Genomic DNA, 57,149 nt, shown 5'->3' with positions numbered 1-57,149 from the left:
GTGGCCTTGCTCACCGGTCGGGACCTTGGACCGAGCACGAACCCGTGCCGGACCGAGGAGGAGCTGTGCAGCGAGTGGTGGCCCTGGTGGCCGAGCCGGAACTGCTGGACGAGGTGTTGCAGGCCGCCGCCGTGGCGGGGTGCGAGGTGGAGCGGGTGGCCGACGTGTCCGCCCTGCGCGGGCACTGGAACACCGCCCCGGCGATCGTCCTGGACGCGGAGGGCGCGCGGGCGTGCGCCTTCGAAGCCTTGCCGAGACGGCCGGGCGTGCTCCTGGTGTCCACCGGGCCGCCTGACCCAACCGTCTGGCCGTGCGCGGTCGAGTTGGGTGTGGAGCGGGTGATCGACGTGTCCGCCGGGCCGGACGCGTTGCGCACGGCCTTGGCGGACCTGGTCGAGACACCGCGGGACGGCGGGCGGGTGCTGGCCGTGCTTGGCGGCTGCGGCGGCGCGGGCGCGTCCGTGCTGGCCGCCGCCGTGGGGCAGGCGGTGCTGCACCGGGGTGGCCGGGCGTTGTTGGTGGACTGCGACCCGTTGGGCGGCGGGCTGGACCTGGCGCTGGGTGCGGAGTCGGAGTCGGGCGTGCGCTGGCCCGACGTCGCGTTGAGCGGGGGCAGGGTGCCCGCGTCCGCGCTGCGCACGGCCTTGCCGGGCCTGACCCGCGCCGGCGGCACTTTGTCCTTCTTGTCGTGTTCCCGCAACGGTCCTGGGCCGGCGCCGCAGGCGGTGGCGGCCGTGGTCGAGGCGGGTCGTCGGTCGGGCGAGACGGTGGTCTGCGACGTTCCGCGCCAACTGCCGCCCGCCGCTCGCGCGGCTCTCGACCGCGCCGACCTGGCGGTCCTGGTCGTGCCGGCGGAGGTCCGCGCGTGCGCGGCGGCCAGGCGCGTCGCCGACCAGGTCGTGGAACGCGGGGTGACCCTGCACGCGGTGGTCCGCACGCCCGCGCCGGGCGGCATCCGTCCGGCGGAGGTGGCGGAGGCGGTGGGCGTGCCGCTGCTCGCGACCATGCGCCCCGAGCCGCGCCTGCCGACAGCCCTGGATCAGGGCCGTTTCCCGATGAGGACACGCGGGCCGCTGGCGAAGGCGGCGCGTGAGGTCTTGGCGGCCTTGGAGGCGAGTCCGTTGCGGCACAACGACGTCCGGGTCGTCTCGCACGCTGGCGGAGGTGGGTGATGAGCGACCTCGTGGAGCGGGTTCGGCAGCGGTTGGCCGATGGGCGCGCGGAGTTGTCGTCGGCGTCCGTCGCCGCCGCCGTGCGGGGCGAGGCCGGGGGTGTCGTCAGCGACGAGGACGTCCAACGGGCGTTGACGGCGCTGCGGCGCGAGTTCGTCGGCGCCGGCGTGCTGGAGCCGTTGCTGCGCGACCCCGGGACGACCGACGTGCTGGTCACGGCACCGGACCAGGTGTGGGTGGACGGGGACGGCGGGCTGCGGCGGACAGAAGTGGTGTTCACCGACGAGACAGCGGTGCGGAGGTTGGCGCAGCGGTTGGCCGTGGCGGCCGGGCGGCGGTTGGACGACGCCGTGCCGTACGTCGACGGGTGGCTGCCGGGAGCGGTGCGGCTGCACGCGGTGTTGCCGCCGATCGTGCCCTCGACGTGCCTGTCGCTGCGGGTGTTGCGGCCGGCGAGCCACGACCTGGCGGCGTTAAGCGAGCGCGGGACGTTCGACGCGGCCACGGCCGAGGTGCTGCGGGCGGTGGTGCGGGCGCGGCTGGCGTTCCTGGTGGTCGGCGGCACCGGGTCGGGCAAGACGACCCTGCTGGCGGCGTTGCTCGGGTGCGTGCCGCACGACCAGCGGATCGTGTGCGTCGAGGACGCCGGTGAGCTGGAGCCGGACCACCCGCAGTTCGTGCGGCTGCTGGCGCGCGGCGCGAACGTCGAGGGCGCGGGCCGGGTCACGGTGCGGGACCTGGTCCGGCAGGCGCTGCGCATGCGGCCGGACCGGATCGTGGTCGGCGAGGTGCGGGGTGCGGAGGTGGTGGACCTGCTCACCGCCTTCAACACCGGCCACGACGGCGGCGCGGGAACGCTGCACGCCAACTCGCCCGCCGAGGTGCCCGCGCGGCTGGAGGCGTTGGCGGCATTGGGCGGCCTGGACCGGCGGGCCGCGCACAGCCAGGTCGCGGCGGCGGTGAAGGTCGTGCTCCACATGCGGCGGGAGGCCGACGGCTCGCGGCGGCTGGCCGAGATCGGGGTGTTCGAGCGCAAGCACGACGTGCTGGAGGTCAGGCCCGCTTGGCGGCGGGGTGAGGGCTGGCACCCGGCGGGCGTCGGGCTCAGGGGATTGGTGGCCCGGTCATGACCTTTCTCTTGATCGCCTTGGCGTTGTTGACCGCACCACCTCGCACAGCCCGTCGCCGACTCCGCGCCCTGCGCGGGTCGCCGACTCGCTGGAGCACAGCGGATGTTCCGCTGCCGCGGGACATCCGGCGGTGGGTCCCGCGGCCGGTGCGGGGGCCGGTGGCTGTGGGGTTCGGGGCTGTGGGGTTCGGGGCGGTGGCCGGGTTGCTGCTCGGTGTTGGTGGCGTCATCGCCGGGGCGTTGCTCGGGCTGACCCTGTGGAAGTTGCACGTCGATCGACGGAAGGAGCGTGTGGAACGGGCGGCCCGGCAGGCGATCGCGGAAGGACTGGCGGCGTTCGTGGCCGAGTTGCGATCAGGGGTTGACCCCTCGCGGGCGGCGCTCGGTGCAGCGGAGGATGCCGAGCCTCCGGCCGCGGAGGTGTTCGCGACCGTCGCGGCCACGGCCCGGCGTGGTGGTGATGTCGAGAAAGCGTTAGCGGGCAACGAGAACGCGCACACCGGGGTCCGGCAGCTCGCTCGGGCGTGGCGGTTGTCCGGTGACCACGGGGTGCCGCTCGCCGACGTCCTGGAGGCCGTGCGCGACGACCTCCGGCGGCGGGCTCGGTTCGCGCGCCACGTGCACGCCCGGATGGCCGGTCCGCGCGCGAGTGCGGCGGTGTTGGCGGCGTTGCCGGTGCTCGGTGTCCTGTTGGGTGAGCTGACCGGCTCGCACCCGCTGGGCGTCCTGACCGGCAGCGGTGCTGGGCAGGTGCTGCTGGTGGTCGGGGTGGCGCTGGTGTGCGCCGGCCTGCGGTGGAGCGCGCACCTCACCAAGGAGGTGATGGCGTGACGTTCTTCCTGCTGGCGGTGGCACTCCTGCTGCACCCCGGCAGACCGAGCCCGATCACTCGGCTGAGACCCCGGCCCGAACGGGTCCGGGCGCCGACCCGACTACCGCCGGACCCGTTCGCGCTGCCCACCGCCTGGGACCTGTTGGCTGCGGCCCTGCGGTCGGGGCTCCCGGTGGCGACGGCGGTGGCGGCGGTGCTGCCCGGTGTCCCGCCCGAACCCGCCGGGCGTCTGCGCACCGTCGGCGACCTGCTGCGGCTGGGTGCCGACCCGGTGACGGCTTGGGCGCCGGCGCTGGACCACCCCGACACCGCGCCGCTGGCCCGTGCGGCACGGCGCAGTGCCCGCTCGGGTGCGGCGTTGGCCAGTGCCGTGGCCGACCTGGCGGCGGACCTGCGTGCGCGGGCGACGGACCAGGCCGAAGCACGGGCGCAGCGGGCCGCTGTGCTGGTGGCGGGTCCGTTGGCGCTGTGCTTCCTGCCCGCCTTCCTGTGCCTGGGTGTCGTGCCCGTGGTGCTCGGGTTGGCGGGGCAGGTGACCGCCGGTTGGTGATTGTCCACTATAGACAAAGGAGAGGGATGTGTTGAACGACAAGGGAATGACTACCGCCGAGTACGCCATCGGGACGCTCGCCGCCGCCGGACTGGCGACGGTGCTGCTGGTGGTGTTGAAGGGTGACTGGGTGATGGGTCTGTTGCAGGGGTTGCTGCAAAAGGCCTTCACGGCGGGGACGTGACGGCCGGCGATCGGGGCGCGGCGACCGTCGAGGCCGCGTTGGCGGTGTGCGGCCTGGTGGCCGTGTTGGTGCTCGGGGTGGAGGCCGTCATGGCGGTCGTCGCGCAGATCCGGTGCACCGACGCGGCGCGGGAGGCCGCCCGCCTGGTCGCGCGTGGTGAGGACGGGCGGGTCGGTGCGGTGGTGGAGGCCATCGCGCCGGCCGGGGCCGTGCTCGTGGTGCGGAAGGAGGGGGACACGGCGTCGGTGGAGGTGTCGGCGGCCGGGCGGTTGATCGACGTGCGGGCCAGTGCTTTCGCCGTCGTCGAGCCGGGCGCTGGGTGAGGGTGACCGCGAGGGAGAGGTGAAGGCGTGTGCGGGGTGACCGAGGGGATGGAGGCGTGTGCGGGGTGACCGAGGGGGTGGAGGGGTGTGCGGGGTGATCGGGGGGGGTGAAGGGGTGTGCGGGGTGATCGCGGGAGCGTGACGGTGTTGGGGGTGGCGGTGATCGCGGTGGTGTTGGTGGCTGTCGCGGTCGGGATCGAGGTGGGGCGGGCGGTGGTGGTCCGGCACCGGGTGGCGGCTGCGGCCGATCTCGCGGCGGTCGGGGCGGCCTCGTACGCGCTCGACGGGGAGTGGGTGGCGTGCGGGAAGGCGGCGCTCGTCTCCGAGCGGATGGGGGTCGAACTGGTCGAGTGCGAGGTGGTCGGGCTGGAGGCGCGGGTCGTCGTGCGCGGTCCGGTGCTGGCCTTCGGTGCGCCCAGCGCGCGGGCCCGCGCTGGTCCGGGTGAACCGGCACCACCGTTCGACGCGACGAACGGTCGTCCTCCGGCGGTGAGCGGACTCACACACCGCGCCATTGCGGATTGGCGGGCGGCCACCGGGGACCTCGGCGTTCTGTCGGTCGGTGGGTCGCACGGCGTTCGCCGTTCCGTACCTACCAGTTGTCGACCGGGGGTTACCAGAAGTGCCTGCCATGACGTTAGTTCAAGTGGCGGCACCGACGCGGTGTCGAAAAACACCCGACACTGTGTCGTGGTCCGAGGAGGCGAACGGAAGATGGAGTGGTCGGATAGCTGGCGCGGGGCCTTCCGCATCGAGCTGCGCGCGGAGGCGGTCAACCTCGCGTGGCACGGGTGGCCCGTGTTGCCGGGCACCTATCCGGCGGGTGCGCAGTGGGCCGGTCGCGAGGGCGTCGAGCAGGACGGCCCCGTCCCGGTGCACCGCGACTGGGAGGAGCGCATCGGCACCAAGGCCGAGCAGGTGGCCACGTGGTGGGCCGGTCGCTCCTACAGCATCCTGCTGGCCACCGGGCACGGCGTGGACGCCATCGAGGTCGGAGCCGACCTCGGCCGGCGGGCCGCCGTGGCGCTGCGGGCCACCGGGATCCCGGTGCCCATCGTCGCCACCCCCTCGGGCCGCTGGATGTTCCTGGTCACCACCGGCCAGGCGCTGCGCGCCGACTGGGTCGCCGAGCACGACGTCCACCACTACGGCAGGGGCGAGTACGTGCCGCTGCCGCCGACCCCCTTCCAGCACGGTGTCGTGCACTGGCGGGTCAAGCCGCAGATCTGCGCCTGGCAGCTCCCGCAGCCGGGTGTGGTGCAGGACGCGCTGACCGAGGCCGTCCACGCGCCCGCCGACTACGGCCTGCTCACCGCCGACCGGGCCTGACGGGCCGCGGCCGATCGCCGGGCCGCTTCGCGGACGCGACCGATCGCCAGCCGCTTCGCGCGGGCGAGGCCGATCGGTCGGCCTCCGACGGGTGGAAGCCGATCGGTTCGGCCGGCGGGCCGGTGCCCGGCGACCTCGGAGGTCGGGCAGCGGCTCGGTTCGAAAGTGGCGGGTGTGGGGCTGGTGCCACAGTCCCGGACCCGCCCGCCGGCCCGGCGGTCGAGGCTTCCCCGTCCCTTCGAGTCCTATCCCTTCGAGCCGGCCGTGCTGGGCGTCGTGGATTTCGCCCCGACGATCCCGAGCACGACGTCCAGCACGGCCAACCCGCCCGCCTTGTCCAGCGGATCGTTGCCGTTCCCGCACTTCGGCGACTGCACGCAGGACGGGCATCCGGCCGGGCACGTGCAAGCAGCGATGGCCTCCCTCGTAGCGGCCAACCACGGGACCACCGCGGCGTAGCCGCGGTCGGCGAATCCGGCACCACCCGGATGACCGTCGTGCACGAACACCGTCGCCTCCCCGGTGTCCTGGTGCAGCGCGGTCGACACGCCGCCGATGTCCCAGCGGTCGCACGTTGCGAACAGGGGTAGCAGGCCGATCGCCGCGTGCTCGGCGGCGTGTAGTGCGCCGGGGACGCGCGCCGGTTCCAGACCGGCGCCCCCCGGCGCACTACCCAACAGGTCCGCGTCGACCGTGTACCAGACCGCCCGGGTCAGCAGCGTCTGCGTGGGCAGGTCCAGCGGTACCGCGTCGATCACCTGGCCGGACGGCAGTTTCCGCAGGTAGCCGACCACCTGCGAAGTCACCTCGACCTCGCCCAACGCGACGGTGACACCGTCGAAGACGCGCGACTCCAAGGTCCGCACCACGGTGATGTCCTTGGTGTCCCGAGCGGTGGTCGACCACTCCGGCTTCTCCGCGTGCACCAAGGCGATGCCGCTCTCCAGGTCCAAGCGGTCCACCACGTACGACTCGCCCTGGTGCAGGTACACCGCGCCGTCGTGCACGGTCCAGCACGCCGAGCCCGGGTCGACGGTGCCGAGCATCCGGCCCGAGTCGCCCTCCACCACCACGACCTGCTCGCCGCCCGACCCCCGGATGTCCACCTCGCCGTGCGGCCGGTCGTGGGACGTCCAGTACCACCCGTTCGGCCTACGCCGGAGCACCTTCCGGGCGACCATGTCGTCCAGCACCGCCACCGCCGCCTCACCGCCGAACGGGCCGAGCGAGTCCGGGGTCAACGGCAGTTCCGCCGCCGCGCACGCCAGGTGCGGCTCCAGCACGTACGGGTTGGACGGGTCCAGCACGGTCGCCTCGACGGGCCGGTCCAGCACGGCCGCCGGGTTGTGCACGAGGTAGGTGTCCAGCGGGTCGTCGCGCGCCACGAACACCACCAGCGCGTCGGTGTCCCCGGTCCGCCCGGCCCGTCCCGCCTGCTGCCAGAACGACGCCAAGGTGCCGGGGAAGCCCGCGACCACCACGGCATCCAAGCCGACGATGTCCACGCCCAGCTCCAACGCGTTGGTGGACGCCACCCCCAGCAGCTCACCGGACGACAACGCGCGCTCCAACGCCCGCCGCTCCTCCGGCAGGTAACCCCCGCGGTAGGCCGCCACCCGCGCCGACAGCTCCGGGTCGACCTCCGCCAACTGCCGCCGTGCCCCGATCGCGGTCAACTCCGCCCCGATCCGGGACCGCACGAACGCCAGCGACCGCGCGCCCTCGACCACCAGGTCCGCCAGGATCCGGGCCGTCTCCGCACCCGCCGACCGCCGCACCGGAGCACCGTTCTCGCCGGTCAACTCCTCCAGCAGCGGCGGTTCCCATAGCGCGACCGTCCGCGCGGACCGGGGCGAGCCGTCCTCCGTCACCGCCGCGCACGGCACCCCGGCCAGGCGGGATGCCGAAGTCGCCGGGTCCGCCACCGTCGCCGACGCCAGCACGAACACCGGGTCGGCCCCGTACCGCTGCGCCACCCGCCGCAGCCGGCGCAGCAGCAGCGCCACGTGCGAACCGAAAACTCCCCGGTACGAGTGACATTCATCCACCACGACGAAGGAAAGCCGGCGGAAGAACCGGATCCACCGCGAGTGGTTCGGCAACACACCCCGGTGCAGCATGTCGGGGTTGGTGAACACCCAATTGGCGTGCGCCCGAACCCAGTCGCGTTCCGCCATCGGCGTGTCCCCGTCGAACGACGCGGCCCGCACCCCGGGCACTCCCAGCGCCTCCACCGACCGGAGTTGGTCCGCGCCCAAAGCCTTCGTGGGGGACAGGTACAGAGCTGTTGCCTTCGGATCGCTGTGAACAGCCGACAACACCGGCAATTGGTACGCCAACGACTTCCCCGAAGCGGTGCCGGTCGCCAGCACGACGTGCTTGCCGTCCCACGCCAGCGACGCCGCTTCGGCCTGGTGCCGCCACGGTTCCGCGACCCCTCGGTCCACCAGCGCCTTTACCACATCCGGCGCGGCCCACGACGGCCAGTCGACGGTGTCGGCGGGCCGTCGTGGCAGGTCGGCGGTGTGCGTGAGGGGCGATTCCCCGACCGGAACTCCGGCGAGGACCCGATCGAGCAGTCGTCGTGCCTGGTTCGCCACAAGGCGCAGCTTCGCACACCCCACCGACATCACGGTTGCTTCCTGCGTGGATAACGGTGTGTGCACGGATCGGGACGCGGTGTCAGAAGCTTGCGCGCTATGAATAGACTCCGCCGCTATCGCATCCAATGAGGGATGCGTCACGTTGTGACGGGGCCGACACCTGCTTGGCCCGGTCGCGGCGCGGTGCTTCCCGCCGTTGGGCTTGGAACACTCACCAGGAGGACGGATGTCCCGGCAATTCCTCGCGGAGGGCCTCGAGCTCTCCGGAGGTGACCAGGGCCTAGTCGCCGTGGTCGCCGTGGTCGCCCTGGCTGCCCTAGCCGTTGGTTACTTGCTTCTTCGGGAGGTGCTGGCCGCCGGCCAGGGCACCGCGAAGATGCAGGACATCGCCAAGGCGGTTCAAGAGGGCGCAGCGGCTTACCTCAACCGGCAGTTCCGCACGCTCGGCATCTTCGTCGTGATCGTGTTCGCGCTGCTGTTCCTGCTCCCCGCTGAGGACACCGGGGAACGCATCGGCAGGTCGCTGTTCTTCATCGTGGGCGCGGCGTTCTCCGCCGTGATCGGCTACCTCGGCATGTGGCTGTCCACCCGCGCGAACGTGCGCGTGGCCGCGGCGGCGAAGGAGACGGGTGGCCGCGAGAAGGCCATGCGCATCGCCTTCCGCACCGGCGGCGTGGTCGGCATGTTCACCGTCGGCCTCGGCCTGTTCGGCGCGGCGCTGGTGGTGCTGGTCTACACCGGTCAGGCCCCGAAGGTGCTGGAGGGCTTCGGGTTCGGCGCGGCGCTGCTCGCGATGTTCATGCGGGTCGGCGGCGGCATCTTCACCAAGGCGGCGGACGTCGGCGCGGACCTCGTCGGCAAGGTGGAGCAGAACATCCCCGAGGACGACCCGCGCAACGCGGCGACCATCGCGGACAACGTCGGCGACAACGTGGGCGACTGCGCCGGTATGGCGGCCGACCTGTTCGAGTCCTACGCGGTCACCCTGGTCGCGTCGCTGATCCTGGGCACCGCCGCGTTCGGCGCGCAGGGCCTGCTGTTCCCGCTGATCGTCCCGGCGATCGGCGTGCTCACGGCGGTCATCGGCGTCTACATCACCAGCGCCCGCGCCGGTGAGAACGGCCTCACGGCGATCAACCGCTCGTTCTACATCTCGGCGGTCATCTCGGCCGTCCTGTGCACGGTGGCGGCGTTCGTCTACCTGCCCAGCTCGTTCGGCGAGCTGGACGGCGTGTCCGACGCGATCAAGTCCACCTCGGGCAACCCGGCGCTGATCGCGGCCATCGCGGTGATCATCGGCATCGTGCTGGCGGGCGTCATCCTGTGGCTGACCGGCTACTTCACCGGCACCGAGCACAAGCCGGTCAAGGACGTCGGCAAGACCTCGCTGACCGGCGCGGCCACCGTGATCCTGTCCGGCATCTCGGTCGGCTTCGAGTCGGCGGTCTACACGGCGCTGGTCATCGGCGGCGCGGTGTACGGCGCGTTCCTGCTGTCCGGTTCGGTGGTCGTGGCGCTGTTCGCGGTGGCCCTGGCCGGCTGCGGCCTGCTGACCACGGTCGGCGTCATCGTCGCGATGGACACCTTCGGCCCGGTCTCGGACAACGCGCAGGGCATCGCCGAGATGTCCGGCGACGTGGACGGCGAGGGCGCGCAGATCCTCACCGAGCTGGACGCGGTGGGCAACACCACCAAGGCCATCACCAAGGGCATCGCGATCGCCACCGCCGTGCTGGCGGCGACCGCGCTGTTCGGCTCCTACCGGGACGCCATCGAGCAGGCCCTGGCGGAGGTCAAGGTCGGCCTGGAGGGCCTGCCGGTGTCCTTCTCCAACCTGGTGTTCTCGCCGAACGTGCTGGTCGGCGTCACCATCGGCGCGGCCGTGGTGTTCATGTTCTCCGGTCTCGCGGTCAACGCGGTGACGCGGGCGGCGGGCGCGATCGTGTTCGAGGTGCGTCGCCAGTTCCGCGAGAACCCGGGCATCATGGACGGCTCGGTCAAGCCGGAGTACGGCAAGGTCGTCGACATCTGCACCAAGGACTCGCTGCGCGAGCTGGCCACGCCGGGTCTGCTGGCGGTCATGGCCCCGATCGCGGTCGGGTTCGGCCTCGGCGTCGGCCCGCTGGCGGGTTACCTGGCGGGCGCGATCGCGACCGGCACCCTGATGGCGATCTTCCTGGCCAACTCCGGTGGCGCCTGGGACAACGCGAAGAAGCTGGTCGAGGACGGTCACCACGGCGGCAAGGGCTCCGACGCCCACGCGGCCACCGTCATCGGCGACACCGTCGGCGACCCGTTCAAGGACACCGCCGGTCCGGCCATCAACCCGCTGATCAAGGTGATGAACCTGGTGTCGGTGCTGATCGCGCCGGCCATCGTCACCTTCTCGGTGGGCGAGTCGGCGTCGGCGGGGGTCCGGTACTCCATCGCCATCGTGGCCGCCGTGGTCATCGTGGCGGCGGTCGTGGTGTCGAAGCGGCGCGGCACGGCCATCGCCGAGTCGCCCGCGGAGGCCAAGGTCTCCAACGGCGCGGCCTGACGGTTTCGACCCGGAGCGGGCGTCCCCACGCGGGGGCGCCCGCTTCGGCGTGTGGAGGTGTGGTTGCGTGGGCACACTGGACAGGCCCGTGTTGGGAAGGAAGTGGACGTGATGAGGTTCCGCCTGGTCGTGGTGACCGCTGCCGCGCTGGTGGCGGCGGGGTGCTCGTCGGACGGCGGCTCGCCCGAGTCCACGTCGACGTCCTCGCCCTCCGCGGACGCCGTCGCCTGGATGGACAAGGTGTGCTCCGCCTCCGCGTCGTTCGTCTCGGTGGAGAAGACGCCGCCCAAGCTCGACGCCAACGACCCGGCCAAGCTCAAGGCCGACATGAGCGCCTACATGGGGCAGCTCGCGGACGCGTTCAACAAGACGGCGTCGCAGTTGAAGGAGGTCGGGCCGTCGCCGGTCGCGGGTGGTGACGAGCAGGTGGCCAAGATGGCCGAGACGTTCGGCGGCATCGGCAAGTCGTTCAGCGACGCCAAGGCGGCGGTGGACGCCGCGGACGCCAACGACCCCGTGGGCGGCCTCCAGGCGGCCGGTGACGCCATCGCGCGCCTGGACCAGTTCGTGGAGCCCTTGAAGGCGCTGGAGGCCACGCCGGAGCTGCGTGAGGCCGCGGAACAGGCCACGTCGTGCCAGAGCCTGCGCACCCTGCGGCCCTCCGACGTCCCCGCGCCGACATCGTGAGGGAGTAGGTTGCGGCCCGTCACATCGCCGACTTCGGGGGGAACCCTCGTGAAGAAGACCATCGCCGTGGCCGGTGCGCTAGCGGCGGTCCTGGTGACCGGCGCGTGCTCCGGCTCGGGTTCGAGCGGTTCCTCCTCGGCCCCGACGACCACGACCACCACCAGCGCCGCCGCCACGGCGGACCCGGTGAAGTGGGCCGGCACGTTCTGCGCGGGCATCACGCCGACCGCCGAGGCCATCGTCGAGCTGCTGAAGACCGTGCTCAGCGGCCAGTCCGACCCGGCCGCGCAGAAGGCCGCGCTGATGGCCTACGCCGAGAAGGGCGGCAAGGCGCTGTCCGACGCGGCGAAGGAGCTGGAGGACCTGGGCGCGCCGACGGAGAAGACGAAGGCCGCGCACGACGAGGTGGTGAAGTCGTTCACCGACGCGGGCGACAAGCTCCAGGCGGCGGCCGTCGAGCTGGCCAAGCTCGACCCGAACGACCCCGAGTTCGCGACCAAGCTCGAGCAGCTGGGCGGGGACGAGGCGGACCCGAGCAAGCTCCAGGCGCAGGTCGACAAGCTGCGGAACGACCCGGAGCTGAGCCAGGCGTTCCAGAAGGCGCCGGAGTGCGTGGAAATGGCCGAGAAGCTCAAGGGCCTGGGCGGCTGACCGCGAGGCGCTGATCGAACACAGCGAGGCCGCGTCGGCTTGTCACGCAGCCTTTCCCGCCGATCAGCTTTTCCGATCGGCGGGAAAGGCTGCGTGACAAGCCGACTTTCAGGCGGCCTCGCCGCCGCGACGGAGTCGCGGCAATCCAACACAGCTTCCACCTAAAGATCGCCCGGTCGAGGCTAGTCCGTCATCGAACGTGTGTTCTAGGCTGCGCGGTCGTGGGGCAACTGTCCTTCTTCTCGGCCGAGGCGCGGCAGCCCTGTGTCGCGGACCTGGCCGGCCTGCTCTGCGGGCCGGGCCGGGCCGTGGGCTTCGCGCGGGGTCGGGCCGCGCGGATCGCCGTGCCGCTGGACGAGCGGTGGCGGGGGTCCGCGCTGGTCGCGGCGCTGGCCGAGCGGGGGGTGCAGGCCCGGGTGGAGCTGGTGCCGCCCGAGGAGCCCGAACCCGTCGACGTGACGGAAGAGACTGAACCGGTCGAGGTGGAGCCGCCGCCGGACGTGTGGGAGGTCGCCACGCCGTTCCGGACAGACCTCACCGGGTTGGCCGCGCTGTGGGGCGAGGGCGACGCCAAACTCGTGCCCCCGGATTTCACCCTCCACGGTGGGGTACTCCGGATGTGGGCGCTCGCGTCGGGCCGTTGGGCCGAGTCCGGGTACGTGCTCGGGCTGGACCCGCACGCCCCCGACACGCACGAACCGCTGCAAAAGGCGTTGGCGTCCTCGGGGCTGCCGACCACACTGCTCAAGTCCGGCGGCCCGGCGCTGCGGGTCGTGGGCAGGCGGCGGTTGGAGCGCCTCGCGGAGCTGGTCGGGCGGGCCCCGCGCGGGGTCGGCGAACGGACGTGGCCCGCCGCGTAGCGGTCCTCCTGCCGGGCGATCGGGCACAGTTGTGTCACCCTGTCCCGACCGGGGCTGCCCCGGCGGCGACACAGGACAGTGCACACTGGCGGGTCGGGACACAGTGTTCGGAGAGAGCGGGACGGCGTGGCTGGATCGACACGGGCGAGGAAGACCAACGGGGACTCGGCAGGCGGCAATCGGCGGTTGGTGATCGTCGAGTCGCCCGCCAAGGCGCGCAAGATCGCGTCGTACCTCGGCAACGGCTTCGTCGTGGAGTCATCCAAGGGACACATCCGCGACCTGCCCCGCGGCGCGGCCGACGTGCCCGCGAAGTACAAGGGCCAGCCGTGGGCGCGCCTGGGTGTGGACGTCGACCACGACTTCGAGCCCCTCTACGTGGTGACGCCGGACAAGAAGTCGACCGTCGCGGAGCTGAAGGAGCTGCTCAAGGACGTCGACGAGCTCTACCTCGCGACAGACGGTGACCGCGAGGGCGAGGCCATCGCGTGGCACCTGCTGGACACCCTGAAGCCGAAGGTCCCGGTCCGGCGGATGGTGTTCCACGAGATCACCGAGCCCGCGATCCGCGCCGCCGCCGCCAACCCCCGCGACCTGGACCAGGACCTGGTCGACGCCCAGGAGACCCGCCGCATCCTGGACCGCCTCTACGGCTACGAGGTCAGCCCCGTGCTGTGGAAGAAGGTCATGCCGAAGCTCTCGGCGGGCCGCGTGCAGTCCGTGGCGACCCGGATCGTGGTCGAGCGCGAGCGCGAGCGGATGAAGTTCGTCACCGCCTCGTACTGGGACGTCTCGGCGGTCATGGACGCCGGCGCGGACGCTACCCCGCGCACGTTCGGCGCCCGCATGGTCGCCGTGGACGGGGTCCGCCTCGCCGCCGGCCGCGACTTCGGCCCGGACGGCCGCCTCAAGGACGGCGCCGAGGTCCGTGTGCTGGACGAGGCGCACGCCCGCGCGATCGCGAACGGCCTGGTCAACGCGGCGATGAAGGTCGCCTCCGTCGAGGAGAAGCCGTACACGCGCAAGCCGTACGCGCCGTTCATGACCTCCACGCTCCAGCAGGAAGCGGGCCGCAAGCTGCGCTTCTCCGCCGACCGCACCATGCGCACGGCGCAGAAGCTGTACGAGAACGGCTACATCACCTACATGCGCACCGACAGCACCACGCTGTCGGAGACGGCCATCGCCGCCGCCCGCGCGCAGGCCACCGAGCTGTACGGCAGCCAGTACGTCTCCAAGGAGCCGCGCCAGTACAACCGGAAGGTCAAGAACGCCCAGGAGGCGCACGAGGCCATCCGCCCGGCCGGCGAGGTGTTCCGCACCCCCGGCCAGGTGGCCCGCGAGCTGGACTCCGACGAGTTCAAGCTCTACGAGCTGATCTGGCAGCGCACTATCGCCTCCCAGATGGCCGACGCGCGCGGCAACACCACCAGCATCCGGATCACCGGCCGCACGACCGGTGGTGAAGAGGTCACCTTCGCCGCGTCCGGCCGCACCATCACCTTCGCGGGCTTCCTGAAGGCCTACGTCGAGACGGTGGACGCCGAGGCCGGTGGCGAGTCCGACGACGCCGAGTCGCGGCTGCCGCAGCTGGTCAAGGACCAGCCGCTGACCGCGGTCGAGCTGTCCGCCGACGGCCACTCCACGTCACCCCCGCCGCGGTTCACCGAAGCCAGCCTGATCAAGACGATGGAAGAGCTGGGCATCGGGCGGCCGTCCACGTACGCCTCGATCATCAGCACCGTCCAGGACCGCGGCTACGTGTGGAAGAAGGGCTCCGCCCTGGTCCCGTCGTGGGTGGCGTTCGCCGTGGTCGGGCTGCTGGAGCGGCACTTCGGCCGGCTAGTGGACTACGACTTCACCGCCGCGCTGGAGGACGAGCTGGACGGCATCGCCGCCGGCCGCCAGGAGCGCACGACGTGGCTGTCCGGGTTCTACTTCGGCGGCAACGTCGGCCCCGAGTCGTCGGTGGGCCGGTCCGGCGGCCTGAAGAAGCTGGTCGGGTCGAGCGTCGAGGAGATCGACGCGCGCGAGGTCAACTCGATCCCGCTGTTCGTCGACCACGACGGCAACACGGTCGTGGTGCGCGTCGGCCGGTACGGGCCGTACCTGGAGCGCGAGGTCGACGGGGCGTCGCAGCGCGCGAACCTGCCGGACGACCTGCCGCCGGACGAGCTGAACCGGGAGGTCGCGGAGAAGCTGTTCGCGACCCCGCAGGAGGGTCGTTCGCTGGGTGTCGACCCGGTGAGCGGGCACGAGATCGTGGCCAAGGAGGGCCGCTTCGGGCCGTACGTGACCGAGGTGCTGCCCGAGGCGCCGGACGCCAAGAAGGCGCCCAAGCCGCGGACCGGGTCGTTGTTCAAGTCCATGTCGCTGGACACGGTGACCCTGGACGACGCCCTGAAGCTGCTGTCGCTGCCGCGCGTGGTGGGCAAGGACCCGGAGACCGGCGCCGAGATCACCGCGCAGAACGGCCGGTACGGGCCGTACCTGAAGAAGGGCACCGACTCGCGGTCGCTGACCACCGAGGACCAGCTGTTCACGGTGACCCTCGACGAGGCGCTGAAGATCTACGCCGAGCCGAAGAAGCGGGGCCGGGCCGCCGCCGCGCCGCCGTTGAAGGAGCTGGGCGCGGACCCGGTGTCCGGCAAGCCGATGGTGGTCAAGGAGGGCCGGTTCGGGCCTTACGTGACCGACGGTGAGACCAACGCGTCGCTGCGCAAGTCCGACAGCGTCGAGGGGCTGACCGACGAGCGGGCGGCCGAGCTGCTGGCGGAGAAGCGCGCCAAGGGGCCGGTGACGAAGAAGAAGCCAGCCGCCAAGAGCGCCGCGAAGACGACCACCCGGAAGAAGACGCCGGCCAAGTCGAAGAGCTAGCGGGATGATGCGGCGGTGGACGACTTCGGCCCGGACGACTTCGGCCGGGACGGCACCCAGGCCCCACCGCCGCCCCGCTTCTTCCCGGACCCGCTCGCGGGCCTGGTGACCGGTGCGGACCGGGTGTTCCCGGACGCGCTGAGCGGCTCGGCGGCCCTCGAACCCGCGCCGGCCCCGCCTGCTCCCGCTGCCGCGGAGTCGGTCGGATCGGGGGAGGGGGCGGCCTCCGGCCCCCGTCTCCATGATCCCACGGGGTACCGACAATCCGGGGTGCCGAGTGATCGTGTGCGGCGTGCCCCGGCAGCCCGCCGTGCGCCCACCCGGCCTGTTCAGCAGGGGTGGAACGCGCCACACGCACCGGCGCCCTCGCCCTACGCGTACCCGACGGCCCAGGCGCCGGTCCCGAACGCGCCCACCCAGTACGTCCCGCCGCACGCGCCCCTGGCGTCTCGCGCCGTTCCGCACGCGCCGCTGCCCTCTCGCGCTGCTCCGCACCAGCCGCGACCAGTGCAAACGCCGCAGAAGACCGGTGTGGGCTGGGTGGGGTGCCTGGTCCTGCTCGCGGTGCTCAGCGGACTGCTCTTCCCCGTCGCGCGTGCCATCATCGAGATGGTGGTGAGGTTCTTCTCCTGACCACCTCCACCACCCGAATGGCGGATGTGGTCATGTGGCTGGACGGCCCCGGCTACCCTGATTGCCTGCACCAACGGCGGGGGTGAGCACCATCCAGGACGGCGGCGGCACAGCGGCGTCAACCAGCCACCGGATTCGCAGCGTGTTGGCGATCCGGCCGTTCCGCAGGCTCTGGGGTGTCACCTATCTGTGCAGTGTCGGTGACTGGCTGTCACTCCTCGCCCTGACCGGCCTCGTGTCGCGGCTGACCCAGAGCTACCAGTGGGAGAGCTTCGCGCTCAGCCTCGTCGTCCTCACCCAGCTCCTGCCGGGCATCCTGTTCGCCCCGCTCGGCGGCGTCCTGGCGGACCGGTTCGACCGGCGCAAGATCATGGTCGTCTGCGATCTGCTGCGCGGCGGCCTGTTCATCTCCATCGCGCTCATCGGCACCGCCTGGTGGCTGTTCATCGCGAACTTCCTGGTCGGCTGCTGCGCGATGCTGTGGATCCCGGCCAAGGACTCGGCCGTGCCCAACCTGCTGCGCCGCCCCGACCAGGTGGAGACGGCGAACCAGCTCGGCCTGGTCATGACCTACGGCATCTCGGTCATCAGCGGCGCGGGCCTGTACTCGCTGATCTCCGGCATCCCCGGCTACCTGCACCTCCAGAACACCGACATCGAGTTCCGCATCGCGACCATCGCCGTCATGGTCAACGGAGCCCTCTACGTCACCTCGGCGATCCTGGTCGCGGTGCGCATCCCCGAACTGTCCGGCCGGATCAGCCGTGCCAAGCCGGTCAAGGGCGAGCGCGAGGGCTTCTTCGCCATGCTGCGCGACGGGCTCCGGTTCGCCGGGCGCACCCCGCTGGTCCGCGGCCTGGTCATCGGCATGGTCGGCGCGTTCGCCGCGGCCGGCGCGGTGATCGGCACGGCCAAGCTCTACGCCAACTCGCTGCTCGGCGGCGACTCCACGTTCGGCCTGCTGTTCGTGGCGGTGTTCGCCGGTCTCGCGGTCGGCATGGCCGTCGCGCCGCGCGCCGCCCGCAGGCTGACCTACGACCGCCTGTTCGGCGTCACCATCGTGCTCGCCGGCGCCAGCCTGCTCATCGTGGCCATCGCGCCGCACCTGTGGGTCGCGCTGATCGCCGTCGCCCTGGTCGGCGGCTGCGCCGGCATGGCGTTCCTGACCGGTCTGACCATCGTCGGCTCGAAGGTCGAGGACGCCATGCGCGGCCGGACCGTCGCGCTGATCCAGTCGCTGCTCAAGATCGTGCTCTTCGTCGCCTCCGGCGCCGCGCCGCTGCTGGTGAGCCTGATCCAGCGCCGCACGGTGACCGTGTTCGGGCACCCCATGCAAGTCGACGCCACCCGGCCGGTGCTGTTCGGCGCGGCCCTGATCGCGATCCTGCTCGGGCTCATCGCCTACCGGCAGATGGACGACCGGCGTGCCGTGCCGATCCTGTCCGACCTGATCGCCGCGCTCCGCGGTCGGCGGCGGCGGACCGGCGGGCTGCTCATCGCCGTCGAGGGGGAGAGCCGGTCGGACACCGCCACCCAGGCCCGGCTGCTCGCGGAAGCGCTGCGCGCCGAGGGGCGGCAGGTGCTGCTGGCCTCCGACCCCGACCTGGACGAGCAGCGGCTGCGCAACCTGCTGTCCACCGCCGACCTCGCCGGGGTCCGGGCGCACGCCCTGGTCGCGGCGGCCGTGCGCGCCGACGTGGTGGAACGCGAGGTGCGGCCCGCGCTGGACGAGGGCGCCGTGGTCGTTATGGAGCGGTACGTGGACAGCCCGCTGGCGCACTTCAGCGCGGTCGGCAGCGTTGAGCCCAGCGAACTGGAGGGCCTGGTCGACTGGGCCACCGGGCGGCTGCGGCCGGACGTGACCGTGCTGCTGGACCGGACCCCGTCCGGGCCGCCGGAGAAGGGCCTGGTCGAGGACCACTGGCGGGTGCAGCGGCTGCTGACCGAGATGGCCTCCGCCGACCCCGAGCGGTACGTGGTGGTGGACGCCGACGGCTCCGCCGAGGAGGTCGCCGCCCGGGTGAGCGCCGTGGTGGTGCCGCTGGTGACCCGGTCGTCCGCGCGGCCGGTGGTGGAGTCGTCCTGAGGTCTGGGTAGGTTTTCTCCCCGTGAAGGGTGTGTGGAGCGAGGTCGTCGGGCAGCCCGACGCGGTCGCCGTCCTGAGCGCCGCCGCGGAGGCCGCCGCGTCCATCGTCGCCGGTGGCACGCCCGCGCCCGGCGCCATGACCCACGCCTGGCTGTTCACCGGTCCCCCCGGCTCCGGCCGCTCGGGAGCCGCGCGCGCGTTCGCCGCCGCCTTGCAGTGCACCGCCGCGGACGACCGGCCGGGGTGCGGTGAGTGCTCCGGGTGCCACACGACCCTGGCGGGCACCCACGCCGACGTCCGGGTGGTCTCGCCCGAGGGGCTGTCGATCTCCGTCGCCGAGATGCGGTCGCTGGTCCAGGTGTCGGCGCGGCGGCCCACGTCCGGGCGGTGGCAGGTCGTGATCATCACCGACGCGGACCGGCTGACCGAGGGCGCGGCGAACGCCCTGCTCAAGGCCGTGGAGGAGCCGCCGGAGCGGACCGTGTTCCTGCTGTGCGCGCCCTCCGACCACCCCGACGACGTGTCGGTGACCATCCGGTCGCGGTGCCGGATCGTGCGGTTGGGCACGCCCCGGTTGGACGCCATCGCCGACGCGTTGCGCGAGGAGGGCGTCCCCGCCTCGGACGCGGAGTGGGCGGCGTCGGTGTCCGGCGGGCACGTCGGGCGGGCGCGGCGGCTGGCGTCGGACGAGGCGGTGCGGGCGCGCCGGGACGCCGTCCTGCGCATCCCGCTGGCGCTGCGCCGGCCCGCGGACATCTTCACCTGCGCGGACAGCCTCGTGCAGGCCGCCGAGGCGGACGCGCTGACCGCCAACGAGGCCCGTGACGAGGCCGAACGGCAGGCGCTGGAGACCGCGATGGGCGGCGGCGGCACCGGCAAGGGCACGGCCGCGGCGACCCGGGGCGCCAAGGGCGCGTTGAAGGACCTGGAGAAGCGCCAGAAGTCCCGGGCGACCCGGACCCAACGCGATTCGCTCGACCAGGCCCTGGTGGACCTGGCCGCGTTCTACCGCGACGTCCTGGTGACGGCGACCGGCGCGCAGGCGACCCTGAACCACCCGGACCGCGCCGACGACGCCCGCGAGGCCGCCCGGTCGTGGTCCCGCGAGTCCACCCTGCGCCGCCTGGAGGCCGTCCTGGCGTGCCGGGAGGCGCTGGAGCTGAACGTCAAGCCGCGCATCGCGGTCGAAGCCATGCTCATGACCCTCCACCGCGGCTGACCCGGCTCCCGGGCCTCACCGGGGCTGATCCGGCTCCGGGGCCACACTGCGGCTGACCCGGCTTCCGGTTCGACCGGAGCCCGCCGCAGACCTGCCGCACCACGCCACGCGCTGCCGCGATCGACTCACTCGTCGTTCGCCGCCGCGCCGGGCTTCGACTTCGGCCCCGCCACGGCACGCTGCGCTGTGGGGCGAGCGGGTGGCTCCGTCCGCGCCCCGTTCCTTCTACTTCACGGGACGCGGGAGTCGTCGGTTGGTTCCGAACTCGACATGTCACCCGATGGGGTGGCGTGCCGGGTGCGGGGGCGGGTCGGGGGGATGGCGGCCACCACTACAACGCCGACCAGCAGCAGAAGAGTTCCCGTCCAGAAGATCGGGATCGTCTTGTACGCCGCGTTGGTGTACGCCAGCGGTTGGCTGCCCTGGTTCTTGGGCGGGGCGGCCTGCCCGCCGCCTCCGGGCGGCGTCTGGGCCGGCGCGCACACCACCCCGCCGTTCGGGGCCGCCGCGCGGACGATCTGCTCACCCAGGGACACCTGTGCCAACGCCGATGGCAGGTTCGGCAGCCCGAGGGCGTCGGTCGGCAACAGCTGGAGGTCGAGCAGCCGCGCGGTGGCCCCGAGCATGAACCCCTTGATCACGGGGCCGCCTTGCTGGAGCGGACCGTCGAGCACCATCGACTTCTCGTTCAACTGCGCGATCTGGAGGCGCAGCACGCCGATGTCGAGCTTGCGTTCCGCCAGACCGCCGACGACGGGGAGGTTGCCCGTCACGGGCAGGCCGATCGGCACGTCGAGCTTCGGGTTGGCGGCGTCGAGCACCCCGAGCTCCTTGCCGCCCTGGCTCACCCGCAGCACGGGCGCGGTGTAGGTGACCTTCGAGGTCGCCTGGTCACCGGTGGACAGGGCGGTCAGGGTGGGTTGGCCGACGACGTCGATGCGGATCTCCATCGGCGTGCCCGCGAGCAGCCGGACGCTCGCCGCCTGGAGGGTGGACGTCGACTTCACGGCCTTGTTCGCGCTGCCCGGCAGGTCCACCAACTCCACGGTGGACCGGGCGCTGAGCGTGTCCGGAAGGCTGAGCAGGGAGCCGGTCGCGCCGGTGTCGGGCGAGCCGGACAGCAGGCCGCCCAACTGGCTCAGCGGCGCGCCGAGGCCCTTGAGCCCGTCGACCAGGGCCTGCTTGCCGGCCGCGTCGAGCTTGGGCGTGTCCTGGGTGAGCATGCCGGTCAGGTCGGTCGACCCGGGCAGGGTCGGGATCGCGTTGAGCACCGACAGGCTCGCGACCGAGGTCCTGGCGTCGGCCAGCGGCGACACGCACGGGCCGAGCTCGTCGTGCCAGCGGGCGTGGGCGCTGCCGTTGAGCAGGCCGACCTTGAGCAGGGTGTCCAGCGGGGTCTGCGGCGGGGTGAGGCCGCCGGTGACGGGCGCCGCGTTGTCCGGGGAGGCGGTCTGCACCAGCGTGCCGGGCGTCTGCGGCGCGCGTCCCCGCACGGCGAACCCGAGCGGCGAGGCCTGGGCGACGGCCCGTTCGTAGGTCAGGTACGCCTCGCTGTTGGCCTGGGCGCTGGCCAGCCCGACCCCGACCTCCGCCGCCGACTGCTTGGGCAGCTGCTCGCTGAAGCCGGGCAGGATCGTGTCCGTCGGCACCGACTCGGGGGCCAACCGCACCACCGCGAGCCCGGTCCCGGCGTCCCCGACGGCGTGCGCGGTGACCGGCGGCCCGGCCGACGCCGGCGGCTGGTTCGGGTCGCGCGGACCCGGCACGGGGGTCGTCGTGGGCTGGGCGAGAGCGGGAGCGGCGCACAGCGCGACCAGCACGGCGGCGGCAGGAAGGGCCATCAGGCGCATCTGTGCGGTACCTCCCACGACGACAGCGTCGACGCGACGCGCGCACGTGAGCGGCGTCACTCACGGCCTAACGACCGCACCCCCTGGTGGGTGACGCTCACCGCCTGGGCTATAGTTGTCGCGTCTCGCCGCCTTAGCTCAGTCGGCCAGAGCGGCTCACTCGTAATGAGCAGGTCGTCGGTTCGATTCCGACAGGCGGCTCGCGAGATAAGGCCCAGGTCAGCACCGCTGACCTGGGCCTTTTTGCTGTGCTACCAGCGGTGCCAGTGGGGGAAGCCGTTGGGGCCGTAGAGGACCAGGTTCGAGTCGTTCTGCACGACGAAGCGGTCGGCTGCCGAACTCCAGGTGTTGGTGTGCCACTTCGCTTCGAGGTGTGGCGCGTAGACGACGAAGTTGCCGTCGTACTGGAGGACCGCGTAAGTCGCACCGGTGCCGTTGGTGTGGGTGTGCCACACCGCTTGGTTGTTCGCGTTGTAGAGCACCAGGTTGCCGTCGGTCTGCATGGTCAGCCGGTAGCGGCCGTCCGGCGAGGTCTTGGACTGGCCGGCTTCCAGGCGCTCGCCGGCGACCACCCGGTCGCGGCCGGGTTCGGCGGCGATGTCCCGGATCACGACGCTGTAGTTGCTGCGCAGGACCACGTAGGCCTCGGTGCCGGTCCGCGTGATGGCCATCGACACCGCGTACATGCCGATCTCCCTGGACCCCAGGACGGTGTTGGTGGCGACGTCGATCGACGACATGGTGTTGCTGTCGTAGTCGGCGACGTGGACCTGGCGACCGTTCGGCGCGGGTGCCACGGCCAAGGGGTTGGGCGTGCTCACCGTGGCGGCGACGTAGTTGCCGGCCGTGGCGATCATGTAGACCTTGTCGGCCTGGTAGCTGGTGGCGTACGCGCGCAGGCCGTCCGGCATGATCGCGATGCGGTTGGGAGCGGTCGGCAGCGGCACGTTGGCGATCACGCTGTTGGTCGCGGTGCTGACCACCACGACCCTCTTGCTGTAGAAGTCCGCGATGTAGACGCGGGAGCCGTCCGGCGTGACCTTCACGTCGGTCGCGCCGCTGCGGCCGATGTGGACCGGGGTGGCGGTGTTGGTCGCGGTGTCGATCACGGACATTTCGTAACCGGAGCCGACGACGTAGGCCTTCGTGCCGTCCGGCGTGACGGCGACCGCCCGCGGCGCGATCACCGCGGCCACCGAAACGGTGCTGACGACCTGCTTGGCCGCGGTGTCGATCACCGACACCGAGCCCTTGTCGGTGTTGGAGTCGCCGGCGTTGGTGATGTACGCCCTGCGGCTGTCCGGGGTGAACGCGACGTCCTCGGGCTGGATGCCGACGGGGATGGTGGCGGTGACCGTCTTGCTCGCGGTGTCGATGGCCGACACCGTGCGGTCCTCCGCGTTGGTGACGTAGGCCAGGGCTCCATTCGGGCTGATCTCCACCGAAATCGGGTTCTCGCCGACCCTGACGTACGGCACCGGCCACGTCGCGGCCGTCGCCGCGCCGGGCGTCGAGGCGATCAGCCCCGCGGTCACCAGGACTCCCAGTGCGGCTGATCTTCGCCGGATCCTGTGCACAGCGCGCTACCCCCTTCGATTCCGTCGTGCGCTCGGTGCGCCGGATCCTGCCAGACCCGAGTGGCCGGCATTGCTCCAATGGGGTGGCGTTTTCACGGTTGGCGTCAGTCGTCGTTCACCCTGTCGTTGCCACCGTGGAGGTGAGGGCGATGGTCGGGATGGTCGTGCTGACGGTGCTGGCGTTGCCGTTCGTCGCGCTGGTCGCTCGGGTGGGGCGGCGGCGGTGGGTCCGACGGCACCAGGTGGCCCGGGTGCGGGCGCAGATGGCGGTGTTCCACCACCGGCTCACGCGGACGTGAGGATCCTCGTGGCGTGGTCGCCGTAGCGGCGGGTCAGCTCGGCGTCGACCTCGTCGGGGGTGCCGACCACGGCGAAGGCGTGCATGACGTCGTCGGGGATCGACGCGGTCATGTCGTCCCACAGCCCCCTGCGGGACATGCGGTGCAGTTCCTCGTGCAGCTCGCCCCAGCCGTGCAGGTCCAGGACCTTGCGGTACGCGGGGGTCGAGCCGTAGAAGGCGATCTGGCGCTTCACCTCGACCACGCCCGCCTCGTCGTGCGCGACCAGGGCCGGCGCGCTGATCTCCAACGGGGGCAGGCCCGACGCGGCGCGACCGCGTTCCAGGGCGGGGACGGTGACCTCGCGGAAGTAGCGCTCGGTGGTGAAGTTGTGGCACAGGAAGCCGTCCGCCACCTCGCCCGCCACCTCGGTCATCAGCTCGCCCACGCCGGCCAGCCACACCTTCGGCGGGCCGTGCGGGTTGGGGCCCGGGTCGAAGAACGGCGTCATCAGGGTGTGCGTGTAGAACTCGCCCCGGAAACGCAGCCGTTCGCCGGTGGCCCAGCACGTCCAGATCGCCCGCAGCGCCTGGACGAACTCGCGCATCCGTGCCGCCGGGCGTGACCACGGCATGCCGAAGCGCTTGGTGATGTGCGGTTCGACCTGGGAGCCCAGGCCTAGGTTGAACCGGCCGCCGGACAGCAGTTGCAGGTCGTTGGCCTGCACGGCGGTGCTCATCGGGTTGCGCGCGAAGGCCACCGCGATGGCCGTGCCCAGCTCCAGGTCCAGACCGCCCAGCCGGGCCAGGCCCAGGAACGGGTCATGGCTGGTCTCGGCCAGCCAGAAGCCCCCGCAGCCCTCGGCCAGCGCCCGCCGCGCGGACTCCTCGACGGTGCGGGGGTCGTACGCGATCTCCAACCGGTCCACCTGCACCGGCCGAACGTACCGAAGCCCGGCGGCGGTCAGCGGTTGGGCTTGAGGGTCCAGACGACGACCATCTCCGCCGTCGTGACGCCCTCGGCGTTGGTCACCGTGACGTTGACGGGGAACTCGGGGCGGGTGCCGGCGTCGAGTTCCGCCACCACCTCGTCGGCGGGCCGGCCCAGGACGGCCTCGGCGCGCAGCACGCCCAGGGCGAGCTTCTTGTAGGCGATCTCGGACCGGGCCACCAGCGGGGTCGCCTTGGCCATGTGCGGCGCGAAGGCGGCCATCGCGACCGCCCCGGACGCGGTCTCGCCGAGGCCGAAGATCATCGCCGCGTGCGGCCCGCCCACGTGGTTGTGGGTCTCGGCGGTGTCGGGCAGTTCGGCCACCACCCGGTCGCCCGCGACCTCGGGGAACTCGACGCCGCTGGTCTTCACCCACGGCACGGCCTGCTTCATCGCGTCGGCGACGAACGAGTAGTCAGCGCTCATGGCGGGCATGTTACCGACCAGTAGCCATGAGATGCGAGTCACCGGGTATTTCGTTTGCCAAGAGACTTTCTCGGGTTCATGCTTGTACCCAGCAACTAGATGCATGGTGCAAGCAAACGGAGAGTCCCATCATGACCCCGGTGAGTGACGAGGTGCAGCTCGCCCTGGCCGAACGCATCGGCACGGCGATGGTCCGCCTCAACAAGATGCACGCCTGCGTGGCGTCCCACATGAGCAAGTCCGGGATGGACAAGGCGTCCTTCGTGCTGCTCGCCAACCTCAGCCAGTTGGGACCCTGCCGGTCCAGCGCCCTCGCCGAGGCGGTCTTCTCGGACCCCTCGACGGTCAGCCGCCAGGTCGCGACGCTCGTCAAGGAGGGCTGGGTCGAGCGCCGCGCGGACCCCGACGACGGCCGCGCCAGCGTGCTGGCCGTGACCGACGCCGGGCAGCGCCTCCTGGAGGAGCGCCGCGCGCAGCGCAACCAGGCCATCGCCCGCATGCTCGCCGACTGGTCCGAGGAGGACCTCTCGGCGTTCATCCACCACTTCGAGCGCTTCGTCGGCAACTACGAGAAGGCGCTGCCGGATTTCATCGCTGAGAGCGGACTGGGGCCGCGCTCAGAAGGGGAGAAGAACTGATGTCGGAGACGACGACCCGAGCCGGGGCGACACCGCCAGGTGCCGCGCTGCTCACCCACCGCCAGATCCTGACGATCCTGTCCGGCCTGCTGCTCGGCCTGTTCCTGGCGGCGCTGGACCAGATGATCGTGTCCACCGCGATGAAGACCATCGCCGACGAGCTGCACGGCCAGACCCTCCAGGCCTGGGCGACCACCGCCTACCTGATCACGGCCACCGTCTCGACGCCGCTGTACGGCAAGCTGTCCGACATCTACGGCCGCAAGCCGATGTACCTGACCGCGATCTCGCTGTTCCTGATCGGCTCGCTGCTGTCGGGCATCGCGAACTCGATGTACGAGCTGGCCGCGTTCCGCGCGGTGCAGGGCCTGGGCGCCGGTGGTCTGATGTCGCTGGCGATGGCGATCCTGGCGGACATCACCTCGCCGCGTGACCGCAGCCGGTACATGGGCTACTTCATGGCCGTGTTCGGCGTGTCCAGCGTCGCGGGTCCGGTCGTCGGCGGCCTGTTCGCGGGCCTGGAGAGCTTCCTGGGCACCGCCGGCTGGCGCTGGGTGTTCCTGATCAACGTGCCGATCGCGCTGGTCGCGCTGGTCGTCGTGGCGCGGGTGCTCAACATCCCGCACAAGCGGGTCGACCACCGCATCGACTACCTGGGCGCGCTGCTGCTCACCGTCGGCCTGGTGCCGCTGCTGATCGTCGCCGAGCAGGGTCGTGAGTGGGGCTGGGACTCCGCCGCGTCCATCGCCATGTACGTGGTCGGCGTGCTCGGCCTGGTCGGGTTCGTGTTCGCCGAGAGGCGCGCCGGCGACGAGGCCCTGCTGCCGCTGCGGCTGTTCCAGCGCCAGACGTTCTCGCTGGGCAACGCGGTCAACTTCGTGATGGGCATCGCGATGTTCGGCGGCATGGTGTCGCTGCCGCTGTACCTCCAGATCGTGAAGGGCTACTCGGCCACGGAGGCCGGCCTGATGATGCTGCCGCTGACCCTCGGCATCATGACCGCGGCCGGCACCAGCGGCCGGATCACCGCGAAGACCGGCCGGTACAAGGTGTTCCCGGTGGTCGGGTTCGGGCTGATGGCGGCCTCGCTGTTCCTGTTCAGCACGATCGGCACGGACACCCCGGTCTGGCAGCCGCTGGTGATGATGTTCTTCATGGGTGCGGGCCTGGGCCTGTCCATGCAGACCCTGCTGGTGGCCATCCAGAACGACGCCGAGCCCCGGGACATGGGCGTGGCCACCTCGTCGGCGACGTTCTTCCGGCAGATCGGCGGCACGGTCGGCACGGCGGTGTTCCTGTCGATCCTGTTCAGCACGGTCGGCGACAAGATCGGCAACGCGCTGCGCACGGCGTTCGGCGACCCGGCGTTCGCGGCGGCGCTGGCCAAGCCGGAGAACGCCCAGATCGCCGGGGCGCTCAAGGACGGCGGCGCGGGCGTGGACCTGAACAACACCGAGTTCCTCAACACGCTGGACCCGGTGGTCGCCCGGCCGTTCCTGGACGGCTTCTCCGGCTCGATCGACCTGGTGTTCCTGGTCGGCGGCCTGGTGTCGGTGGTCGGGTTCGCGCTGGTGTGGTTCCTGCGCGAGGTCCCGCTGTCCAACCGGTCCGGTCTGGAGCGGGTGAACGACGAGGCCGCTCCGGCGGTCGCGGTGCACTGACCCCGGACGCGAAAAAGCGGGCCACCCCTTCACCTGGGGTGGCCCGCTTTTTCTGTGGTCAGTGGTCCTCGCCGCGCGCCACGGCGTCCTTCAGGCGCTGGTAGGACCGCACGATCTCGGCCTCGGCCTCGGTGCGGCCGACCCAGGTCGCGCCCTCCACGCTCTTGCCCGGCTCCAGGTCCTTGTAGACCTCGAAGAAGTGCTGGATCTCCAGGCGGTAGAACTCGGAGAGGTGGTGGATGTCGCGCAGGTGCTCGCTGCGGGGGTCCTCGGCGGGCACGCAGAGCAGCTTGTCGTCGCCGCCCTTCTCGTCGGTCATGCGGAACATGCCGATCGCGCGGGCCCGGATGAGGCAGCCCGGGAAGGTCGGCTCCTGGACGAGCACGAGCGCGTCCAGCGGGTCACCGTCCTCACCGAGGGTGTCGTCGACGAAGCCGTAGTCCGCCGGGTACTGAGTGGCCGTGAACAGGGTGCGGTCCAGTCGGATGCGCCCGGTCTTGTGGTCCATCTCGTACTTGTTCCGGACCCCCTTGGGGATCTCGATGGTGACGTCGAACTCCACTGCGCGGTCCTCGCTCGTCTTTGACGTTCGTTACGCCACTAGTGTGGACCACGAGGTGTCGTCAACCCTCATCCGAGTGCCTGTGCGTGGGTGTGACATTGCCCGTAATCAACCCCGGAGGACTGCGTGCCCGACGAGCCATCGTGGCCGACCGTCGACGATGACGAAGCGGTCCACGAGCCGCCAACGGTGCAGGTCAGGCGGCCGGGGCCGCAGGAATCGCCGACCATGCGCATCCCGGTGCCACCACCTGTCCCGCGCACTCCGTCCCCGCCTTCGGCGGCCGAGCAGACCGCCATCGTGCCGAGACCGGTGCCGCCGGTGTCGGGCGGGCAGGACAAGCGCACGCCGGGCCGGCCGGCCACCCCTCCGCGCGGACAGGTGAAGACCGAAGTCGCTCGATCGCGTGAAGCCGCCGCCGACGCCGCCTGGTCCCGGTGGGAGGCCGCTGGGGACGACGACACCCCGGCCAAGAGCAAGCCCGAGAAGACCACGTCCGAGAGGGCCACGCCCGAGAGGGTCAAGCCGGAGCCCGCCGCCGCGGAGGAGACCGCCAAGCCGGAGCGGGTCGCGACCGTCGAGGAGTCCGAGCGGCGGAAGAAGCCGTTGGCGCTGGTCGGCGCGTTGGCGGCGGTGCTCGTGCTGGTGGCGGGCGGTGTGACGTCGTGGCAGCTGGGGTGGTTCGACACCGCGCCCGTGCCGACCACCGCCGCGCCGCAGCCGCCCGCACCCGTCTCGCCGGCCGTGCGCGGTATCGGCACGGACGGACCGGTGCCCAGCGCGTCCGGCATCGCCGCCGTCCTGCGCGGACCGGCCGGCAACCCCGACTTGGGCACGCTGACCGGCGCGGTGGTCGACCCGGGCACCGGCCAGGCGCTGTGGAAGCAGGGCGACACGACCCCGCTGACCCCCGCCTCGACGGTGAAGATCCTGGTCGCGGCGGCCTCGCTGCTGGCGCTGGACCACACCTCCCAGCTGTCCACCAAGGTCGTCCAAGGCGCCCAGCCCGGCACGGTCGTGCTGGTCGGCGGCGGCGACCCGACGCTGTCCTCGTTCCCGGCCGACCGCGGCACCGTCTACCCCGGCGCGGCCACCCTGGACGAGCTGGCCTCGCAGGTCACCGCGAACGGCCCGGTCACCCAGGTCCTGTACGACACCAGCCGCTACCAGGGCGACGGCATGGCCCCGGGCTGGGACCCGGCCGACGTCCCCGGCGGCTACGTGTCCCCGATCGGCCCGCTGATGATGGACGGCGGTCGCCAGGACCCGACCGCCTACGACACCCCGCGCACCGGCACGCCCGCCGCCACCACCGCGCAGGCCCTGGCGTCCCGGGTGGGCGCGGCGTCCATCGCCGCCGGCACCGCGCCGGCGGGGGCGAAGGTGCTGGGCGAGGTCAAGTCCGCCCCGGTGGACCAGCTGGTCGAGAACCTGATGCAGATCTCGGACAACGTGCTGGCCGAGACGATGGCCCGCGAGGTCGCCATCGCCAAGGGCCTGCCGCCCACGTTCGAGGGCGGGGTGCAGGCGGTGCGGGCGGTGCTCACCGAGAACGGCTTCGACCTGACCGGCGCCGAGGTGGTCGACGCGTCCGGCCTGTCCAAGAACGACAAGGTCCCGGCCCGGCTGCTGACCGACATCCTGTCCGCCGCCGCGAAGCCCGACGCCGCCGACCCGAAGACCGCGAAGCTCCGGCCGCTGCTCACCGCCCTGCCCGTGGCGGGCGGCAGCGGGACCCTGGCCGGCCGGTACGGCGACCTGGCCGGCAAGGGCTGGGTGCGCGCCAAGACGGGCACGCTGACCTCGGTGAACTCGCTGGCGGGCGTGGTGGTGGACAACGACGGCCGGGTGCTGGTGTTCGCGTTCATGTCGATCAGCGGCGAAGACCCCCGGACGAAGGTCCGACCGGGCCTCGACGCCCTGGCCACCGCTTTGCGGGGCTGCGGCTGTGTTTGATGGTGCCGCCTCCGGCGTCGCGGGCGAGGCCGCCTGGTAGTCGGCTTGTCGCGCCGCCTTTCCCACCGATCGGAGGAGCTGATCGGCGGGAAAGGCGGCGCGACAAGCCGACGCGGCCTCGCCGGGCTCAGAGGTGTTGTCGTGGCCGGTTCCGCAGGTAGCGTTCGGGGGGTGAACCGCGCTGCGCAGGACCACCGTGCGGGCAGTGACCCGGTCGACTGGGAGCTGGCCATCGCGACCGCCGCCCGGCTCGTGCGCCCCGGACCGGTGGTGCCCAGAGCGGAGGCGGACATCGCGGTCGGGCGGTTGCGCGAGCAGGCCATCGACGCCGAGGTGCACGTCCGCGAGCTGACCGGGCTCGGGCACGGGCTGCCGCTGCGGGCGGGCGAGGTCGTCGACCGGCCCGGGTGGGTCCGGGCGGCCGTCCAGGGACTGTCCGTGCTGACCGATGGGGCCCTCCCGCGCCAGTCCGGCGCGTTCAGCGGTGTCCTGGCGGGCACAGCGGGCGTGCAGGCGGGCGTGGTCATCGCGTTCCTGAGCGGGCGCGTGCTGGGCCAGTACGACCCGTTCTCCGACGGCGGACGCCTGCTGCTGGTCGCCCCGAACATCGTGGGCGCGCAGCGGGCGCTGGACGTCGACGGCGCGGACTTCAGCATGTGGGTGTGCCTGCACGAAGGCACGCACCGGCTCCAGTTCACCGCGGTCCCGTGGCTGGGCGAGCACTTCTCCGGGCTGGTCGCGCAGCTGCTGTCGAGCATGGACGACGGGGTCGCGGTGCGCCTGCGCGACCTGCCGCGGCGGCTGCGGGAGGCGGGCGGGTTCGTGGACCTGCTCCAGAACCCGGCGCAGCGCGAGGTGCTGGACCGGCTGATCGCCCTGTCCACGCTGCTGGAAGGGCACGCCGACCACGTCATGGACGCGGTGGGTCCCGAGGTCGTGCCGTCCGTGGGGGTCATCCGCGAGCGGTTCACCGCCCGGCGCAAGGGCGGCGGCATGCTCGACCGAGTGCTGCGGACGTTGCTGGGCGTGGAGGCGAAGGTCCGCCAGTACGCCGAGGGCGCGGCCTTCACCAGGCACGTCGTGGACGCCGTGGGCATGTCCGGGTTCAACGCGGTGTGGACCGGACCGGACACGCTGCCCACCCGCGCCGAGATCACCGACCCGGCCGCCTGGCTGCGCCGCGTCTCGCCGTGAACGGTCCGGTCGACCGGGTGCGCGTCGCGGTGCGGCGGTTCCTGGCCGAGCACCGGCCCGAGGAGGTCGCGGTGGCGGTGTCCGGCGGCGCCGACTCGCTGGCCCTGGCGGCGGTGACCGCGCAGCTCAGACCGGGTGCGCGGGCGGTCGTGGTGGACCACGGTCTCCAGGAGGGCTCGTCACGGGTCGCCGCGGAAGCCGCTGCCACGTGCACTCGCCTGGGGCTGCGGGCCGAGGTGCGGACGGTCGTCGTGGAAGGGCCTGGCGGCCCGGAGGCGGCGGCTCGGCGGGCGCGGTACGCGGCGCTGCGGCCGGAACGCGGGTTGGTCCTGCTCGGCCACACCCTCGACGACCAGGCCGAAACCGTCCTGCTCGGCCTGGGCCGGGGTTCGGGACCGCGCAGCATCGCCGGGATGCGGGCGTGCGACCCGCCGTGGGGACGTCCGCTGCTGGGCGTGTCGCGGGCGGACACCAGCGCGGCTTGCACGGCCCTCGGCCTCACCCCCTGGAATGACCCGCACAACGCCGACCCCGCCTACACCCGCGTCCGGCTGCGCACGGAGGTCCTGCCGCTGCTGGAGGACGTCTTGCAGGGCGGTGTGGCGGACGCGTTGGCCCGCACGGCGGCCCAGTTGCGCGAGGACTGTGACGCACTCGACGACCTGGCGCGTTCCCACCCCGGCGACCGCTGCGACGCCAAGGAGCTGGCCGACCTCCCGACCGCCCTGCGCAGGCGTGTGCTGCGCCTGTGGCTGATCGACGAGGGGGTGCCCGAGTTGTCCGACTCGCACCTCCGGCGCGTGGACGCTCTGGTCGCGGACTGGCACGGCCAGGGTGGGGTCTGGCTGCCCGGCGGCTTTGTGGCACGCCGCGCGCATGGCAGGCTTCGAGTCGAACCGGTGCAGTCATGACAAAAAGGGGTTCGTCCGTGTACGACGGCGACATCGCCTCCGTGCTCATCACCGAGCAGGAGATCAGTGACAAGGTCACGGAGCTGGCCAACAAGGTCGCGGCCGACCACCCGGCCGACGGCGGTTCCGACCTCGTCTTGATCACCGTGCTCAAGGGCGCGGTGATGTTCATGACCGACCTGGCGCGAGCGCTGCCGGTACCGGTCCAGTTGGAGTTCATGGCGGTCAGCTCCTACGGGTCGTCCACGTCCTCGTCGGGCGTGGTGCGCATCCTGAAGGACCTGGACCGCGACATCGCGGACCGCGACGTGATCATCGTCGAGGACATCATCGACTCGGGCCTCACGCTGTCGTGGCTGCTCAAGAACCTGGCCTCGCGCAAGCCGCGGTCGCTGGAGGTGTGCTCGCTGCTGCGCAAGCCGGACGCGGTGAAGGTGGACGTGCCGGTGAAGTACGTGGGCTTCGAGATCCCCAACGAGTTCGTGGTGGGGTACGGCCTGGACTACGCCGAGCGCTACCGGGACCTGCCCTACATCGGCACGCTGGACCCGAAGGTCTACTCGAGCTGAACAGCGAGAAGGGGCGCTCCCGGCTTCGGGAGCGCCCCTTCTTCGTGCCTGTCAGCAGTTCGGGCGGCAGCGGCGCTGGGAGATGGCGTCCAGCAGCACGGTCTTGATGTCGTCCGGCTTCAGGGCCTGGTAGGACTTGCCGCCGGTGGCCGACGCGATCTGCTTGAGCGTCTCCATGTCGGCCTCCGGCCCCAGCCCCACCATGAACAGGGGCACCGGGCGGGCCGGGTCGGCTTCCTTCTTCAGCAGTTCCACCAGCTCGGGCAGCTTGAGCGTGGAGATGTCGTCGTTGCTGCCGTCGGTCATGATGGTGACCGAGTTGATCTTCGACGGGTTGAACGTCTGCTGCGCGTGCCGGAAGGCGGCCAGCACCGTGTCGTTCAGCGACGTCCCGCCGCCGACCAGCGCCGGAACGCCACCCGCGCCCTTCTGCAACTGCTCGCGGCGCGGCTTGCCGCCCAGCGGCTCGCCCAGCGGGCCGGCCGGGACCAGTTCCTGGTAGCCCTTCGGCTTGCGGTTGGTCGAGAACGCCCACAGGCCGATCTCGGAGGTGTCCGGCAGCATCGCCAGCGCCGTCAGCGACGCGTCGCGGGCCGCCTCGACCCTGGTCAGCTCGCTGCCCTGCATCTTCTCGGCCATCGAGCCGGAGACGTCGAGCACGGCCAGGATCCGCGTGTCCAGGCTGACCGCGCCCCAGGTCCGCAGCAGCTCCGACACCTGGTCGGGGGACGGCGTCTTGAGCATGGCCACGTCGTCGCCGCGCACGCCGTCCTTTTCGTTGCTCCAGCCCTGCGGGGCCTTGCCGTCCGGGGTGCGGAACCCCGCCTCGGCGAAGCGCTGCGCCGTGCGGCCGTTGCGCAGGGCCTTCTCGAAGCCCTCGGCGGCCTGGGCGGTGCCGGACTGCTCGCCGGACCGGCTCACCCGCACGACCGGGTAGTCGAAGCTGACCGTGCCCTCCTTGGGGTAGGAGGCGACGACCCGGCGCGACCCGGCCGCCCGGTTCGCCGACAGCACGTTCTGCTCGGCGGCGGTGAACACCGGGGCGTTCTCCGCGCCCTGCACGACCTTGCCGAACGCGTCGCGCACGGACGGCAGCGCGTTGCGGCCGACCCGCAGCAGCGCGCCGATCAGCTCGGGCTTGGGCGTGCCGTCCGGGTTGCCCAGCTGGGCGCGGATGACGGCGAGCGTCGCCAGGCCCTCCGTGGAGGTCGTGGGGTCGCTCAACGACACCGCCACGCGCGGGTCGACGACCTTCGCCCAGGTCACGGGCGTGATCGGCCACCCGAGGTCGGTCATGGCCTTCTCGGAGCCCGCGATCACCAGGGGTGACGAGGCGAGCGAGTCCTTGATGTCCAGCCGGGGCGCGTCGGCGCCCTGGTCACCGGCCTGCCGCTGGGTCTCGGCGGCCCACATGGAGGAGTCCGGGATCCACAGCGCGGGCGGGTTGATCTGGGCGGTGGGCAGCTCGTGGGACACGTCGGCCGCGCCGCGCGCCTCGACCTGCACCTGGACGCACTTGTTCTCGACCACGGGCTGTCCGGCCTGGTAGTCGTCGGCGGCGCCGCGGACCACCTCCTCGACCGCCGGGGTCACGGCGACCTTCAGCGGCAGGGTGCCCTTGCACTCGGGGCCACTGGTGGCCTTGATGGCGACGACCGCGACACCACCCGCCGCGACGACGCCCAGGAGGGCGCCGAGGGGCAGGGCTATCCGGCGCGCCCGGCTGGGGGAACGCTCGTTGCGAGCTGACATACCGTTAGTACCTTCGGTTGGTGTTCACCCTTTCGGGTGGGCGTTGAACACTCAGTAACTGCCGAGGATGACACGGGCCGCTCACGTGACAAACTCTCGTGTTCTATGTCACTCGAATGACCCTCACTTGGTTGCTACCTGCTAGTAACGCGATACCCCTAGTCAGTGTTACGGCCCGGTAGCCCGGAAAGTTCATGATCGTTCACACGCCCGGGTGAACCCGCTTGACCTGCGCACCGTGTTCGCGGTCACGGCGGGGAACACTTGACGCCCCCCGGCCGTTGGTCCGGCGAGACGTGACTGCCCCACACCGCGGAGCACTCCGCCCGTGCTCAGGGCGGTAGGCTGGTCGGACGGGTCGTGCCCGTCCGCGCCCGTCACCAAGTCAGGGAGGGTCGAGGCCGCCCGCCGGCCGTAAGTGAATGGACCGCAAGCGCCTGCTTCGCAACCCGCTGCTGTGGATCGTGGCGGTGTTGTTGCTCTACTACGTCTTCTCCATGCTCTTCGACGACACCAAGGGCTACACCGAGGTCAAGACGTCCCAAGCACTCCAGCAAATCCGGGACGGCAAGGTCAAGGAAGCCACGATCGAGGACAAGGAGCAGCGCCTCCGCCTGACCCTGGTCGACGGGGCGAACTTCGAGGGCCACGATCGGCTGATCACGCAGTTCCCGGCCAGCTCCACCGACGAGGTGTTCACCATCCTCGACCAGGCCGGCAACAAGCCCGCGGTGGCGACCAAGGTGAGCCAGGACTCGTTCCTGGTCCAGCTCCTGCTGTACCTGGTCCCGCTCGGCCTGCTGTTGCTGCTGCTGATGTGGATGATGAACAACGCCCAGGGCGGCGGGAACCGCGTCCTGAACTTCGGCAAGTCCAAGGCCAAGCAGTTGTCCAAGGACATGCCCAAGACGACGTTCGCCGACGTCGCGGGCGCCGAGGAGGCCGTCGAGGAGCTCCAGGAGATCAAGGACTTCCTCCAGAACCCCGGCCGCTACCAGGCGCTGGGCGCGAAGATCCCGAAGGGCGTCCTGCTCTACGGCCCGCCCGGCACCGGCAAGACGCTGCTCGCGCGCGCCGTCGCCGGTGAGGCCGGGGTGCCGTTCTACTCGATCTCCGGCTCGGACTTCGTCGAGATGTTCGTCGGCGTCGGCGCCTCCCGCGTGCGCGACCTGTTCGAGCAGGCCAAGCAGAACGCGCCGTGCATCATCTTCGTCGACGAGATCGACGCGGTCGGCCGCCACCGCGGCGCCGGCCTCGGCGGTGGCCACGACGAGCGCGAGCAGACGCTGAACCAGCTGCTGGTCGAGATGGACGGCTTCGACTCGCGCGGCGGGATCATCCTGATCGCGGCGACCAACCGGCCCGACATCCTGGACCCGGCGCTGCTGCGCCCCGGCCGGTTCGACCGGCAGATCCCGGTGTCCGCGCCGGACCTGAAGGGCCGCAAGCAGATCCTGCGCGTGCACGCCAAGGGCAAGCCGTTGGGCCCGGACACGGACCTGGACGGCCTGGCCAAGCGCACCGTGGGTTTCTCCGGCGCCGACCTGGCCAACGTGATCAACGAGGCCGCCCTGCTCACCGCCCGCCAGAACGGCACCGTCATCACCGGCGCCGCGCTGGAGGAGTCGGTGGACCGCGTGATCGGCGGTCCGGCCCGCAAGAGCCGGATCATCTCCGAGAAGGAGAAGAAGATCACCGCCTACCACGAGGCCGGGCACGCCCTGGCCGCGTGGGCGATGCCGGACATCGACCCGGTCTACAAGGTCACCATCCTCGCCCGCGGCCGGACCGGCGGTCACACGCTGTCCGTGCCCGAGGAGGACAAGGACCTGATGACCAGGTCCGAGATGATCGCCCGGCTGGTGTTCGCGCTGGGCGGCCGGTCCGCCGAGGAGCTGGTGTTCCACGAGCCGACCACGGGCGCGTCCAACGACATCGAGCAGGCCACCAAGATCGCCCGCGCGATGGTCACCGAGTACGGCATGTCCGCCCGCCTGGGCGCGGTCAAGTACGGCCAGGAGCAGGGCGAACCGTTCCTGGGCCGCACGGCAGGCCGGCAGGCCGACTACTCGCTGGAGGTCGCGCACGAGATCGACGAGGAGGTGCGCGAACTCATCGAGGCCGCGCACACCGAGGCCTACGAGGTGCTCAACACCTACCGCGACGTGCTCGACGCGCTCACGCTGGAGCTGATCGAGAAGGAGACCCTGCACCAGAAGGACCTGGAGCGGATCTTCGCGGGCGTCGAGAAGCGGCCCCGGATCACGAAGTTCAACGACTTCGGCAACCGGACGCCGTCGGACAAGCCGCCGGTCAAGACCCCGGCCGAACTGGCCAAGGAGCGCGGCGAGCCGTGGCCCCCGGCCATCGAGGACACCCTCGACCAGGAACTGCCGCCCGTGCAGGACCCGGTCCCCACGCCGCCGCAGGCCGCGCCGAACGGCAGCAACGGGTCCCCGTACCAGCCGCCGCAGCCGACGCACCCGTCCTCCGGCCCGCCCAACTACGGCGCGCCGCCCGGGTGGACCCCGGCCACCGTGCCGGGCGGGCAGTCACCCCAGTGGCAGCCCGAGCCGACGGAGGCGTCCGACCAGCGGAACTTCGAGACGGATCCGGACAACCGCAAGTGACCGAGATCGACCAGGCCGGCCTCCCCGTCAACGGGGGGGCCGGCCTCGCGCGGCGGCCCTTCGACCAGAAGCGGGCCGAAGCGGCCGTGCGGGAACTGCTGCTGGCCTGCGGCGAGGACCCGGACCGCGAAGGCCTCCAGGACACGCCCGCCCGCGTGGCGCGCGCGTACCGGGAGCTGTTCGCGGGCCTGTACACCGACCCGGACTCGGTGCTGGCGAAGACCTTCGACGAGAGCCACGAGGAGCTCGTCCTGGTCACCGACATCCCGATGTTCTCCTTCTGCGAGCACCACCTGCTGCCCTTCCACGGGGTGGCGCACGTCGGGTACATCCCCAACGAGCAGGGGCGGGTCACCGGCCTGTCCAAGCTCGCGCGGCTGGTGGACCTGTACGCCAAGCGGCCCCAGGTGCAGGAGCGGCTGACCTCGCAGGTGGCCGACGCCCTGGTGCGGCGGCTGGAGCCGCGTGGTGTGATCGTGGTCGTGGAAGCCGAGCACCTGTGCATGGGCATGCGCGGCGTCCGCAAGCCCGGGTCGCGGACCACCACGTCCGCCGTGCGCGGGCTGCTGCGGACGTCGGCGTCCTCGCGCGCCGAGGCCATCGAGCTGATCAAGGGACGTACCAGGTGAGCGTGCCTCGACCGGGGCACTGCGTCGTCATGGGCGTCCTGAACGTCACCCCGGACTCGTTCTCCGACGGCGGCCGGTACCTGGACCTGGCCGACGCGGTGGCGCACGGGGTGGCGATGCACCAGCGCGGCGCGGACATCGTGGACGTGGGCGGCGAGTCCACCCGTCCGGGCGCCGCGCGGGTCGAGCCGTCGGTGGAGGCCGCGCGGGTCGCCCCGGTGATCCGCGAGCTGGTGGCGGCCGGGGTGCCGGTGTCCGTGGACACCATGCGCGCCGAGGTCGCTTGCGCGGCGTTGGAGGCCGGTGCGTCGATCGTGAACGACGTGTCCGGCGGCCTGGCCGATCCGGAGATGGCGTCGGTCGTGGCGTCCGCGCGGGTGCCTTATGTGCTCATGCACTGGCGTGGTCACTCGCGGCAGATGGACAAGCTGGCCGTGTACGACGACGTCGTGCGTGACGTGCGGGACGAGCTGTGCGAGCGGGTGGACGCGGCGCTGGCGGCGGGCGTGTCGTCGGACGACATCGTGCTCGACCCCGGGTTGGGGTTCGCCAAGAACGCCGAGCACAACTGGCAGCTGCTGCACCGGTTGGACGAGCTGCTCGCGTTGGGCTTCCCGGTGCTGGTGGGCGCGTCCCGCAAGCGTTTCCTGGGTGCCCTGCTGGGTGGCCGGGAGCCGGACGGTCGCGAGGACGCGACCGCCGCCGTGTCGACGCTTGCTGCTTTCCTGGGCGCCTGGGGCGTGCGGGTGCACGACGTGGACAAGTCCCTGGACGCCGTCGCGGTGGCCAGGGCGTGGAGGCGGGGCCATGAGTGACCGGATTTCGCTGCGCGGCTTGCGCGTGCACGGGTTCCACGGCGTGTTCGAACACGAGAAGCGCGACGGCCAGGACTTCCTGGTCGACATCACGGCGTGGCTGGACCTCTCGCGCGCGGCGGCCACCGACGACCTGCGCGAGACGCTGCACTACGGCGAGCTGGCCGAGCGCGCGGCAGCGATCGTGGCGGGCGGCCCGTACGACCTGATCGAGACCGTGGCCGGCAAGGTCGCGGACGAGGTGATGACCGACCTGCGGGTGCGGGCGACGGAGGTGACGGTCCACAAGCCGTCGGCCCCGATCCCGCTGACCTTCGCGGACGTGTCGGTGACCGTGAGGCGCACCCGTGACTAGGGCCGTGCTGTCCATCGGCTCGAACATGGGCGACCGGTTGGGGTACCTGCGCTCGTCGGTGGAGGGGTTCGCTTCCGAGCTGGTCGCGGTTTCCCCGGTGTACGAGACCGCGCCTTGGGGCGTGACGGACCAGGACGACTTCCTGAACGCCGTGCTGATCGTCTCGGGTTCTTTTGGCGCTTGGGACTTGCTGCGGCGGGGTCAGGCCCTGGAGAACGCTTCGGGGCGCGTGCGGTCGTTGCGGTGGGGGCCGCGGACGTTGGACGTCGACGTGGTGACCGTGGACGACGTGGTGTCCGAGGACCCTGAGCTGCTGCTGCCGCATCCGGGGGCGCACGAGCGGGCCACCGTGCTGGTGCCGTGGCTGGACATCGACCCGGACGCGGTTCTGCCTGGGCACGGGCGGGTGGTCGACCTGGTGGCGGGCCTGGACCTGACCGGCGTGACCCGCCGCGACGACCTCACCTTGAGGTGAACTTCCTCGACCCGTGTCGACTTTCAAGGTAGTTTGAAGGTATGGCGGCTCAGGTCGAAGTTCCGTTCTCGGATCTCATCAACAAGCCCAAAGACACGGTGGCCAAGCTCAAGCAGGCCCCGGGAGAGCGCCTCCGCCTCCGCCGCCGCGACGACGAGGACTTGGTGTTGACCACGGCTTCCCGTGCCGCTCGAACCCCGGCTTCGGACTCCGTCGCGACACGGATGTTCGTCGCGATGATGCAGCGGGACCCCGGCGTGCGCACGCTGGTGACCGAGGTCGTGCCCGAAGTCTTCCCGTGGGTTCGCTACCTGCCGACCGAGAGCGTCCGCGAGTTCGTCGTCGAGCTGGTGGAAGCCCTCAGGGCCACGGACGACCTCGACACCAAGGCTCCTGTAGACGTGGTCATCGCGGCGTGGAAGCACACCGCCGAGGTCTACGCCGACCCCGAACTCCTCAAGGCGTTGACACAGGCGGAGCACGGCGACTTCGGGCCGGTCCCGCCGCCGGAGGTGGGTAGTTGAGCCCCAAGCGTGGTGATCGCGCGGCGCCACCGCCTCGGCCGGAGGACTGGGACGTCAAGTTCGCGAACAACGACGCGGTCAAGGGCTGGGACGAGTTGGGTCGCCAGGCGGCGGCGAACACCTTCGCCGCCTGGCAGGAGATGCGGACGCACCCGGCTCCGCGGATCGAGACCACGCGCCACCACCAGCTCCGAGGGCCGCTGTCGCACGCCTCGCACGGTGGCCGGATGCTGCCCAGGTGGCAGATCGAGGTGACCGGGAGTGGCCGGATCTGGTACCTGGCCGACGCCGAGCGGCGCACGGTGTGGATCACCTGGGCTGGTACGGGGCATCCCAAGGCCACCGAGTAGCGCTCGTACTGCGCCGAGGCCGGGCCGGGGTTAGCGTCGGCGGAGGAGGTCGGCGATGAGCAACGCGGTCACTTACGACGCCGCGCGGCGGCGGATCATCAGTCTGGTCACCAACGGGGATGCCTCGGTCGAGGTCGCCGCCTGTCCCGGGTGGACGGTCAAGGACGTGGTCGCCCACCTCGCCGGCGGGCTCGGGGACTTCGTCAACCGGCGGTTCGAGGGGCACGAGACCGGGCAGTGGGGGGAGAAGCAGGTCGAGGAGCGGCGGGACAAGGCGTTGGGGGAGTTGCTCGTCGAGTGGGAGCGGAACTTCGAGATCTCCGAAGGGCTGTTCGACTCGCCGGTCGGCGCGGTGCTGGTGGCGGAGATCGTGCAGCACGAGCACGACATCAGGGCCGCCCTGGACCAGCCCGGGGAACGGGACAATGTGGCCGTCCGCGCCGCCCTCACGCGCCCGATGCAGGAGCTGGACAAGCGTTTGCGCGAACAGCACCTGCCCGCTCTGCGGATCACCCTGGAGCACGGTGACCGCATCCTCGGCGAAGGCGAGCCGTCCGCGACGCTGCGCACCTCGTCGTTCGAGCTGATGCGGGTCATCGGCGGCCGGCGCAGCGAGAGCCAGATCCGGTCGATGGACTGGGACGCCGACCCCACCCGCTGGCTGCCCGCCCTCCAGCTGTTCGGCGCCCGGGAGACGGCGCTCGTCGAATGACCATTGGTGACACGATGGAGCGGTGAGGTTCACCAAGCCCCGTGACCTGCTCGCCGTCGGTCTGATCGCGGGCCTGCTCGTCCACCTGCTGCTGCGCCTGTCCTACGACTCGCTGCCCGAGCTGCCGACGTTCGCCGGGTTCACCCTGCTGGTGATCGCCGCGGTGGACGTGGTGCTCGCCTTCTCGTTGCGCGCCCGCATCCGGCGCAAGCCGGGGGCCGAGCCGGTGCAGCCGCTGACCGCGGCACGCGCTGTGGCGCTCGCGAAGGCGTCATCACTCCTCGGGGCGATCATGGCGGGCGCGTGGAGCGGCGTGCTGGTCTACGTGATTCCGGCTCAGGGCGAATTCGACGCCGCGCGCCACGACCTGGTCAGTGCCATCGTCGGGCTCGTCTGCGCGGCCGTGCTGATCACTGCGGGACTGTGGTTGGAGCACTGTTGCAAGACCCCCGAAGATCCCCACGCCAACGGGTGAATACGGGCGCGGAGGTCTCAATCGGGTAACTGACCGGTACGGTAGGGGCCATGACCGGGCGAGGCGCGTCGCAGGACGGCGAGCAGCAAGATCACGGTCGTGGCATCGGGCGACTACTGCTGGTAGCAGCGTTGGCGCTCGCCCTGGGTGCCGCGGCGGTGCTGGTCCTCAGCGACAACGCCCGTTGGCTGAGACTGGCCGTGGTCGCCGCGCTGTGGGCCGCGCTCACCGGCGCCTTCCTCGCCGCCCGCTACCGCCGGCAGGTCGCCGACCGCGACGACGAGGTGGCCGACCTCCAGTCCGTGTACGAGCTGGAGCTGGAGCGCGAGGTCGCCGCCCGGCGCGAGTACGAGCTGGAGCTGGAGGCGGAGACCCGCCGCCGCGTGCGCGAGGAGTCCCGCGAGGACCTGGAGGCGCTGCGCAACGAGCTGCGCGTGCTGCGGGAGAACCTGGAAGCCCTGCTGGGTGGCGAGGTCCTGGTGGAACGGGTGGCGCTGCGCGCGGAGTCGACCCGCATGCGCGCGTTGTCCGACCAGTCCCGCCTGATGGCCGTGGGCGACCAGCGGATCATCACGGCCGGGCCGGCGAAGGCCGTCGCCGCCAAGGCCGCCGAGACGCCCAGCCCGGAGCGGACCGAGCTGATCGAGCGGATCGCGCACGACGGCTCCCGCAAGGACCAGACCCGCCGCCCCGAACCGACCCGCCCCGACCCCGCCCGCCGCGACCAGTCACAACCCGCCCGCCGCGAACCCTTGCGCACGACGCCGCAACGACCGGCCGCCACCCGCTCGGAGTCCACGGAACGCGTCAACCGCGCCGACCTCGCCGGCCGCCTCGCCCCGGCCACTGCATCGCGCTCGACGGACCCGTCCCGCGCCGCCGATCCTTCGCGCGCCGCCGAACCGTCCCGTGCCCCCGAACCGTCGCGTGCCGCTGACCCTTCGCGTGCTGCCGATCCCTCGCGTGCCGCTGATCCTTTGCGTGCTGCCGATCCTTTGCGTGCCGCTGATCCTTTGCGCGCCGGGGAGCCTGCCCGCCGTTCGGAACCGGCTCGTGCCGCGGAGCCGGGCCGTCGCGCCGAACCGTCGCGTAGCGCGGAACCCGCTGAGCCCGCCCGTGCCGCCGAACCTCGCCGCGCCGAGCCTGCCCGCCCGGCGGAACCCGCTCGCCGCCCGGAACCCGCTCGGGCCGCGGAGCCGAGCCGCCCGGCCACCGGTCGTCCCGCGCCGGAGCACGGCGAGGTGCGCCACCAGGTCGAGGAGGTCGGCCTCGACGCCGGTCGCCTCGGGATCGGCCTCGAACCCGCCGCGCAGGGCGAGCGGCGCAGCCGGGTCGCCGAGCGGACCGAGATGATCAGCCGCGACGCCGTGCTGACGGACCAGGCCGCCCGCCGCGCGCAGGCCGAACCCGCCACTCGTCACGCGTCGGCCGAGCCCGCCACCCGCCACGGCTCCGCCGAGTCGGCCACTCGCTATGGCTCCGCTGAGCCCGCCGCGCGTTCCGCCGAGCCCGCTCCCCGCTACGGCTCCGCCGAGCCCGCCGCCCGCTATGGCTCCGCTGAGCCCGCCACGCGTTCCGGCGAGCCCGCCGCCCGTTACGCCACCGGCGAGCCGGCCGCGCGTTCCGCCGAGTCGGCCACCCGCCACAGCTCAGCCGAACCGGCCGCGCGTCCCGCCGAGCCCGCGGCCCGTCGGGTCGAGCAGACGGGTGGGTTCCGCACGGTGGCCGCGAGTTCGGTGCGCCAGACCGAAGCCGTGCACCAGACCGGTGGTTTCCCGGTGACCCCCGCCCGCCCCGACAGCGGGCGTCGGGCGGCCGAGACCGGCAGTTTCCGTCCCGTGCCAGGGGAATCGGCGCATGGTTTCGAGTCCGATGTGGACGCCGGGTTGGCCAGGCCGACCGCCGTCCGCCGCGCGGCCGAGATGACCGGGGCCGGTTACCGCCCAGTCGAGAACGCGGGTCAGGCGGAGACCAAGGGTCGCCGGGCCGCTGCGACCGGGGCCGGGTTCCGGCCGGTCACGCCCGCCACCACCCGTCGGGCCGCCGAGCACACCGGCGAGTACGAGCCGGTGACCGCGGAGCCCGCCGGTCGGTCGTCCGCCGAGGTGACCGGGCGCAGGCGTGCCCCCGAGCACACCGCGCCCGAGCCCGCGGGGGCGCACGCGGACGGGAAGTCGGTCAGCGAGTTGCTCGCCGCGTTCGGTGGGGCGGATTCACCCCGGCGCAGGCGTCGGCGCGGCGAAGACTGACCGGCCGACTACTTGTCGATGTCCCCGACCACGACGGCGAACGACCCCAGCACCGCCGGCAGGTCGTCCACCCGCGTGCCGGGCAACAACGCGGACAGGGCCTGGACGTTGTTGAACGACGGCGTCCGCAGCTTGAGCCGCCACGGCGTCTTCTCGCCCCGCGACGCCAGCAGCACGCCGGACGTGCCCAGCGGCGCCTCGACCCGCGTGTAGACGGCCCCCTCGGGCGCCTTGACCGCCTTGGGCAGCCGCAGGTTCACCGGGCCGCTCGGCAGCCGGTCCAGGCCCTGGAGCACCAGCCGCACGGACTGCCCGACCTCGTCCACCAGGCACCGGACGCGGGCCAGGGCGTCGCCCTCGGTGCGCACGACGGGCCGGACGTCCAGGTCGCGGTAGCCGGGCAGCGGGTCGTCGCGGCGCAGGTCGAGGTCCACCCCGGACGCCCGCCCGATCGGTCCGGTGACGCCGTGCGCCAGCGCCGCGTCCCGGCTGAGCACGCCGATCCCGGCCAGTCCGGTGGGGATCTCGCCGGTGTCCACAGTGGACACTGCTGCGCGGACCCGGTCCACCCAGCCGGCGGGGACGTCCTCGCGCAGCCCGCCGATGCGGTTGAACATGAAGTGGATGCGCCCGCCGGACGCCTCTTCGAGCACGGCCTGCACGGCTTCGCGGCCGGCGGCGGCGACCGGGCCGGTGAGCGGGGTGAGGAAGACCAGGTGCGCCATGATCCGGTTCAGCTCGCACAGCACCGCCCGGAGGACCTGGGCGCGGGGCGGGACGTCCATGCCGGTCATGCGCTCGACGGCGAGGGCGACGGCGAGTTCGTTGCAGAAGGCGGCGAGCCAGTCGTGGCGGTTGGCCAGGGTGAGGACCTGCCGGTAGTCGCGGACCTCGAAGAGCTTCTCGGCGCCCCGGTGCAGGTGGCCGACGAGCGGTTCGGCGGCGGTGATCGTCTCGTCGTCGCGGACGGTCAGGCGCAGGCGGTACGCGCCGTGCGCGGACGGGTGCAGCGGGCCGAGGTCGACCACGCGGTCCACGCCCAGGTGCCGCGCACTGGCCCCGACCCCAACGGTGATCTCCACGGACCCATGCTCGCACGGACCGGCGCGCCGGCCCTGGCGTGGCCTCCGGCCCCCGACTCCATGATCGCACGGGGTACCGACAAAGCCGGGCGTGCGCGAGGTCCCGGCGGCAGGCGAGGTCCGCAGCGTCCTGGGTAGCAGGGAGCGTGAGGTCACGGTGTCCAGGGCGGCAGTGGGGGCAGCAGCGACGACACCGGCACGTCGACCCCGTGCAGCAGCCAGCCGAACGCGCCCAGCCCCGCCGGGTCACGCAGCTCCGCCACCCGCCCGGACCTCGCCAGCGACTCCAGCCACGCCATCCCAGCGCCCGACACTTCGCCGGAGAGTCCCAGCGCGGCCAAGGCGTCGCGCTGCGACACCAGCACCCACTCCCCGCCGGCCGCAGCGGCACACGCGTCCAGGGCCACGTGCGCGGTCAGGTCGCATGACCCGTCGAACACCGGCTCGACCTGCCGTCCGTCCCGGTAAGCGGTGAACGTCCCCGCCGGGTACCGACCGGCCGCCCGGTCCGCCCGCACGTGCCCGTAGTCGATGGCCAGCGCGGCACCCCGCACCCGCGACACGGCGTCGGCCCACGCGGCGTCCCGGGGTGCGCCGACCTCCGCCCGCCACCCCGGCCGCAACGGCCACCACCGCGCGAGCCAAGGGTCGGAGCACGGCCACGACACCACCGGGCACGGGATGGCGTCCAGCCACTCGTGCGCGACCAGCAACCCCACCACCGAGTCCGGCAACGTCCGTTCCCACGCCACCCCGGGCAGCGAGCGCGCCGGACCGACGTCCACGGCCGTCACCCGCAGCCGCCGCCCGAGCGAGCCCGACACCGCCGCCCGCACTCCGGCGGACAGCTCCCCGCCGCCGGCTCCGACGTCGACGAAATCCACCCGGGCCGGCCGGCCCAGCGCGAAATCCACCCGATCGAGTAGCACCACGAGGGCTTCGGCCAGCTCAGGGCCGATGAGGGGTGCGGTCCGGAAGTGGTCCGCGGGCAGCTCTCCGCGGGTGAAGAAGCCCGTCGGCCCGTAGAGCGCCTCGCGCCAAGCCCCTTCCGAATCCCGCATCGGTCAAGTGTCCCTTTAAGGTTGCCCACTGTGACCGCCTCCCCTGCCCGCAAGCGCGCGAACCAGCGCCGCTGGACCGTCCTGCTGCCGGTGGTCGGCCTGATCGCCCTGGGGGTGTGCGGCCTGGTGCTGCTCGGCCTGGGCACCACCAAGATCGGGCTCGTCCCGATCCTGGTCGGCGCCGTGGCCGCGTTGCTGCCGGTGGCGGCGGTGCTCGGCGCGTTCCTGTGGGTCGACCGGTGGGAGCCGGAACCGGCGAAGATCCTGCTGCTGGCCTTCGCGTGGGGCGCGTGCGGCGCGACGATCACCTCGCTGGTGTTCAACCAGACCGCGCACGTCCTCGGCGAGTTGATCAACGGTGGGGACGGGTCGACGTTCGCGGCGGTGATCGGCGCGCCGATCGTGGAGGAGGCCACCAAGGCCGTGTTCGTGGTGGTGTTGTTCCTGCGCCGGCGCGAGGAGTTCGACGGCGTGGTGGACGGGATCGTGTACGCGGGCGTCACCGCCGCCGGGTTCGCCTACACCGAGAACATCTACTACTTCGCCCGCGTCTTCGTGGACTCCGGGTTCGGCGACCTGTCCAGCGGCGTGATCGCCCTGTTCGTGCTGCGCGGGGTGCTCTCGCCGTTCGCGCACCCGCTGTTCACGTCGATGACCGGCATCGGCATCGGCATCGCGGCCATGACGGCCAACAAGCGGGTCCGCGTCGTCGCCCCGATCCTGGGCTACCTGGGCGCGGCCGGCCTGCACTCGCTGTGGAACTTCTCCACCACCGTCGGCACCGGCTCGACGTTCATCAACCTGTACTTCCTGATCATGGTGCCGGTGTTCGCCGCAATGGTGTGGCTGGTCATCTGGCAGCGCCGCCGCGAGCAGCGGATCGTGGCCGGGCAGCTGCCGGAGATGGCCGCCAACCGGTGGATCGCCTCCAGCGAGGTCACCCTGCTGGCCAGCCTCCAGGGCAGGCGGCGGTGGCGGCGCGCGGTCCGGCGCAAGGTCGGCGAACAGGCCGCGCGGGCCGTCGCGGGGTACCAGGTGGCCGCGACGGAACTGGCGTTCCTGCGCCACCGGATGGCGTCGGGCACCGCCGAGGCGGGCTCGGAGGAACGTCACTCCGCGCTCCTGGACGCCCTCATCGCCGCACGTCAGGCCGCGATCGACGCACCCGGTGCGCTCAAGGCCGCGGGTGGTGTTCGTCGCAGTTGACGCCCGGTCCGGCGGACGCGGATTACGCTCGCGGCCGTCGTCCGGTACCCGACCACGGGACTGGAACGCCTCGAACGGAGTACGTCGCATGGACGCGACCCCCCGCCCCGCGCGGCTGGCTGTCGGAGTGATCTCCGCGGGCCGGGTGGGCTCGGTGCTGGGCGCCGCCCTGACCAGGGCGGGCCACGTCGTCGGCTCGGTGTCCGCGGTGTCGCGCGCCTCCCTGGCCCGCGCCGAGGAACTTCTCCCCGACGTCCCCGTGCTGCCGCCGCCGGAGGTCGCCGCGAGCGCGGACCTGGTGCTGCTGGCAATCCCCGACGACGAGCTGGCCGGGCTGGTGCGCGGGCTCGTGGCCACCGGGTCGTTGCGGGCCGGGCAGATCGTCGTGCACACCAGCGGCGCGCAGGGCGTCGGCGTGTTGGCGCCCGCGGCCGAGGTCGGCGCGCTGTGCGTGGCGCTGCACCCGGTGATGACGTTCACCGGCCGGGCCGAGGACGTCGAGCGGATGACCGCGTGCTCGGTCGGTGTGACCGCCGCGGACGGCGACGAGGCTGCCTGGAACGTCGGCGAGGCCCTGGTCGTGGAGATGGCCGCGGAACCCGTGCGCATCCCCGAGGCGGCCCGCCCGCTCTACCACGCGGCCCTCGCGCACGGCGCGAACCACCTGATCACCCTGGTCGCGGACTGCGCGGACCTGCTGCGCTCGGCGGGCATCGCCGACGCCGAGCGGATGCTGGGCCCGCTGCTGTCCGCCGCCCTGGACAACGTGCTGCGCCACGGCGACCGCGCCCTCACCGGCCCGGTCGCGCGCGGCGACGCCGGCACCCTCGCCAAGCACCTGCGCGTCCTGGGCGAGCAGGCGCCTGAGACCCTTGCCGCGTACCGGGTTCTCGCGCGCCGCACCTCCGACCGCGCACAGGCCGCCGGGCTGCTCAAGCCCGACGCGGCGACCGACGTCCGCACCACCCTCGAGGACTGAACCAGCATGACCAAGCCGCTCACCAAGGACGACTACTCGCCCAACGACGTCACCGTGCACCGCGACCCGGACCGGCTGCGGCGCGTGGTGCGGGCGCTGCGCGGCGCCGGGCGCAACATCGCGCTGGTGCCGACGATGGGCGCGTTGCACGCGGGTCACCGCAAGTTGATCCGCGAGGCGAAGGTCATGCAGAACACCGTGGTCGTGGTGTCGATCTTCGTGAACCCGACCCAGTTCGGCCCGAACGAGGACCTGGACCGCTACCCGCGCACGTTCGAGTCCGATGTGGACATGTGCCGCGAGGAGGGCGTGGGCCTGGTGTTCGCGCCGAACGCCGAGGACATGTACCTGCCCGGGTCCACGGTGACCCTGTCGCCCGGCCCGCTGGGCGACGAGCTGGAGGGCGCGGTCCGGCCCGGCCACTTCGCGGGCGTGCTGACCGTGGTGGCCAAGCTCTTCAACATCGTCGAGCCGACCTACGCGGTGTTCGGCGAGAAGGACTACCAGCAGCTGACCCTGATCCACCGGATGGCGCGGGACCTGAACTTCCCGGTCGCGGTGGTCGGCGTGCCGACCGTGCGCGAGGCCGACGGCCTGGCCCTGTCCTCCCGCAACCGCTACCTGTCCGCGGAGGAGCGGCTGGCCGCGACCACCCTGTCCGCCGCGCTCACGGCGGGCGCGCACGTCAGCGGGCAGGGCGCGGAGGCCGTGCTCAAGGCCGCCTCGGACGTGCTCGCCGCCGAGCCCGCGGTCTCGGTGGACTACCTCGAACTGCGGGCGCCGGACCTCGGCCCCGCACCGGAGAACGGCGACGGTCGGCTGCTCGTCGCCGCTCGGGTCGGCACGACCCGGCTGATCGACAACGCCCCCGTGCTGCTCGGCACCGGCGACGAGTGAGAGAGGGACCGCGATGCTGCGCACGATGCTCAAGTCGAAGATCCACCGCGCCACGGTCACCCAGGCCGACCTGCACTACGTGGGCTCGGTGACGGTCGACGTCGACCTCATGGAGGCCGCCGACCTGCTGCCCGGCGAGATGGTCGCGATCGTCGACGTCACCAACGGCGCCCGCCTGGAGACCTACGTCATCCCGGGCGAGCGCGGCACCGGCGTGATCGGCATCAACGGCGCCGCCGCGCACCTGGTCAAGCCGGGCGACCTGGTCATCCTCATCGCGTACGGGCAGATGGACGACGCCGAGGCGCGGGCCTACCAGCCCAAGGTCGTCTTCGTGGACGCGGACAACAAGGTCGCCGACCTGGGTGCGAACCCGGCGCACGCGCCCGAGGGCTCGGGCCTGGTGTCCGGCGCGGTCGTGGAGCCGGCGCCGGAGCCCGTGTCGGAGACCGAGGACGCCACGGCGCTGGACGCGTTGATCCAGGCCGAGAACTAGCCGAGCTGAAGAACCGGGAGTACGGGCGTGCTGCTCGCCATCGACGTCGGCAACACCAACATCGTCCTCGGCCTCTACGACGGGACCGGTGACAAAGCCGCACTGGTCCGCGACTGGCGGATGCGCACCGACGCCCGCATGACGGCCGATGAGCTGGCCCTGACCATGCGGGGCCTGCTCGGCGAGTACGCGGACAAGATCACCGGCATCTCGGCGCTGTCGACGGTGCCCGCGGTGCTGCGCGAACTGCGCGTGATGCTCGGCCGGTACTACTCGGCGGTGCCGAAGGTGCTGGTGGAGCCGGGTGTCCGGACCGGTGTGCCGCTGCTGGTGGACAACCCGAAGGAGGTGGGCTCGGACCGCGTGATCAACACCCTGGCCGCGCACCACCTGCACAGCACGGCCTGCGTGGTCGTGGACTTCGGCACGTCCACCAACCTCGACGTCATCTCGGCCAAGGGCGAGTTCCTGGGCGGTGCGCTGGCGCCGGGCATCGAGATCTCGGTGGACGCGCTCGCGGCTCGGGCGGCCCAGCTGCGGAAGGTCGAGCTGGTCCGGCCGCGGTCGGTGATCGGCAAGAACACCGTCGAGTGCTTGCAGTCGGGCATCGTCTACGGGTTCGTGGGGCAGGTGGACGGGCTGGTGCGGCGGATCATCGACGAACTCCAGCTCAGCGAGCCCGGTCCGGTCGCGGTGATCGCGACGGGTGGGTTGGCTCCGCTGGTCGTCGCGGAATCGGCCACCATCCAGAGCCACGTCCCGGACCTGACCCTGCTGGGCCTGCGCTTGGTGTTCGAGCGCAACATGCGCTGAGCGTCAGGCGCGGATCAGGCGTTTGACGTAGGTGATGAGCGGCACCTCGAACTCGCCCTCGGCGGTTTCCGGGCGGGAGCGCAGGTAGGTCAGCATCTTCTCCAGGAGCTGCTGCCGCTCCTCCGGCGGGATCACCAGGGTGTGCGAGTGCGTGCCCACCGTGGCGACCAGGCTTTCCGCTGTCCGCCGGTGGGTGTGGCGGAAGGTGGTCTCGGCCGCGTCCCGGAACAGGGCGTGGTCCGGGACGGTGCGGCCGGCGTACCCGACCGCGGCCGAGATCGCGCCCGAGACCGCGCCGAACTCCGCCACCCACGGGACCGAGGTGTCGTCGCTGTTCCACAGGGCCGCCAGGACGCCGCCGGGGCGCAGGACCCGCGCGATCTCCGGCATGGCCCGGTCCGGGTCGAACCAGTGGAAGGCCTGGCCCACCAGCACCGCGTCCACCGTGGCGTCCGGGACCGGGATGCGTTCCGCCGAACCCGGCAGCGCCCGCACGCCGCCGCAGTGCCGGACCAGTTCCGACAGCATGGCCTCGTCCGGCTCGACCGCGGTCACCTGGTGGCCCTCGGCGACGATGCCGGTGGTCAGCTTGCCCGTGCCGGCGGCCAGGTCGAGCACCCGGTGCGCGCCCGGACCCAGGGGCGCCAGCGCCCAGCGGATCGCGGTGGCCGGGTAGTCCGGCCGGTGCCGGGCGTAGGCCTCGGCCTGCGGGCCGAAGGAGTTGGCCCGGCGAGCAGTCACGTCGTCACCCGTCACCGCACCCACCATAGTGAGAACCCGTTCGAATACCCGAGAGACCTTTCTTCTACCCTTCTCGGCGTGAGTGAGCAGCCTGCGAACCCAGCCGTGACCAGTGACGACGATCTGCCCGAGCAGTTGCGCGTGCGCCGGGAGAAGCGGGCGCGGCTGCTGGAACGCGGGGTCGACCCCTATCCGGTCGAACTGCCGCGCACCCACACGCTGCGCGAGGTCCGGGAAGCGCATCCCGACCTGGAACCCGACACCGCCACCGGCGAGGTCGTCGGCGTCACCGGCCGGGTGATGTTCTTGCGCAACACCGGCAAGTTGTGCTTCGCGACGCTGCGCGAAGGCGACGGCACCGAACTCCAGGCCATGCTCAGCCTGAACAACGTGGGCGACGAGTCGCTGGGCGAATGGAAGACCGACGTCGACTTGGGCGACCACGTATTCGTGCGCGGCGAGGTCATCACGTCCCGCCGCGGCGAACTGTCGGTGATGGCGCACGAGTGGCGGATGGCGGCCAAGGCCCTTCGCCCGCTACCGGTGGCGCACAAGGAACTCGCCGAGGAAACCCGCATTCGCCAGCGGTACGTGGATCTCATCGTCCGGGAGCAGGCGCGCAACACCGTGCGCAACCGGGCCGCCGTCGTGCGGTCGCTGCGGGACTCGTTCCACCGGCGCGGATTCGTCGAAGTCGAGACCCCGATGTTGCAGACGTTGCAGGGCGGGGCGGCGGCCCGGCCGTTCGTCACCCACTCGAACGCGCTGGACATGGACCTCTTCCTGCGCATCGCGCCCGAGCTGTACCTCAAGCGGTGCGTGGTCGGCGGTATCGAGAAGGTCTTCGAGATCAACCGCAACTTCCGCAACGAAGGCATGGACTCGTCCCATTCGCCCGAGTTCTCCATGCTGGAGTACTACGAGGCGTACGCCACCTACGACACCAACGCGGTGCTCACGCGCGAGCTGGTGCAGGAGGCGGCGATGGCCGTGGCCGGGTCGCACGTGGTGACGCTGGCCGACGGCACGGAGTACGACCTGGGCGGCGAGTGGACCACGCTCACCATGTACGGGTCGCTGTCCGAGGCGGTGGGCGAGGACGTCACGCCCGCGACGCCCGCCGAGCACCTGCGCAAGCTCGCCGACCGGCACGGCCTGGAGACCGACCCCAAGCTCGGGCACGGCAAGCTGGTGGAGGAGCTGTGGGAGCACCTGGTGGGCGACCACCTGCACGCGCCCACGTTTGTCCGGGATTTCCCGGTCGAGACCTCGCCGCTGACCAGGCAGCACCGGACGGAACCGGGCGTCGCCGAAAAGTGGGACCTGTACGTGCGCGGATTCGAGTTGGCCACGGGTTACTCGGAACTGGTCGACCCGGTCGTGGAGCGGGAGCGGCTGGAAGCCCAGGCCAGGTTGGGTGCCGCCGGGGACGACGAGGCCATGCCGGTGGACGAAGACTTTCTGCGATCGCTGGAGTACGGAATGCCACCGAGCGGTGGCGTCGGAATGGGCATCGACCGACTGCTGATGGCCATCACCGGCCTGGGTATCCGGGAGACGATCCTGTTCCCCCTCGTGCGCCCGGAATGAGTAACTTCTTCGACTCCGGTCTGCGCATTGCGGTACTTGTGCGCTAACCTGCACTCCGTAAAGCTTTGGGTCGCGGTCGGGGAAACCGCGCATTCGAGTCCAGGAGGATACGCATGGCGCAGAAGGTCACCGTGACCCTGGTCGATGACCTGGACGGTGGGAAGGCGGAGGAGACGGTCGGCTTCGGTTTGGACGGTGTGTCCTACGAGATCGACCTTTCCGCGGATAATGCCGGCCGGCTCCGCGACGCTCTCGCCGACTTCGTCGCCAGTGCTCGCAAGGCGGGCGGTCGCAAGCGCGGTCCGGGTCGTCCCGCCGGGGTCAAGGCGGCGCGTCCCGCGTCCGCCGACCGGGAGCAGAACCAGGCCATTCGGGAGTGGGCGCGCAAGCAGGGGATGAAGGTGTCCGATCGCGGACGCATCCCGGCGGAGGTGTTGGAGGCCTACCACCAGCAGGGCTGAGGCTGATTGACGTGGCGAACGCCACGGCAATTACGTCAATCGACGAAGGGGCACCGGTTTCGGCCGGCGCCCCTTCGTCGTATTCCGGGAAGATCTTGTTGAACGTTGGAAGGTGAAGTTCGCAACGATGTCACGCAAAGCGTGGACCCGTCTGTGAACGGATACCGCCGAACGGATCAGCGCGCGCCGACGCGCGGACAGGTGTCGCACACCTCGGCGCCTGGTAGCGCGAAGTGGAAGCAGCAGCTCTGCCGCCGCCGGGTCCAGCCCGCGTCGGTGGCGCGGAGGGTCGTGGCGGAGGTGAACGGCTCGATCCGGTCCGGGAGGAGCAGGGCGGCGTCCGCCACACCCGCGGCCTCGTCCCCGCACAGCTGACCGGCCCGCCAGGCCGCGCCGTCCAGGGCGTCGGTGGCGGCGGCCCACAGCATCCGCCTGCCCAGCCGCACGGTCGGCCCGAAGGCCCGCACGAACTCGGCGGCGTGCGCGGCGAACCGGGCGCGCAGCAGCCCGGCCAGGGCGTGCTCGTCGGCGACGACGGTGGCCGCCGGGTGGTCGCTCTCGGCGTCGTCGGGCAGGCACGCGAAGTCCTCGGCCAGCAGCGCGACGGCCACGATGTGCGGGCGACCGTCGTCGGCGACCCGCAGGGCCACGTCGGAGGGCCGCAGCGACGGCACCCGGCGGGCCTGGTGGAACAGGGTGCCGCCGACCATGCCGACGACGCTGAGGTACCAGCTCATGACGTACCCGGCGGTGGTGCGCTCCGGGGCCTCGCCGTAGTTGTCCACCAGCCATCGGCCCAGGTCGGCGCGCCAGGCGTCGAACCGGGCGGGCTCGGCCATGAGGGTGTCGGCGGTCGTCCAGCCGGTCGGGTCCTCCGGGAGGCCAAAGCGGACCTCGCACCACTCGGCGAGGGTGTTCGCCCGGCCCAGGGACCCGGCGATGGGCGTGCGCGCTTCGCGTGCTCGTGTCCTCGCCGGTACGGTCATGGTGGAAGGCCCTCGCGGTCGGTTCTTAAGGCTTGCCTAACCTTACCGAGGTTTGCTCGTCTCGGTGGCCGACGGTGACCCCGGTCACGCCACCGGGACGCCGCGCGGCGGGGTGTTCGCGTTGAGCGGACATCGCCCGATCCGTGGAATCTGCCTGGCAGATCCCACGTTGGTACCGATGTCAGAGATCCCCGAAGGTGACTGCACGCGAACGGGAACTGAGAGTGTCGGGGCTGACGACTACAGTGGTCCCACGGTGCCGCGCTCTCCACGGCCGAGCTGTGGGTGAGCCCGAGGACCGCCGGCGCAGCAGTCAGGGAGTGCGAATGTTCGAAAGGTTCACCGACCGCGCGAGGCGGGTGGTTGTCCTGGCCCAGGAAGAGGCCCGGATGCTCAACCACAACTACATCGGCACCGAGCACATCCTCCTGGGCTTGATCCACGAGGGTGAAGGTGTCGCCGCCAAGGCGCTGGAGTCGTTGGGGATCGCGCTGGAGGGCGTCCGCCAGCAGGTCGAGGAGATCATCGGCCAGGGCCAGCAGGCCCCTTCCGGCCACATCCCCTTCACCCCGCGCGCCAAGAAGGTGCTGGAGCTGTCGCTGCGCGAGGCGTTGCAGCTCGGGCACAACTACATCGGCACTGAGCACATCCTGCTCGGCCTGATCCGCGAGGGCGAAGGCGTCGCCGCGCAGGTCCTGGTCAAGCTGGGCGCGGACCTCAACCGCGTCCGCCAGCAGGTGCTCCAGCTGCTCTCCGGCTACTCGACCAAGGAAGGCGCCGCCGAGTCCAGCGGGCGCGGCGAGGGCACCCCGTCCTCCTCCCTGGTGCTCGACCAGTTCGGGCGCAACCTCACCGCCTCCGCGCGGGAGGGCAAGCTCGACCCGGTCATCGGGCGCACCAAGGAGATCGAGCGGGTCATGCAGGTGCTGTCCCGCCGCACCAAGAACAACCCGGTCCTGATCGGCGAGCCCGGCGTGGGCAAGACCGCCGTCGTCGAGGGCCTGGCCCAGATGGTCGTCAAGGGCGAGGTGCCCGAGACGCTCAAGGACAAGCAGCTCTACACGCTGGACCTGGGCTCCCTGGTGGCCGGCTCGCGCTACCGCGGCGACTTCGAGGAGCGCCTGAAGAAGGTGCTCAAGGAGATCCGCACGCGCGGCGACATCATCCTGTTCATCGACGAGATCCACACGCTGGTGGGCGCCGGCGCGGCCGAGGGCGCGATCGACGCGGCCTCGATCCTCAAGCCGATGCTGGCCCGCGGCGAGCTCCAGACCATCGGCGCGACCACCCTCGACGAGTACCGCAAGTACGTCGAGAAGGACCCCGCCCTGGAGCGCCGGTTCCAGCCGATCCAGGTCGGCGAGCCGTCGCTGGAGCACACCATCGAGATCCTCAAGGGTCTCCGCGACCGGTACGAGGCGCACCACCGCGTCTCCATCACCGACTCGGCGCTGGTCGCCGCCGCGACCCTGGCGGACCGGTACATCAACGACCGGTTCCTCCCGGACAAGGCGATCGACCTGATCGACGAGGCCGGCGCCCGCATGCGCATCCGCCGCATGACCGCGCCGCCGGACCTGCGCGAGTTCGACGAGAAGATCGCCGACGTGCGCCGCGAGAAGGAGAGCGCGATCGACGCGCAGGACTTCGAGCGGGCCGCCAAGCTGCGTGATTCGGAGAAGCAGCTGCTCGGCCAGAAGGCCGAGCGGGAGAAGCAGTGGAAGGACGGCGACCTCGACGTCGTCGCCGAGGTGGACGACGAGCAGATCGCCGAGGTCCTGGCGAACTGGACCGGCATCCCCGTGTTCAAGCTCACCGAGGAGGAGACCACCCGTCTGCTCCGCATGGAGGACGAGCTGCACAAGCGGATCATCGGCCAGGTCGACGCGGTCAAGGCCGTGTCGCAGGCCATCCGCCGCACGCGGGCCGGCCTGAAGGACCCGAAGCGCCCGTCCGGCTCGTTCATCTTCGCCGGCCCGTCCGGCGTCGGTAAGACCGAGCTGTCCAAGGCGCTGGCGAACTTCCTGTTCGGCGAGGACGACGCCCTCATCCAGATCGACATGGGCGAGTTCCACGACCGCTACACGGCGTCGCGCCTGTTCGGCGCCCCTCCCGGTTACGTCGGCTACGAAGAGGGCGGCCAGCTCACCGAGAAGGTGCGCCGGAAGCCGTTCTCCGTGGTGCTGTTCGACGAGATCGAGAAGGCGCACCAGGAGGTGTACAACACGCTGCTCCAGGTGCTGGAGGACGGCCGCCTGACCGACGGTCAGGGCCGGACGGTGGACTTCAAGAACACCGTCATCATCTTCACCTCGAACCTGGGCACGTCGGACATCTCCAAGGCCGTTGGCCTGGGCTTCACCTCGGGTCAGGACACCGCGTCCAACTACGAGCGCATGAAGAACAAGGTCAACGACGAGCTGAAGAAGCACTTCCGGCCGGAGTTCCTCAACCGCATCGACGACATCATCGTCTTCCACCAGCTCACGCAGGACGAGATCATCAAGATGGTGGACCTGATGATCGCCCGCGTCGAGCAGCAGTTGAAGAACAAGGACATGGCGATCGAGCTGACCGACCGCGCGAAGAAGCTGCTCGCCAAGCGCGGCTTCGACCCGGTCCTCGGCGCCCGTCCGCTCCGCCGGACGATCCAGCGCGAGATCGAGGACCAGCTGTCGGAGAAGATCCTGTTCGGCGAGATCCAGCCGGGCCAGATCATCATCACCGACGTCGAGGGCTGGGACGGCGAATCGGAAGCGGACGACAAGGCCCACTTCGTCTTCCGCGGCGAGTCGAAGCCCCTGCGGGTGCCCGACGCGCCTCCGGTGGACCTGGCCTCCTCCGGCGGCGACGCCGGCGAGTCGGACTCCGAGTCCGCCTGACGCAGTGCCTGTGAAAACGCCCCCCGGGACCTCCCGGGGGGCGTTTTCCCACTTCGGCGGGTTTCCCTCGATCGAGTGACATGCAGGATCGGGAACCAGGCCGAGGTTCGAGCGTCCCGTGATGTGAAGAGGTCGCGCGGCCCACGCCCCACCCCCAACCCCACCCGCCAACCCGCCCGTCCTGCCCGCCCGCACCGCCCGCCCGCACCGCCCTGCCCGCCCGCACCGCCCGCCCGCACCGCCCGCACCGCCCGCCCGCCGTGCCCGCACCGCCCCTGCCTGCCCGCACCGCCCGCCCGCACTGCTCCTCGCACCCCCGCCGACGACCGGCCCCCTGCCACCGGCCAGCCCGCTGGCGTCCCCTGCCGCTTCGGCCGCTGGCCGCCTGCCGCTCTGGCCGCCTGACCGCCCCGCCTGTCGCCCACTGCCCGCCCCGCTGGCTACTGGCTCCCTCCGGCTGTCGCCTGCTCGGCCTCCGGGCCAGCCCCGAGCCCTCCGGCTGCCGCCCGCTGCCTGCTGGTGGCCTCGCTACCCGCCTGCCAGCCTGCCCGCCACCGAGCGCGCCCCGCCGCACCTGCCTGCCCGCCGTGCTCGCCCGCCCGCGCCCGCGCCCGCGCCCGCCTGCGCCTGCCCGCCCCTGCCCGCCCCTGCCCGCGCCCGCCTGCGCCTGCCCGCGCACACCTGCGCCCTCGCCCGCCGCGCC

At 71.9% G+C, this 57,149-nt stretch carries 51 protein-coding genes, 1 tRNA gene and 1 pseudogene; 42 read left to right on the top strand and 11 right to left on the bottom strand.

Annotated elements, in window-relative coordinates; translation table 11 throughout:
• Positions 1 to 65: 65 nt before the first annotated feature.
• From ssd to WBN91_RS04570, 8 genes and pseudogenes are all read left to right on the top strand, one after another.
• A complete protein-coding gene (gene ssd / locus WBN91_RS04600) occupies positions 66 to 1,172 on the top strand; it encodes a septum site-determining protein Ssd (protein ID WP_337722666.1) in 1,107 nt (368 codons plus the stop codon).
• A complete protein-coding gene (locus WBN91_RS04595) occupies positions 1,169 to 2,302 on the top strand; it encodes a TadA family conjugal transfer-associated ATPase (protein ID WP_337722665.1) in 1,134 nt (377 codons plus the stop codon). The genes ssd and WBN91_RS04595 overlap by 4 nt, the downstream gene beginning before the upstream one ends.
• Entirely contained in the window at positions 2,299 to 3,132 is an 834-nt protein-coding gene (locus WBN91_RS04590) for a type II secretion system F family protein (protein ID WP_337722664.1), read from the top strand. The genes WBN91_RS04595 and WBN91_RS04590 overlap by 4 nt, the downstream gene beginning before the upstream one ends.
• Entirely contained in the window at positions 3,129 to 3,683 is a 555-nt protein-coding gene (locus WBN91_RS04585) for a type II secretion system F family protein (protein ID WP_337722663.1), read from the top strand. The genes WBN91_RS04590 and WBN91_RS04585 overlap by 4 nt, the downstream gene beginning before the upstream one ends.
• A 31-nt stretch (positions 3,684 to 3,714) precedes the next feature.
• Positions 3,715 to 3,867, top strand: coding sequence for a DUF4244 domain-containing protein (locus WBN91_RS04580; RefSeq protein ID WP_443217660.1), 153 nt, complete (start codon positions 3,715 to 3,717; stop codon positions 3,865 to 3,867).
• On the top strand, positions 3,864 to 4,190 hold the full coding sequence (locus WBN91_RS04575) for a TadE family type IV pilus minor pilin (protein ID WP_337722662.1): 327 nt from the start codon (positions 3,864 to 3,866) through the stop codon (positions 4,188 to 4,190). Before WBN91_RS04580 ends, WBN91_RS04575 begins: the two co-directional genes overlap by 4 nt.
• Positions 4,191 to 4,307: 117 nt before the next feature.
• Positions 4,308 to 4,619, top strand: a pseudogene (locus tag WBN91_RS39110) (Rv3654c family TadE-like protein); the annotation flags it as partial.
• Between the two features lie 285 nt (positions 4,620 to 4,904).
• Positions 4,905 to 5,519 (top strand): bifunctional DNA primase/polymerase, encoded by a 615-nt coding sequence (locus WBN91_RS04570; protein ID WP_337722661.1) that lies wholly within the window; start codon positions 4,905 to 4,907, stop codon positions 5,517 to 5,519.
• Positions 5,520 to 5,764: 245 nt separating this feature from the next.
• On the opposite strand, the gene WBN91_RS04565 is transcribed toward WBN91_RS04570, so the two are convergent.
• A complete protein-coding gene (locus WBN91_RS04565; RefSeq protein WP_337729363.1) occupies positions 5,765 to 8,149 on the bottom strand; it encodes a DEAD/DEAH box helicase in 2,385 nt (794 codons plus the stop codon).
• 199 nt (positions 8,150 to 8,348) lie between these two features.
• On the opposite strand from WBN91_RS04565, the gene WBN91_RS04560 reads away from it, so the two are divergent.
• The 8 genes from WBN91_RS04560 (at position 8,349) to WBN91_RS04525 (ending at position 19,674) form a co-directional block, all read left to right on the top strand.
• Entirely contained in the window at positions 8,349 to 10,661 is a 2,313-nt protein-coding gene (locus WBN91_RS04560; RefSeq protein ID WP_337722660.1) for a sodium-translocating pyrophosphatase, read from the top strand.
• Positions 10,662 to 10,772: 111 nt separating this feature from the next.
• Entirely contained in the window at positions 10,773 to 11,348 is a 576-nt protein-coding gene (locus WBN91_RS04555) for a hypothetical protein (RefSeq protein ID WP_337722792.1), read from the top strand.
• Between the two features lie 48 nt (positions 11,349 to 11,396).
• Positions 11,397 to 11,999, top strand: a complete 603-nt coding sequence (locus tag WBN91_RS04550; RefSeq protein ID WP_337722659.1) for a hypothetical protein — start codon at positions 11,397 to 11,399, stop codon at positions 11,997 to 11,999.
• 221 nt (positions 12,000 to 12,220) lie between these two features.
• On the top strand, positions 12,221 to 12,859 hold the full coding sequence (locus tag WBN91_RS04545) for a hypothetical protein (protein ID WP_337728493.1): 639 nt from the start codon (positions 12,221 to 12,223) through the stop codon (positions 12,857 to 12,859).
• A 126-nt stretch (positions 12,860 to 12,985) separates the two neighbouring features.
• Entirely contained in the window at positions 12,986 to 15,736 is a 2,751-nt protein-coding gene (topA, locus tag WBN91_RS04540; RefSeq protein WP_337728492.1) for a type I DNA topoisomerase, read from the top strand.
• A gap of 15 nt (positions 15,737 to 15,751) precedes the next feature.
• A complete protein-coding gene (locus WBN91_RS04535; RefSeq protein ID WP_337728491.1) occupies positions 15,752 to 16,369 on the top strand; it encodes a hypothetical protein in 618 nt (205 codons plus the stop codon).
• Positions 16,370 to 16,451: 82 nt separating this feature from the next.
• Positions 16,452 to 18,455, top strand: coding sequence for a bifunctional MFS transporter/dTMP kinase (locus tag WBN91_RS04530; protein WP_337728490.1), 2,004 nt, complete (start codon positions 16,452 to 16,454; stop codon positions 18,453 to 18,455).
• Between the two features lie 22 nt (positions 18,456 to 18,477).
• The gene (locus tag WBN91_RS04525) at positions 18,478 to 19,674 is read left to right on the top strand and encodes a DNA polymerase III subunit delta' (RefSeq protein WP_337728489.1); all 1,197 of its coding nucleotides are present in this window, start codon (positions 18,478 to 18,480) and stop codon (positions 19,672 to 19,674) included.
• A 230-nt stretch (positions 19,675 to 19,904) separates the two neighbouring features.
• Here the strand turns inward: WBN91_RS04525 and WBN91_RS04520 are convergent, their stop codons facing one another.
• On the bottom strand, positions 19,905 to 21,524 hold the full coding sequence (locus WBN91_RS04520) for a hypothetical protein (protein WP_337728494.1): 1,620 nt from the start codon (positions 21,522 to 21,524) through the stop codon (positions 19,905 to 19,907).
• 127 nt (positions 21,525 to 21,651) lie between these two features.
• On the opposite strand from WBN91_RS04520, the gene WBN91_RS04515 reads away from it, so the two are divergent.
• A tRNA-Thr gene (locus tag WBN91_RS04515) sits at positions 21,652 to 21,725 on the top strand.
• A gap of 50 nt (positions 21,726 to 21,775) precedes the next feature.
• Here the strand turns inward: WBN91_RS04515 and WBN91_RS04510 are convergent.
• Positions 21,776 to 23,059, bottom strand: a complete 1,284-nt coding sequence (locus tag WBN91_RS04510; protein ID WP_337728488.1) for a hypothetical protein — start codon at positions 23,057 to 23,059, stop codon at positions 21,776 to 21,778.
• A 191-nt stretch (positions 23,060 to 23,250) separates the two neighbouring features.
• Between WBN91_RS04510 and WBN91_RS04505 the strand changes: the two genes are divergently transcribed.
• On the top strand, positions 23,251 to 23,400 hold the full coding sequence (locus tag WBN91_RS04505) for a hypothetical protein (RefSeq protein ID WP_337728487.1): 150 nt from the start codon (positions 23,251 to 23,253) through the stop codon (positions 23,398 to 23,400).
• On the opposite strand, the gene WBN91_RS04500 is transcribed toward WBN91_RS04505, so the two are convergent.
• On the bottom strand, positions 23,387 to 24,313 hold the full coding sequence (locus WBN91_RS04500) for a TIGR03617 family F420-dependent LLM class oxidoreductase (RefSeq protein ID WP_337728486.1): 927 nt from the start codon (positions 24,311 to 24,313) through the stop codon (positions 23,387 to 23,389). The genes WBN91_RS04505 and WBN91_RS04500 overlap by 14 nt on opposite strands.
• Before the next feature lie 29 nt (positions 24,314 to 24,342).
• Complete coding sequence (locus WBN91_RS04495) at positions 24,343 to 24,795, bottom strand: DUF4442 domain-containing protein (RefSeq protein ID WP_337728485.1); 453 nt, start codon at positions 24,793 to 24,795, stop codon at positions 24,343 to 24,345.
• Positions 24,796 to 24,926: 131 nt separating this feature from the next.
• Between WBN91_RS04495 and WBN91_RS04490 the strand changes: the two genes are divergently transcribed.
• Together WBN91_RS04490 and WBN91_RS04485 are read left to right on the top strand one after the other, a co-directional pair.
• Positions 24,927 to 25,433, top strand: a complete 507-nt coding sequence (locus WBN91_RS04490; protein ID WP_337728484.1) for a MarR family winged helix-turn-helix transcriptional regulator — start codon at positions 24,927 to 24,929, stop codon at positions 25,431 to 25,433.
• A complete protein-coding gene (locus tag WBN91_RS04485) occupies positions 25,433 to 27,094 on the top strand; it encodes an MDR family MFS transporter (protein ID WP_337728483.1) in 1,662 nt (553 codons plus the stop codon). The genes WBN91_RS04490 and WBN91_RS04485 overlap by 1 nt, the downstream gene beginning before the upstream one ends.
• Positions 27,095 to 27,152: 58 nt before the next feature.
• Here the strand turns inward: WBN91_RS04485 and WBN91_RS04480 are convergent, their stop codons facing one another.
• On the bottom strand, positions 27,153 to 27,656 hold the full coding sequence (locus WBN91_RS04480) for an inorganic diphosphatase (RefSeq protein WP_309110360.1): 504 nt from the start codon (positions 27,654 to 27,656) through the stop codon (positions 27,153 to 27,155).
• Positions 27,657 to 27,884: 228 nt separating this feature from the next.
• Here WBN91_RS04480 and dacB point away from each other — a divergent pair, with 228 nt between their 5' ends.
• From dacB to hpt, 4 genes are all read left to right on the top strand, one after another.
• On the top strand, positions 27,885 to 29,612 hold the full coding sequence (dacB, locus tag WBN91_RS04475) for a D-alanyl-D-alanine carboxypeptidase/D-alanyl-D-alanine endopeptidase (protein WP_337728482.1): 1,728 nt from the start codon (positions 27,885 to 27,887) through the stop codon (positions 29,610 to 29,612).
• Between the two features lie 171 nt (positions 29,613 to 29,783).
• Entirely contained in the window at positions 29,784 to 30,806 is a 1,023-nt protein-coding gene (locus tag WBN91_RS04470; RefSeq protein WP_337726677.1) for a zinc-dependent metalloprotease, read from the top strand.
• Positions 30,803 to 31,717 carry a tRNA lysidine(34) synthetase TilS gene (gene tilS / locus WBN91_RS04465; RefSeq protein ID WP_337726676.1) on the top strand — a complete coding sequence of 305 codons (915 nt, stop codon included), beginning with the start codon at positions 30,803 to 30,805 and terminating at the stop codon, positions 31,715 to 31,717. The genes WBN91_RS04470 and tilS overlap by 4 nt, the downstream gene beginning before the upstream one ends.
• 17 nt (positions 31,718 to 31,734) lie before the next feature.
• Complete coding sequence (gene hpt, locus WBN91_RS04460) at positions 31,735 to 32,286, top strand: hypoxanthine phosphoribosyltransferase (RefSeq protein WP_337726675.1); 552 nt, start codon at positions 31,735 to 31,737, stop codon at positions 32,284 to 32,286.
• Between the two features lie 51 nt (positions 32,287 to 32,337).
• On the opposite strand, the gene WBN91_RS04455 is transcribed toward hpt, so the two are convergent.
• Complete coding sequence (locus WBN91_RS04455) at positions 32,338 to 34,038, bottom strand: substrate-binding and VWA domain-containing protein (protein WP_337726674.1); 1,701 nt, start codon at positions 34,036 to 34,038, stop codon at positions 32,338 to 32,340.
• Between the two features lie 422 nt (positions 34,039 to 34,460).
• Here WBN91_RS04455 and ftsH point away from each other — a divergent pair, with 422 nt between their 5' ends.
• Genes ftsH through WBN91_RS04405 form a run of 10 tightly spaced genes read left to right on the top strand, consistent with a single transcriptional unit; the run spans position 34,461 to position 43,252 of the window.
• Positions 34,461 to 36,668, top strand: a complete 2,208-nt coding sequence (ftsH, locus tag WBN91_RS04450; protein ID WP_337726673.1) for an ATP-dependent zinc metalloprotease FtsH — start codon at positions 34,461 to 34,463, stop codon at positions 36,666 to 36,668.
• Positions 36,669 to 36,673: 5 nt separating this feature from the next.
• A complete protein-coding gene (gene folE / locus WBN91_RS04445; protein WP_337726680.1) occupies positions 36,674 to 37,297 on the top strand; it encodes a GTP cyclohydrolase I FolE in 624 nt (207 codons plus the stop codon).
• A 29-nt stretch (positions 37,298 to 37,326) separates the two neighbouring features.
• Positions 37,327 to 38,112: a dihydropteroate synthase gene (gene folP / locus WBN91_RS04440; RefSeq protein WP_337726679.1), complete on the top strand. Its 786-nt coding sequence runs from the start codon at positions 37,327 to 37,329 to the stop codon at positions 38,110 to 38,112.
• Positions 38,105 to 38,467, top strand: coding sequence for a dihydroneopterin aldolase (gene folB / locus WBN91_RS04435; protein WP_337726672.1), 363 nt, complete (start codon positions 38,105 to 38,107; stop codon positions 38,465 to 38,467). Before folP ends, folB begins: the two co-directional genes overlap by 8 nt.
• Positions 38,460 to 38,942: a 2-amino-4-hydroxy-6-hydroxymethyldihydropteridine diphosphokinase gene (gene folK, locus WBN91_RS04430; RefSeq protein ID WP_337726671.1), complete on the top strand. Its 483-nt coding sequence runs from the start codon at positions 38,460 to 38,462 to the stop codon at positions 38,940 to 38,942. Before folB ends, folK begins: the two co-directional genes overlap by 8 nt.
• A 41-nt stretch (positions 38,943 to 38,983) precedes the next feature.
• Positions 38,984 to 39,466: a hypothetical protein gene (locus tag WBN91_RS04425; RefSeq protein WP_337726670.1), complete on the top strand. Its 483-nt coding sequence runs from the start codon at positions 38,984 to 38,986 to the stop codon at positions 39,464 to 39,466.
• Positions 39,463 to 39,816 carry a hypothetical protein gene (locus tag WBN91_RS04420; protein WP_337726669.1) on the top strand — a complete coding sequence of 118 codons (354 nt, stop codon included), beginning with the start codon at positions 39,463 to 39,465 and terminating at the stop codon, positions 39,814 to 39,816. Before WBN91_RS04425 ends, WBN91_RS04420 begins: the two co-directional genes overlap by 4 nt.
• A gap of 55 nt (positions 39,817 to 39,871) precedes the next feature.
• Entirely contained in the window at positions 39,872 to 40,528 is a 657-nt protein-coding gene (locus WBN91_RS04415; protein WP_337726668.1) for a maleylpyruvate isomerase family mycothiol-dependent enzyme, read from the top strand.
• Positions 40,529 to 40,550: 22 nt separating this feature from the next.
• Positions 40,551 to 41,003 carry a DUF3180 domain-containing protein gene (locus tag WBN91_RS04410; protein ID WP_337726667.1) on the top strand — a complete coding sequence of 151 codons (453 nt, stop codon included), beginning with the start codon at positions 40,551 to 40,553 and terminating at the stop codon, positions 41,001 to 41,003.
• 50 nt (positions 41,004 to 41,053) lie between these two features.
• Positions 41,054 to 43,252 (top strand): DUF6779 domain-containing protein, encoded by a 2,199-nt coding sequence (locus WBN91_RS04405; protein ID WP_337726666.1) that lies wholly within the window; start codon positions 41,054 to 41,056, stop codon positions 43,250 to 43,252.
• An 8-nt stretch (positions 43,253 to 43,260) separates the two neighbouring features.
• On the opposite strand, the gene WBN91_RS04400 is transcribed toward WBN91_RS04405, so the two are convergent.
• On the bottom strand, positions 43,261 to 44,334 hold the full coding sequence (locus WBN91_RS04400; protein WP_337726665.1) for an NADH-quinone oxidoreductase subunit D: 1,074 nt from the start codon (positions 44,332 to 44,334) through the stop codon (positions 43,261 to 43,263).
• A gap of 152 nt (positions 44,335 to 44,486) precedes the next feature.
• Positions 44,487 to 45,395 carry an SAM-dependent methyltransferase gene (locus tag WBN91_RS04395; RefSeq protein ID WP_337726664.1) on the bottom strand — a complete coding sequence of 303 codons (909 nt, stop codon included), beginning with the start codon at positions 45,393 to 45,395 and terminating at the stop codon, positions 44,487 to 44,489.
• A gap of 30 nt (positions 45,396 to 45,425) precedes the next feature.
• On the opposite strand from WBN91_RS04395, the gene WBN91_RS04390 reads away from it, so the two are divergent.
• The 5 genes from WBN91_RS04390 to WBN91_RS04370 all read left to right on the top strand — a co-directional run bounded on the left by WBN91_RS04390 (position 45,426) and on the right by WBN91_RS04370 (position 49,786).
• Entirely contained in the window at positions 45,426 to 46,601 is a 1,176-nt protein-coding gene (locus tag WBN91_RS04390; protein WP_337726663.1) for a PrsW family intramembrane metalloprotease, read from the top strand.
• Positions 46,602 to 46,689: 88 nt separating this feature from the next.
• Entirely contained in the window at positions 46,690 to 47,580 is an 891-nt protein-coding gene (locus WBN91_RS04385) for a Rossmann-like and DUF2520 domain-containing protein (RefSeq protein WP_337726662.1), read from the top strand.
• A 6-nt stretch (positions 47,581 to 47,586) separates the two neighbouring features.
• Positions 47,587 to 48,477 (top strand): pantoate--beta-alanine ligase, encoded by an 891-nt coding sequence (gene panC, locus WBN91_RS04380; protein WP_337726661.1) that lies wholly within the window; start codon positions 47,587 to 47,589, stop codon positions 48,475 to 48,477.
• A gap of 13 nt (positions 48,478 to 48,490) precedes the next feature.
• Positions 48,491 to 48,973: an aspartate 1-decarboxylase gene (gene panD, locus WBN91_RS04375; RefSeq protein ID WP_337726660.1), complete on the top strand. Its 483-nt coding sequence runs from the start codon at positions 48,491 to 48,493 to the stop codon at positions 48,971 to 48,973.
• Positions 48,974 to 49,000: 27 nt separating this feature from the next.
• The gene (locus WBN91_RS04370) at positions 49,001 to 49,786 is read left to right on the top strand and encodes a type III pantothenate kinase (RefSeq protein WP_337726659.1); all 786 of its coding nucleotides are present in this window, start codon (positions 49,001 to 49,003) and stop codon (positions 49,784 to 49,786) included.
• A 3-nt stretch (positions 49,787 to 49,789) separates the two neighbouring features.
• On the opposite strand, the gene WBN91_RS04365 is transcribed toward WBN91_RS04370, so the two are convergent.
• Positions 49,790 to 50,554, bottom strand: coding sequence for a class I SAM-dependent methyltransferase (locus WBN91_RS04365; RefSeq protein ID WP_337726658.1), 765 nt, complete (start codon positions 50,552 to 50,554; stop codon positions 49,790 to 49,792).
• A 51-nt stretch (positions 50,555 to 50,605) separates the two neighbouring features.
• On the opposite strand from WBN91_RS04365, the gene lysS reads away from it, so the two are divergent.
• Both lysS and WBN91_RS04355 read left to right on the top strand, forming a co-directional pair.
• The gene (lysS, locus tag WBN91_RS04360; RefSeq protein WP_337726657.1) at positions 50,606 to 52,117 is read left to right on the top strand and encodes a lysine--tRNA ligase; all 1,512 of its coding nucleotides are present in this window, start codon (positions 50,606 to 50,608) and stop codon (positions 52,115 to 52,117) included.
• 113 nt (positions 52,118 to 52,230) lie between these two features.
• A complete protein-coding gene (locus WBN91_RS04355) occupies positions 52,231 to 52,578 on the top strand; it encodes a histone-like nucleoid-structuring protein Lsr2 (RefSeq protein ID WP_337726656.1) in 348 nt (115 codons plus the stop codon).
• A gap of 176 nt (positions 52,579 to 52,754) precedes the next feature.
• Here WBN91_RS04355 and WBN91_RS04350 read toward each other — a convergent pair whose 3' ends face one another.
• A complete protein-coding gene (locus WBN91_RS04350; protein WP_337726655.1) occupies positions 52,755 to 53,564 on the bottom strand; it encodes a (2Fe-2S)-binding protein in 810 nt (269 codons plus the stop codon).
• Between the two features lie 326 nt (positions 53,565 to 53,890).
• On the opposite strand from WBN91_RS04350, the gene WBN91_RS04345 reads away from it, so the two are divergent.
• Complete coding sequence (locus WBN91_RS04345; protein ID WP_337726654.1) at positions 53,891 to 56,446, top strand: ATP-dependent Clp protease ATP-binding subunit; 2,556 nt, start codon at positions 53,891 to 53,893, stop codon at positions 56,444 to 56,446.
• Positions 56,447 to 57,149: the final 703 nt, after the last annotated feature.

Source organism: Saccharothrix sp. CCNWYY140, assembly GCF_037401995.1.
In the GTDB taxonomy this organism is placed as follows: domain Bacteria; phylum Actinomycetota; class Actinomycetes; order Mycobacteriales; family Pseudonocardiaceae; genus Actinosynnema.
The sequence above is the reverse complement of the archived record's forward strand: the minus strand, read 5'-3'. Positions and strand labels throughout refer to the sequence as shown.

Bases quoted from the DNA above. Each gene is read 5' to 3' on its own strand.
- WBN91_RS04350 (WP_337726655.1), bottom strand. From the start codon at position 53,564: ATGACCGTACCGGCGAGGACACGAGCACGCGAAGCGCGCACGCCCATC.
- WBN91_RS04345 (WP_337726654.1), top strand. From the start codon at position 53,891: ATGTTCGAAAGGTTCACCGACCGCGCGAGGCGGGTGGTTGTCCTGGCC.
- WBN91_RS04520 (WP_337728494.1), bottom strand. From the start codon at position 21,524: ATGCGCCTGATGGCCCTTCCTGCCGCCGCCGTGCTGGTCGCGCTGTGC.
- WBN91_RS04570 (WP_337722661.1), top strand. From the start codon at position 4,905: ATGGAGTGGTCGGATAGCTGGCGCGGGGCCTTCCGCATCGAGCTGCGC.
- WBN91_RS04560 (WP_337722660.1), top strand. From the start codon at position 8,349: ATGTCCCGGCAATTCCTCGCGGAGGGCCTCGAGCTCTCCGGAGGTGAC.
- ftsH (WP_337726673.1), top strand. From the start codon at position 34,461: ATGGACCGCAAGCGCCTGCTTCGCAACCCGCTGCTGTGGATCGTGGCG.
- WBN91_RS04565 (WP_337729363.1), bottom strand. From the start codon at position 8,149: ATGTCGGTGGGGTGTGCGAAGCTGCGCCTTGTGGCGAACCAGGCACGA.
- folB (WP_337726672.1), top strand. From the start codon at position 38,105: ATGAGTGACCGGATTTCGCTGCGCGGCTTGCGCGTGCACGGGTTCCAC.
- WBN91_RS04490 (WP_337728484.1), top strand. From the start codon at position 24,927: ATGACCCCGGTGAGTGACGAGGTGCAGCTCGCCCTGGCCGAACGCATC.
- WBN91_RS04425 (WP_337726670.1), top strand. From the start codon at position 38,984: ATGGCGGCTCAGGTCGAAGTTCCGTTCTCGGATCTCATCAACAAGCCC.
- panC (WP_337726661.1), top strand. From the start codon at position 47,587: ATGACCAAGCCGCTCACCAAGGACGACTACTCGCCCAACGACGTCACC.
- dacB (WP_337728482.1), top strand. From the start codon at position 27,885: ATGCGCATCCCGGTGCCACCACCTGTCCCGCGCACTCCGTCCCCGCCT.
- panD (WP_337726660.1), top strand. From the start codon at position 48,491: ATGCTGCGCACGATGCTCAAGTCGAAGATCCACCGCGCCACGGTCACC.
- folP (WP_337726679.1), top strand. From the start codon at position 37,327: ATGGGCGTCCTGAACGTCACCCCGGACTCGTTCTCCGACGGCGGCCGG.
- WBN91_RS04415 (WP_337726668.1), top strand. From the start codon at position 39,872: ATGAGCAACGCGGTCACTTACGACGCCGCGCGGCGGCGGATCATCAGT.
- WBN91_RS04485 (WP_337728483.1), top strand. From the start codon at position 25,433: ATGTCGGAGACGACGACCCGAGCCGGGGCGACACCGCCAGGTGCCGCG.
- WBN91_RS04495 (WP_337728485.1), bottom strand. From the start codon at position 24,795: ATGAGCGCTGACTACTCGTTCGTCGCCGACGCGATGAAGCAGGCCGTG.
- WBN91_RS04555 (WP_337722792.1), top strand. From the start codon at position 10,773: ATGAGGTTCCGCCTGGTCGTGGTGACCGCTGCCGCGCTGGTGGCGGCG.
- WBN91_RS04385 (WP_337726662.1), top strand. From the start codon at position 46,690: ATGGACGCGACCCCCCGCCCCGCGCGGCTGGCTGTCGGAGTGATCTCC.
- WBN91_RS04395 (WP_337726664.1), bottom strand. From the start codon at position 45,395: ATGCGGGATTCGGAAGGGGCTTGGCGCGAGGCGCTCTACGGGCCGACG.
- WBN91_RS04405 (WP_337726666.1), top strand. From the start codon at position 41,054: ATGACCGGGCGAGGCGCGTCGCAGGACGGCGAGCAGCAAGATCACGGT.
- WBN91_RS04505 (WP_337728487.1), top strand. From the start codon at position 23,251: ATGGTCGGGATGGTCGTGCTGACGGTGCTGGCGTTGCCGTTCGTCGCG.
- WBN91_RS04365 (WP_337726658.1), bottom strand. From the start codon at position 50,554: ATGGTGGGTGCGGTGACGGGTGACGACGTGACTGCTCGCCGGGCCAAC.
- WBN91_RS04455 (WP_337726674.1), bottom strand. From the start codon at position 34,038: ATGTCAGCTCGCAACGAGCGTTCCCCCAGCCGGGCGCGCCGGATAGCC.
- WBN91_RS04355 (WP_337726656.1), top strand. From the start codon at position 52,231: ATGGCGCAGAAGGTCACCGTGACCCTGGTCGATGACCTGGACGGTGGG.
- WBN91_RS04590 (WP_337722664.1), top strand. From the start codon at position 2,299: ATGACCTTTCTCTTGATCGCCTTGGCGTTGTTGACCGCACCACCTCGC.